The organism is Amycolatopsis vancoresmycina, from assembly GCF_000716785.1.
Lineage (GTDB): Bacteria > Actinomycetota > Actinomycetes > Mycobacteriales > Pseudonocardiaceae > Amycolatopsis > Amycolatopsis vancoresmycina.
Genome location: NZ_JNYY01000022.1, coordinates 1 through 55,485, shown reverse-complemented (window position 1 = coordinate 55,485; position 55,485 = coordinate 1). Strand labels below are relative to the sequence as shown.

Sequence of the window (55,485 nt, the reverse complement as noted above, 5' to 3'; positions counted from 1 at the left end):
ACGCGCTGTTCTCCTGACCCCGGTTGCCTAAAGCCTTTAGGTTGATCTAGCCTGGCTTTAGGCAACCGGAAGAGGGATGATGGTTCGAGCGGGGCTGACCACGGACCGCGTGGTGCGGGCCGCGGCGGAACTGGCCGACGAGACGGGCTTCGACCGGCTGACGCCGTCGGAGCTGGCCCGGCGGCTCGGCGTCCAGGTCGCCAGCCTGTATTCGCACGTCAAGAACGCCCACGACCTGCGGGTCAAGGTCGCGCTGCTGGCGCTCGGCGAGCTCGCCGACCGGGCCGCCGCCGCGCTCGCGGGCCGGGCCGGGCGAGACGCGCTCGTCGCCTTCGCCGACGTCTACCGCGACTACGCCCGCGAGCACCCCGGCCGGTACGCCGCCGCACAACTGCGGCTCGACCCGGAGACCGCCGCCGCGAGCGCCGGCCCCCGGCACGCGGAAATGATGCGCGCGATCCTCCGCGGGTACGACCTGACGGGCCCGGACGAGACGCACGCCGTGCGGCTGCTGGGCAGCGTCTTCCACGGGTTCGTCAGCCTCGAAGGCCAGGGCGGGTTCGACCACAGCTCCCCCGCCGCGCCCGAAAGCTGGGCCCGCATCCTCGCCGCCCTCGACACCCTCCTGCGTGATTGGCCACGGTCGTGATCGACATCCCCCTGACCGCGGAGCTCGTCCGCGGTGCCCTCGAACTCGAACGCACCGGACGCGGCCTGGTGCCCCACCGGCTCCCCGCCCGCGCGCGGGTGCAGAACACCGACCCGCGGCTCGCCATGGCCGAGGCGCAGCCCGCGGGCGTGCGGCTGCGGTTCCGCACGAGGGCTCGCGTGATCGAACTCGGCACGCTGCCGACGAAGGTCGAGTACCCGGGCGCGCCGCCACGGCCGGACGGCGTTTACGACCTCCTGGTCGACGGCAAGCTCGCCGCCCAGGCGACCGCACCCGGCGGCGTCCGGTTCGCGGACCTTCCCGGGCACGACAAGGACGTCGAAATCTGGTTGCCGCACAACGAACTGACCACGCTGGTCACGTTGCGCGCCGACGCGCCGGTCTCCCCCGCACCCCGAGCCGGCCGCGTCTGGCTGCACCACGGCAGCTCGATCAGCCAGGGTTCGAACGCGGCAAGCCCGTCGACGACCTGGCCCGCGCTGGCCGCGCTTTCGGCCGGGGTCGAGCTGGTCAACCTCGGTTTCAGCGGCAACGCGCTGCTCGACCCGTTCACCGCGCGGGCGCTGCGGGACACGCCCGCCGACCTGATCAGCGTCAAGCTCGGTATCAACGTGGTGAACGCCGACGTGATGCGGCTGCGCGCGTTCGGGCCCGCGGTGCACGGCTTCCTCGACACCGTCCGCGACGGGCACCCGGACACCCCGCTCGTGGTCGTCTCACCGCTGTACTGCCCGATCCACGAGCGGACGCCGGGGCCGGGCGACTTCGACCACGAGGCACTGGCCCGCGGCGAGGTCCGGTTCCGCGCGACCGGCGACCCGGCCGAGCTAGCGGCGGGCAAGCTGACCCTGGAGGTCATCCGGGCGGAGCTGGCCCGGATCGTGGCCCAGCGGCAGGCGTCGGACCCGAACCTGAGCTACCTGGACGGCCGGGAGCTTTACGGCGAACCGGACTTCGCGGACCTCCCGCTGCCGGACGGCCTCCACCCGTGCCCCGCGGCCCACCGCCGGATCGGCGCGCGGTTCGCCGCGCTGGTGCTTGACTTCAAGGGAGCTTGAAGTTCGACACTTGGTGAATGTTTACCGAAACAGAGATCGCCTACCTCGCCGCCCAGCAGATCGGCCGCCTCGCGACCCAGCAGCCGAACGGCACCCTCCAGGTGAATCCGGTCGGTTTCCGGTACAACCCGGACGAGAAGAGCATCGACGTGACCGGGCGCAAGCTGCGCGACAGCAGGAAGTACCGCAACATCGAGGCGAACGGCCAGGTCGCCTTCGTCGTCGACGACGTCCCGTCGACGAACCCGTGGCGGGTTCGGTGCCTGGAGATCCGGGGCCACGCCGAGGCGCTGGTCGGCGTCGACTTCCCGGAGAAGCACTACGACCACGTGCCGAAGGACCACTTCGACGACGCCCTGATCCGGATCCGCCCGGAGCGCATCCTCGCCTTCGGCGTCGAGGGCTGGGACCGGGACCCCTACGAACTGGTCGTGAACATCCGCAACGTCTGACCGGGGATCAACGGCGGCCGCCCCAGGTGGTGTAGGCCACCGCCCCCGCCACCGCCAGCACCACCGCGGTCCCGGTGGCGGCCGCCGTTCCCGGGGGCTGCAACAGCCACGCCGCGACCCGGCTCGATGCCGAGCCGTCGGCCGGGACGAACGGGCTGATCGCGCACCAGGCCAGCGGCAGCGTCCAGCCGAAGTGCCCGCCGGCGGCCGTGACGGCGAGGCCGGCCAGGCCCGCCAGGCCGGCGGCGTCCCGCACGACGACCGCCACGGCGACCGTGGACGAGCCCAGTTCCTGCACGCCCAGCACCAGCGCGCCGGCCGCGACGCCGAGCAGTGCCAGGTGCGCGAACCGCCGGACCGGCCACGGCCGGGCGGCGGTCCGGTCGAGGTCGGCGTCCTGGCCGCTGAGCCCGGTCGCCGTCACCGCGACCCCGGCGGTCAGGGCCAGGGCGGCCAGGATCGCGTTCCAGGAGTCCCGTCCCGGGACCCACACCGCGGCCGTCACGGCGAGGAGGGCGGCGAAGGCGGCCGGCACCTGCCGCGACCGCGCGTACAGCGTCAGCCACCTCACCGGAGGGCTCCCGGCACCAGCGTGCCGAGCGGGTCGCCCTGGCAGGTCAGCAGCACCTGCCGCAGGGCGACGATCCGCGCGAACCGGACGTCCTCGGGGAGGGCGCGGAACTTCGCCCACGCCTGTTCGACCGGGCCGAGCTGGGTTCTGAACCAGCTCCCGGCGTATTCGGGCAGCAGTTTCAGCTCACCCGTGAAGTACGCCGCCGCGATCATCCGGGCTCCCGTGTCCGACACGCTCGGGGCGCTCGGCCGCTCGCAGGACGGCACCCCGGCACCGGAGAGCACCGCGACCCGCAGGCCGGGGGCGTCCGCGGCGAGCAGGACGTCGTTGCGCTGGAAGTCGAGGTGGACCACGCCCGGGTCGCGCCGGGGAGGCTCGGTGACGGAGTCGGGCTGCACCTGTTCCTCGACCCGCGTCGGCGCTCCGGGGAGCTTTGCGAGCATCGCGAGAGCTTCGCGGCCCGGGCCGGCCAGCACGGCCAGCCGGTCGCGGTGGAGTTCGGCGACGCAGACGGGCCCGTCGCAGACCTCGCGGGCGGCGTGGCTGTCGGCGGTGAGGGCTGCTTCGGGAACGGCGGGGAACAGCGGCAGGGCAACGGCGGCCCCGGCGGCGAGCGGCAGCAGGCTCAGCAGCCGCGCTCTGGCCGAGCCGGCCGACAGCAGCAGGAAGGCGGTGACGGCGAGGCCGCCGAACCACGCGGCCTGCCCGGCGTCGAGCGACACCGTGGTGGTCACCATCGACCCGCGCGGCTCGGCGAGCGCGGGCGCGAGCGGGCCGAGCCGCGCCGGCAGGACGGCGTCGAGCCCGGATTCGAGCGACATCCAGCAGAGGGTGGTGCCGACGAGGGCCAGCACGGCGAGGCCGGGCGCGGTCAGCGGGTGCGGCAGCAGCCGCCCGGCGGCCATCCCCGCCCAGCCACCGGCTACGACGCCGAGCACCCCGATCAGCAGCACGGGCACGAAGGCGGCCGAGAAGAACCCGCCGTGGGCCAGGACTTCGCCGGCGCCGACCACGAAGACGAGCAGGTAGGCCAGCGCGGTGAGCGCCCCGACGGCGCCGGCGAGCCGCAAGGCCCGCTGCCAGGGCGGCCGCGGGGTGGTGGCGAGCAGTTCGGTCATCCCGGACCGGCTGTCGCGCATGCCCTGGATCGCCCCGGCGCCGACCACGACGGGCCAGAGGAACTGCAGGAGGAACCGCACCCAGAGGGCGGTCGTGGTGGTGTGCGCGGTCCACGGCGCGGGGACCTTCCACCAGGGGCCGGAGAGGAGGAAGAGGAAGCCGAGCGCGAAGGCGAGCAGCGCGAGCCCGGCCCAGGGCGCGATCGAGCGCCGGAGTTCGATGCGGAAGATCACCACGTCCCCCGGCCCGGCTCGTGCTTCAGCAGCGCGGAATACCCGCGCTCGATCGGGCTGTCGCCGACGTCTTCCGGGGTGCCCGCCTCGGCCAGCGCTTCCGGGGTCCCCTGGAACACGAGCTTGCCCTCGGCGAACAGCACCACGTCCTGGCACGCCGTCGCCACGTCCTCGACCAGGTGCGTCGAGATCAGCACGCACGAGTCGCGGCCCAGGTGCTGGACCAGCTCGCGGAACCGGACCCGCTGGGCCGGGTCGAGGCCCGCTGTCGGCTCGTCGAGCAGGAGGATGTCCGGGTCGTTCACGATCGCCTGCGCGATGCCCACCCGGCGGATCATGCCGCCGGACAACGTCTTCAGGCGGTCGTCCGCGCGGTCGGCCAGGCCCACCCGCTCCACCGCGCGCTGGACCGCCCCCGGGATGTCCTCTTTGGACATCTCCTTGAGCCAGGCCAGGTACTCGACGAACTCGCGGACCGTGAACCGCTTGTAGTAGCCGAAGTTCTGCGGCAGGTACCCGATCCGGCGGCGCAGCTCACGCCGGCCGGATTGAGCGCCGGCCGGCGTGCCGAGCAGCGTCAGGTCGCCCGAAACCGGCCGGAGCACTGTCGCCAGGGCCCGGATCAGCGTCGTCTTGCCGGCCCCGTTCGGGCCCAGCAGCCCGTGGACGCCCTTGCCGAGGGACAGGTCCAGCCCGTCCACGGCCATTTTCCGCCGCCCGACCCGCACCTTCAGCCCCGCCGCCTGGATTTCCCAGGCGTAGTTCGCCGGTGCGACCTCGGCGGCCCCCACTGCCCGCATGCTTCCCTCCCTAGTGACGTGCGCCGAGCCGGGTGTACGCCGACCCGCGCAGGGCGACGACCGCCGTGGTCACCGCGAAGATCCCCGCCCACACCGGCAGCGCGCCGGTGCCGAGGGCCTGCCCCTGGTGGGCGAACGACGGCAGCACGATGACCGCCAGCCAGGCCACGACCAGCGCGTACGCCGCCCGGGTGATCCCGGTCAGCCCGCCGAGTGCGAGCGTGCCGGTGGTGCAGGCCAGGCTCGGCAGCAGCCAGAGCGCCGGCGCGGTGCCGGTCAGCCACCCGGCGACCGCCAGCCCCGGCAGGACGACGGCGAGCACCGCCACCGTCCGCCGGACGACCAGGTAGAGCCCCGCCCGCGGGGTCGCCGTGACGACCTCGTACGCCGGGTCGAGCCCCCGCGCCCACGACGCCGCGACGCCGAGCACCGGCAGCACCGGGGCGAACAGCTGCACCGTCGTGACGTCGAGGGCCACCCGCCACACCTGGTCCAGCAGGATCGCGACCGCCGTCACCGCGAGGACCATGGCCAGCCACGGCGCCATCGCCGGGGTCACCCAGGTCCCGAACCAGCGCCGCCGCCGGGCCGCGTGGGGCGGGTGCGGCGGCAGCTCGGCCGACAGCCGCGCCCAGACGAGGTCCACCACCGGCTGCACGGGCGCCACCGCGGCGAGCCGCGCCCGGCACACCGCGCACGCCTCCAGGTGGGCTTCGAGGCCCCACAGCTCGTCACCTGGGAGGTCCCCGCCGGCCACGTACGCGGCGATGAGCCGGTCCGGTGCGTGGTTCATGACAGTGCCTCCCGCATCGCGATCCGCGCCCGGCGGGCGCGGGTCTTGACGGTCCCTTCCGGCAGCCCCAGCAGGACGGCGGTCTCGCGGACGCTCAGCCCGTCGAGCACCATCGCCTGCAGCACCGCCCGCAGCTCCGGCGCGAGGTCGCGCAGCGCGGTCCCGACCTCGTCGCCGATCGTCGCCGCCAGCAGCTCGTCCTCGGCGGCCGCCACCGGCGCGACGTCGAGCACCACTTCCGGCGGCGGTTGCGCGTGGTGGGCCCGGCGCCGGAACGCGTCGACCAGCCGGCGGGCGGCGATCGTCCACAGCCAGCCGACCGCGCTCCCGCCCGCGGCCGCCCCGGCGAACGACCCCGCGGCCCGCCACACCGCCAGGAACGTCTCCTGCATGACCTCGGCGACGATCTGCTCGTCCGCGCACCGGCGGCGCAGGCGCACGGCGAGCCAGGGCGACGTGCGGCGGTAGAGCTCCTCGAACGCCGCGCGGTCGCCCCGGGCCGTCCGCCGGACGAGGTGTTCCTCGTCGGCGTCCTCCAGTGACGTCTGCTTCACACCGGGCAAGACGCCGGGTGACCGCAAACGGTTCTCACCCGGCTGTGCGCTGCGTCACACTTGCCGGTCGTGAGTGGTAAGGCGGGTTAGAACGCGCCTTACCACTCACGACCGGGGTGGGCATACCGGACCACGCCGGAGACCATTGCGCCCGGCCGCCGGCGTGAGGAAGCCGGGCGGCCGCTTCACCGTGTCGGGCACTCAGCGCGACGGCCAGAACTTCCGCCAGCCGTCGGCCTCCAGGGTCGTCGGCTCGAGCCCGGCGTCGCGGGCGGCCTGCTCGGCGGCCCGGACGTCCTTCGCGAACTGCTTCGCCAGGGCCCGGAGCTCGACCTCGGGGTCGGCACCCGCGCGGCGCGCGGTGGCCGCGATGCGGAACAGCTGGGCGGCGGCCGCGGTGCCTTCGGGGAAGAGGTCGAGCGGGATGCCCGCGCGTCCCGAGCGCTGCCCGAGCTTGCCCGCCAGCGCGACCGCGGGCTGGCCGAGCGCCACGCCGTCCACAATGGACCGACGCTGCTTCTCGTGCTGCTTCAGCTCTTCCCACCGGACGTTCTGGTGCTCGACCGTGTGCACGCCGCCGTCGCCGGCGAAGACGTTCGGGTGCCGGCCGACCAGCTTCGCGACCAGCCCGGCGGCGACGTCGTCGATGCCGAACGGGTCCTGCGCGTCCTCGGCCGCGACACGCGCGTGGAAGAGCACCTGCAGCAGGACGTCCCCGAGCTCTTCGCGCAGCGCCTCGCGGTCACCTTCCTCGATGGCGTCGAGCAGTTCGTAGGTCTCCTCGACCAGGTACTGGCGCAAGGAGTCGTGCGTCTGCACCGCGTCCCACGGGCAGCCGCCCGGCGAGCGGAGCCGGTCCATCACGTCGGCGGCCTCGACCAGCGGCGGCACCGGCGTCTCGATGACCTCCGCGCCGGTCGCGATGAGCAGCGACGCCGCCGGCTCGTCCCGTGACCCGGCGAGCAGCACGACGTCGACCAGCGAAGGCGCTTCGGTGACCGGCGGGACGCCGAACGCGGCCGGATCCACGTCCGTGGCCGCGTAGACGGCGTCGGCGTCACGCAGGATCTTGAGCGCCGCACCCGGCAGCGTCGTCCCGCGGACGACTACGACGACACCCGCGCTCACTGCTGGGTACGACCGGAACCACCCGGGGACAACACGATGCCCTGCGCGGCGTCCTCGTTCGGCACGACGGTCATGGCGACGACGTCCCACACCCCGTACCGCTTGTTGATGCGCACGCCGAGTTCGTCGAACAGCGGCTGCGCCTGCCGGATGCCGGCCGCGGTCTTCGTGGCGGCGTCGAGGTCCGGGGCCTGCTCGGTGGCGACCGGCTTGTCGGTGCGCTGCCGGATCACGCCGACGAACCAGGCGCCCTGGTTGTTCGGGAACGGGAAGACCACGGTCGAGCCGACCGGCGAACCGAAGAGCGGTCCGGCGGCCAGCGCACTGGCCTGGGCCGCGGGCACCGCCTCGCCGACGCTGGCGAACGGCGGGATCGATTCGGCGCTCTGGCCCATCTGGGTCGCCCGCTGCCGCAGCGCGGCCAGGTACTGGACGTCGGCGCCGATCCGCTTGGTGGCGGCGGGGTCGGCGGCGAACTGCTTGGCGAGGTCGAAGGCGGCGGTCTTCGCGGCCGGCCCCTCGACCGAGGAGCCGGTGGTGGCGTCCGGCACCAGGCCGACGGACGTGTAGTCGAAGGTGACCGAGGCGTTCGGCACGGTCTTGTCCGCCAGCGCCTGCGCGAGGAACGTGTCGGTCAGTTCTTCGCGGTGGTCGCGCGTGCGGGCGACGACCTGGCTGACCGCCTGGGTCTCGTTGCTCGCGTCCGCCGGGACCGGACCGGTCAGGGGATCCTTCGCCAGCTGGGCGTCGATCTGCGCGTAGTTCGGCGTGACGCCCTGCTTTTCGGCGGCCTTGGTGATGAGCTCGTGCAGCACCAGCTGGCTGACGACGGCCCGCCCGACGAGGTCGAGCTTGTGCTCGGCGGCCAGCTTCTGCGCGTACGGCTGTTCGCGGACGGCCTTGGTGATCAGGTCCTGCACCTGGTCGATCGAAATCGACCGGTCACCGATGACGGCGGCGGCACCGACCTGGCTGGGGCCCGACCCGCACCCGGCGAGCAGAAGAGCACCGGCAACGACCCCGACCAGCGCGCGAGGGCGCCCGATGATCCGCATCACAGCGCATACCCTCTCACACCATCGCCCCCGAAACGCAACACCCATGAGGTCGCGGCGGCGGTAATGTCGACATATGGACCATTGGCTGACCATCGAGGTGTTTGACGGGGAGCATTCGGCTTCGCAGTGGCGCCTGGCTCACGGGGACGCCCTCACCGAAGCGGCGCTGACGAACGGCGCCGAGCAGTGGGTTTGGCACGAGCACCGCTGGGGTGTGGTGCTGGAGATCGAGTTCGCGACGGAGGAACGCCGGGACGCGTTCCGGGCGCTGCCGGTGGTGACCGCTTCGCTCGACGCGGTCCCGGACCCGGCACGGGGGTTGCTGGTGTACCCGGGACGGGGCGGGGGTTCGGGGTCGCGGATGCCGCGGAAGCCCCGGCCGTTGCCGATGTCCGGCGCCGGGGCGGTCCCGGTGCCGGTGGAATCGGTGCGGATGGGGTTGGCGGAGGCGCTGCCGCCGATGTTCAGCGAAGTCGGCTGACGCCGGTCGTGAGTGGTAAGGCGAGTTCTAACTCGCCTTACCACTCACGACCAGCCGCTGCTAGACCGACGCGGGCTTCTTCGTCAGCTGGAGCAGGAGCTTCGTGCACCAGTCCAGCAGCTCTTCGTCCCGCAGCGTCGGCGCGCCGATCCGCCCGCCCGCCGGGCCCTCGGTCGGCTTCGGGACCGACACCGTGTTCGTCACCGCCTTGTACACCGCCTTCGGGTACAGCCGCTTCAACCGCACCATCTGCGAATCCAGCAGCGGCAGCGGGGCGAAGCGGATCGTGGTGCCCTGGACCGCCACCTCCGTCACGCCCGCCTCGCGGCACGTGTGCCGGAACTTCGCCACCGCCAGCAGCCGGTTGACCGGCGCGGGCGGCTGGCCGTACCGGTCGATCAGCTCTTCGCGGACCGCGTCCAGGCCCGCGGTGTCCGGGGCCGCCGCGATCTTGCGGTACGCCTCCAGGCGCAGCCGCTCCCCCGGCACGTAGTCGTGCGGGATGTGCGCGTCGATCGGGAGGTCGACGCGGACTTCCGCGAGCTCCTCGTCCTCCGCCGGCTCCGCACCCGCGTGCCGCCGGAACGCGTCGACCGCTTCGCCGACCAACCGCACGTACAGGTCGAAGCCGACGCCCGCGATGTGGCCGGACTGCTCGGCACCCAGGATGTTGCCCGCGCCGCGGATCTCGAGGTCCTTCATCGCGACCGCCATGCCCGCGCCCAGCTCGGTGTTCTGGGCGATCGTCGCCAGCCGGTCGTGCGCCGTCTCCGTCAGCGGGGCTTCCGGCGGGTACAGGAAATACGCGTACCCGCGCTCGCGCCCACGCCCGACGCGGCCGCGCAGCTGGTGCAGCTGGGCCAGGCCCAGCAGGTCGCCGCGCTCGACCAGGAGCGTGTTCGCGTTCGAGATGTCGAGGCCGGTCTCGACGATCGTGGTGCACACCAGGACGTCGTACTCGTTCTCCCAGAAGCCCTGGATGATCTTTTCGAGCTTCTCCTCGTTCATCTGGCCGTGCGCGGTGACGACCCGCGCCTCCGGCACCAGCTCCCGGATCCGCCGCGCGGCCTTCTCGATCGAGGAAACCCGGTTGTGGACGTAGAAGACCTGGCCGTCGCGCAGCAGCTCACGGCGGATCGCCGCGCCGACCTGCTTGTCGTCGTACGCGCCGACGTACGTCAGGATCGGGTGCCGGTCCTCCGGCGGGGTCAGGATCGTCGACATCTCGCGGATGCCGGCCAGTGACATCTCCAGCGTGCGCGGGATGGGGGTCGCCGACATGGTGAGCACGTCGACGTGCGTGCGCAGCGCCTTGATGTGCTCCTTGTGCTCGACGCCGAACCGCTGCTCCTCGTCGACGATCACCAGGCCGAGGTCCTTGTAGCGGATGCCGGTCTGCAGCAGCCGGTGCGTGCCGATGACGATGTCGACCTCGCCCGCGGCGAGCTGCTCCAGGATCAGGTCGGACTCGGTCTTGTTCGTGAACCGGGACAGGCCCTTGATCGTGACCGGGAACGACCGCATGCGCTCGGTGAAGGTGTTCAGGTGCTGCTGGGCGAGCAGCGTCGTCGGGACGAGGACGGCGACCTGCTTGCCGTCCTGCACCGCCTTGAACGCCGCCCGCACGGCGATCTCCGTCTTGCCGTAGCCGACGTCGCCGCAGATCACGCGGTCCATCGGGACTCCGCGTTCCATGTCGGCCTTGACCTCGTCGATCGCGGCGAGCTGGTCGTTCGTTTCGGTGAACGGGAAGGCGTCTTCCAGCTCGTGCTGCCACGGCGTGTCCGGCCCGAACGGGTGCCCGGGCGCGGCCTGGCGCGCCGCGTACAGCTGCACCAGCTCCGCGGCGATCTCCTTGACCGCCTTCTTGGCCTTGGCCTTGGTGTTCTTCCAGTCCGAGCCGCCCAGCTTGTTGAGCGTGGGCAGCTCGCCGCCGACGTACCGGGAGACCTCGTCGAGCTGGTCGGTCGGCACGAACAGCCGGTCGCCCGGGTGGCCGCGCTTCGACGACGCGTACTCCAGCAGGAGGTACTCGCGGGTGGCGCCGGCGACCGTCCGCTGGACCATCTCGACGAACCGGCCGATGCCGTGCTGGTCGTGCACGACGTAGTCGCCGGCCTTCAGCGCCAGCGGGTCGACCGCGTTGCGCCGCCGGGACGGCATCTTCGTGTTCAGGTCCTTTGTGGACGTTCCGGCGCCCGCGCCGCGGCCGGTGAGGTCCGCTTCGCTGAGCACGACCAGGGCGCGCTCGGGCGAGACGAACCCGTCGGTGAGGCCGCCGCAGGTGACCGTGACCATGCCCGCGGCCGGGACGCCGTCGAGGCCGTCACCGGCCTGCGTCGCCGGGACGTCGGCGCCCGTGAGCTGCTCGACCGCGCGCGCGGCGGTGCCGTGGCCGGCGACGACGAGCACCGCCGTGCCGCCCGACGCCGTGTGCGCCCGCAGGTCCGCCATCGCGCGCTCGAGCTCGCCGCGGTAGGCGGGCGCGGCCTCGACCGAGACGCGGTAGACGTCGGGGTCTTCGCTGGTCAGCTGGGTGAGCGTCCACCAGGCGCGCTTGGTGTCCTGCGCGTGGGACGCGATCTCGTCGAGCCCGCGGTAGGCCGACGCGCCGAGGTCGATCGGGGCCTGCCCGCCCGCCGCGGCCGTCGTCCAGGACGCTTCGAGGAACTCCTGGCCGGTGCGGACCAGGTCGGCGGCCCGGGCGCGGATCTTCTCCGGGTCGGTGAGCAGCACGTGCGTGCCCACCGGCATCGCGTCGGTGAGCAGCTCCAGCTCGCCTTCGCAGAGGACCGGGATGAGCGCCTCCATGCCCTCGACGGGGATGCCGTCGGCGAGCTTGGTGAGCATCTCGGCCAGGTGCGCGTCCGCTTCGTACGTCTTCGCCAGCTCCGCGGCCTTCTCCTTGACCGGCGCGGTGAGCAGCAGCTCGCGGCACGGCGGCGCGGTGACGCGCGGGATCTCGCCGGGCAGCGACCGCTGGTCGGAGACGGCGAACGCGCGGATCTCGCTGACCTCGTCACCCCAGAACTCCACCCGGACGGGGTGCTGCGCGGTCGGCCCGAACAGGTCGAGGATGCCGCCGCGGACGGCGAACTCGCCGCGCTTCTCGACCATGTCGACGCGGGTGTAGGCCAGCTCGACGAGCCGTTCGAGGAGCTCCTCGAACGGCGTCTCCTCGCCGACGACGAGGTCGATCGGGGCGAGCGAGCCGAGGCCGGGCGCCATGGGCTGGATCAGGCTGCGGACGGTGGCGACGACCACGCGCGGCCCGTCGTCCCCGGTCTTCAGCCGGTGCAGCACCTCGAGCCGGCGGCCGACGGTGTCCGCGCGGGGCGAGAGGCGCTCGTGCGGGAGCGTCTCCCAGCTGGGGAAGTCGGCGACTTTCCCGCGGCCGAGCAGCGCGCCGAGGGCCGCGGTCAGCTCGTCGGCCTCGCGGCCGGTGGCGGTGACGGCGAGCACGGGCTTGCCGGCGCCGTCGTCGGCGGCGAGCGCGGCGGCGACGAGCTGCCGGGCGGCGATCGGGCCCTGCAGCTCGAGCAGCGGCGCGCCGGCGCGCTCGACCACGCCGCGCAGGGCCGGGTCGGGAAGGATGGCGGTGAGGAGTCCGGACAGTGGAGCGTCGGTCACGGTCCCAGCCTACGTGCCACCCCCGACAAGTTCCCGATCACTGCTGGTCGTGAGTGAGAAACAGGGTTAGAACACTGTTTCTCACTCACGAGCGCCACGGCAGACTCACGACCGGAGGATGCGGACCACCTCCGCAACCCGGGGCAGCTGCTCGTCGAACACCTTCGGGTCGGTGCTCGCGATCCGCAGCAGGAAGTGCTCCACGCCGTCGTAGGTCCGCAGGTGCGCCGCCACCTCCGCGGCGCTGCCGGTGACCTGCATCTGGATCCCCTGCACGAACGCCGCCGGTCGCCCGTAGTTCGTCAGGCAGTACTCCTCCAGCAGCTCGCGCCCGCGCACCGGGTCGTCCTCCACCAGGACCGTCGCGAACAACGCCGGCGTCACCGGCCGCGAAGCCGTCGCGCGGATCGACGCCAGGCCGGTGCCGTAGTCCGCCGGGTCCGGCGGGTACGGCAGCCAGCCGTCGTACAGGCGGCCGACGCGCTCCAGCGCGCCCGGCGTGTACGCCGCCAGCCACACCGGCGGGCCGCCCGCGCGGGCCGGGGCCGGGAACACCGGCAGGGAGTCGTGGTGCAGCACCGAGCCGTGGAACGCGGACTCGCCGCGCCACGCGGCCCGCCAGAGCGCCACGATGTCGTCCAGCCGGGCCCGCCGTCGCTCCCACGGCACGCCCGCGAAGGCGAACTCGGGTTCGCTGCGCCCGGCGAACCCGGCGCCGACCGCCACGGTGAGCCGCCCTTCGCTGAGCAGGTCGAGGGACAGCAGCTGGTTCGCCGTCAGGATCGGGTTCCGCAGGGCCGGGAGCAGCGCGGCCGTCCCCAGCGTCACCCGGTGCGTCCGGGCGGCGAAGGCGGCCAGGACGGTGAGGGCGTCGAGGGGAGCCCGCGCGAGGGTGTCGCCGACCCAGACCGAGTCGAGGCCGAGTTCTTCGGCGGAAACGGCGGTGCCGACCAGCTCGGGCGCGGTCCGCCCGGCGTCGAGGATGGGCTGGTAGGTCGGGACGACCAGGCCGTAGTTCGTCATGGCCGCAGCTTCGCCGGAACCGGGGTATGCCCTCAATTCCTCGCGGGGAATGGCGCGGCCGGTGATGATGGGCGCGTGAACTTCGGAACGGCGCTGAAGGACTGGCGCACGCGGCGGCACCTCAGCCAGCTCGACCTGGCGTTGCGCGCCGGGACGACACAGCGGCACGTGAGCTTCATGGAGAGCGGGCGCTCGCTCCCCGGACGCGGCATGGTGCTGCGGGTCGCCGAGTCGCTCGAACTGCCCCTGCGCGAGCGCAACGGCCTCCTGCACGCCGCCGGTTTCGCGCCGTCCTACCCCGAAACGAAGCTCGACGACCCGGCGATCAAGCCCGTGCTCGACGGCCTGCGGCGGCTGCTCGACGGCCACCGCCCCTACCCCGCGATCGTCGTCGACCGCCACGGCGTGCTGGTCGCCGCGAACGACGGGTTCCGGCTGCTCACCGAGGGGGTCGCACCGGAGCTGCTGAGCGAACCGGTGGACACCCTGCGGCTGGCGCTGCACCCCCGCGGGATGGCACCGCGCGTGGCCAACCTCGACGACTGGGCCCGCCACATCCTCGAGCGGCTCCGCAACGACCTGGCCCGCACGCCGGACGACCGGCTGGCCGCGCAACTCGCCGAGCTGGCGGGATACCTGCCGCCCGCGGGGCCGCCCGGCCCGGAGCACCTGGGGTTCGCGGTCCCGGTCCGGCTGGCCACGTCGATCGGCGAGCTGCGCCTGATCACCGCGATCACGACGTTCGCGACGGCGGCGGACGTGACCGTGTCGGAGCTGAAGCTGGAGACGTTCCTGCCCGCGGACGCCGAAACCGCCGAACGCCTTCAGAGCACCAGCGCCGTCGTGTGACCCACCAGCAGCTCCGCGGTGGCCCACAGCACCGCCGCGGCCACGCTGCCGGCCGCGAACCGGGGGTACGGCATCGCCGCCGAGCCCGCGACGCGCGGCACCAGCGTGCGGACGCCGGCCAGGCAGCGGCCCGCGATCACCGCCGGGACGCCGTAGCGCGCGACCGCCCGTTCCACGCGCTGCCACCGGTCCCGGTGGGACAGCCGCGGTCCCCAGCGGCGGCCTTCGAGGTAGGCGAGCTGGTCGCCGAGGACGGCCGCGCCGACGGCCACCGCCCAGGCGAGTCCGAGGTGGAGCGTGCCCCGCTCGGCGAGGAAACCCATCAGCAGCAACGTCGACAACGTCGGCAGCACGATGCCCGGCAGCACCGCGGTTTCCGCCGTGATCACCAGGGCGCAGACCAGGTAGACGACCGCCGGGGGCGCGTCAAGCAGAGGCCGCAGCAGGCTGTCCACGCCGGGTCCTTCCCACCGCCACCGGCAGCGCCGCGCGGTAGACGAACGCGGGCGGCAGGTTGCCCCAGACCACCGAAGTCCGCTCCACGACGGCGAAACGGCTTCGCAGCGACGCAGCGAAGCGGCGCGCGGGCGGTGTCCAAGCCGCGTGGGCGTACGCGAACGTCGTGAAGCGGCCGTTCGGGGCCAGCGCCGCGGTGACCGCGTCGAGGATGCGTTGCTGCCGGGCCGCCGTCATGGCCGTCCACGGCAGGCCGGAGACGACGACGTCGACCTTCTCCAGTGCGAGGTGTTCCGCCGAGCCTGTGACCACGTCGACCTGCGGAAAGCGCTCGCTCAACGAAGCCGCGAAACGCGGGTTGATCTCTACGGCCGTCAGCCGCGCTTCGGGGCGAAGCAGCGCGAGGACCGCTTCGGTGAACACGCCGGTGCCCGGACCGAGTTCGGCGACGCACGCTGCGCGCTCCAGGCCGAGGCCCGCTGTCATCGCGTCGGCCAGCCGCGGCGAGCTCGACGCGATCGCGCCGGTCAGGACCGGGTGGCGGAGGAATTCCCTGGTGATCGACATGGCCCCGACGCTAGGAACGGCCGGGGTGGCCGCGAATCCGCCGGACCGGCCGGTCCGCGTCCTCCCCCAGGAGGACCCGATCGGGCCCGGGGAAGGACGCCCCGGGCGGGGTCCCGGCATTACGTTCGGGGACGTGGAACATCTCGTGAGGTGGGTGCGCCGCCACCGCTGGACCGTGGACTTGCCGCTCTACGGCGTGTTCGTCTTCCTCGCGCCCGGCTGGTCCGGCGAAGAGCCGTGGACCACGCGCGCGGTCCCGATGCTGTTCCTGCTCCCGCTGCTGGTGCGGCGCCGGTTCCCGCGCACGGTCGCGGTGCTGGTCATCGCCGGGGCGGCGGCGGTGTACTTCAACGACATCTGGGCGTACGACCGCGGCCGCACCGAACTGGCGATGGCGGTCGTGCTGTTCACCCTGGTGAAACGCCGGGACCGGTGGTTCGCCGCGGTGATCGCGGTGGCGGTCGTCGTGCTCGGCGTCCAGTGGGTCACCCTCTACGCCCCGGAAACCGCCAACCCGACCTTCACGATGCTCGGCATCCTGCCGCTGCACATCGCGGCGTGGGCGCTCGGGGAGTTCTTCCGCAAGCAGGAGGAGCTCGCCGCCGAAGAGAAGAAGCGCGACGAAGCCCAGACCCGCGCGGCGGTCGCGGAAGAGCGCACGCGGATCGCCCGCGAGCTGCACGACGTGCTGGCGCACAGCATGAGCGTGATCGTCCTGAACGCCGAGGGCGCGAAGCTCGCCCGGCACCGCGATCCCGACGCCGTCGACCGCACGCTCGACACGATCGTCCACACCGGCCGCGACGCGCTGGCCGAGCTGCGGCGGCTCCTCGAAGTCCTGCACGCCGGCCAGGCGGCGCGCAGTCCCCAGCCGACGCTCGCCGAACTGCGCGGGCTCGTCGACCAGTCCGGGCGCGACGTCAGCCTCGACGTCACCGGCGACCCGGGCAGGCTGCCCGCGAGCGCCGCGCTGCAGGCGTACCGGATCGTCCAGGAGGCACTGACCAACATGATCAAGCACGCCCCGGCCGACGCGACCGGCCGCGTCGGCGTCGTCTACGAGCCCCCGGAGGTGCGGATCGAGGTGACGAACACCGGCGGCCACGCACCACCGTCACCGGCCCTGCCCTCATCCGGGCGGGGGCTGGCAGGCATGCGCCAGCGCGTCGAGATGTACCACGGCAAGCTGTCGACCGGCCCGCTGCCGGACGGCGGGTACCGGGTGTCCGCGAGCCTGGTGGTGGGACCGTGACTACCCGCATCCTCCTCTGCGACGACCAGCAGCTCGTCCGCGTCGGCCTGCGGATGATCGTCGAAAGCCAGGACGATCTCACCGTCGTCGGCGAGGCCGGCAACGGCGAAGAAGCCATCGCCCTCGCCCACGAGCTGCAACCCGACCTCGTGCTGATGGACGTCCGGATGCCGGTGCTCGACGGCGTCGCCGCAACCGGGCGGATCTGTGCCGAACTGCCGGACGTGCGCGTCCTCGTCATCACCACCTTCGACCTCGACGAATACGCCTACGCCGCGCTGCGCGGCGGGGCCAGCGGGTTTCTCGTGAAGGACGCGCCTTCGGAAGAGATGCTCGTCGCGATCCGGGGTGTGCTGCGGGGCGACTCGATGGTCTCGCCGTCGGTCACCCGGCGGCTGCTCGACCGGTACCTCGCCCACGACCGCGCCCCGGTGGACGTCGCGAAACTCGGAGTGCTCACCGAACGCGAGAAGGACGTGCTGGGCCTCGTCGCGCGCGGGCTGTCGAACGGCGAGATCGCCGCGAAGCTGTACATCGGCGAGACCACGGTGAAAACGCACCTGGGGCGGATCCTGAGCAAGCTGCAGCTCCGCGACCGGGTGCACGCGGTGGTCTTCGCCTACGAGTCCGGCCTGGTGCGACCAGGCTCCTGAGGGCACGAACGTGGCTTCGAACGGCGATTTCACCCGTTGCTGGCAGGATGGGCCGTATGCGGCGTGCGCTGGGTCTCATCGGTGTGGTGTCCCTGCTGGTCCTGGGCTGCTCCGGGGCGGCGAGCGAACCCGTCCAGAGCGTGCCGCCCGCGGCCACGCCGGCCGCCGCGTCCGGGAAGTTCAAGGTCGAGACGGTCACCGCCGGGCTGGAACACGGCTGGGACGTCGGGTTCCTGCCCGACGGCGGCATCCTCGTGCCGCAGCGGCCCGGCAAGCTCGCGCTGATCCGCGACGGCAAGGCGGCCGAGGTGCGCGCCGACTTCTCCGACGTCCTCGTGCAGGGCGAAGGCGGCCTGCTCGGCATGGTCATCAGCCCGGACTTCACGACCAGCCGCGAGTTCATCACCTGCCAGGACCACCAGGAAGGCGGCAAGGCCGTCGACATCCGGCTGGTCACCTGGCGGCTCGCCGAGGACGGCACGAGCGCGACCAAGGTGAAGGACCTGCTCACCGGGCTGCCGGTGAACCCGAGCGGACGGCACTCCGGCTGTCGCCCGACGTTCGCCCCGGACGGCGCGCTGCTGGTCGGCACCGGCGACACCGCCCGCGCCTCGATCGCGCAGGACCGCCACTCCCTCGGCGGCAAGGTGCTGCGGCTGGACGCGAAGACCGGGAACCCATTGCCGGACAACCCGTTCATCACGTCGAAGGACCCGCACGAGCGGCTGATCTACACCTACGGCCACCGCAACGTCCAGGGCGTGGCGATCCGGCCGGGCAGCGGCCAGGTGATCACCGCCGAGCACGGGCCGACGTTCGACGACGAGGTCAACCTGCTGAAGCCGGGCGCCAACTACGGCTGGGACCCGTCCAAGGGCGGCACGGACTCCAGCTACGACGAGAGCGTGCCGATGACCGACCTCAAGCGGTTCCCGGACGCGGTGAGTCCACTGTGGACGTCCGGGAAGATCACCGAGGCGATCAGCGGCGACGCGTTCCTGACCGGCGCGCAGTGGGGCAAGAACGACGGCGCGCTCGTCGTGGTGGCGCTCAAGGGGCAGAAACTGCTGCTGTACCACCTGGACCCGGCCGGCAAGGTCCTCGACGTCACGCTGCCGCCGGAGTTCGACGACAAGTTCGGCCGCCTGCGCGCGGTCCGCAGCGGCCCGGACGGCGCCCTGTACGTGACCACGTCGGACGGGACGAACGACAAGCTGCTGAAGGTCACGCCCGCCTGACCATGAGAAAAGCACGGCCGCGAGGGTGCCGTGGACACTTCCGCCCGGGCGGCGGAGCGCGGAACATGGTGTGAGCCAAGAGTTTTTCGCCCGCCCCCGACGCGTGTTGGACGCGGTCCGAAGAAAGCGTTCCCGCGGCAGCACCGCGCCGGTCCCCGGGCGCCATCGCCGACCTGGCGCCCGAGGACCGGCATCCAGAACTGCTAATTGCCCAGGTGAGCCCCGCCGTTGACGTGCACCACCTGCCCGGTGACGTGCCCCGCGGCGGGGCTCGCCAAGAACGTCACCACGGCGACGACGTCTTCCGGCGTGCCGGGTCGTTTGTTCATCGTGTTGCCGATCAGCCACTCGCGACGGCGGTCGCTCAGCTGCCCGTGGAAGAACTCGGTGTCGCCGACCAAGCCCGGCGCGACGACGTTCGCGGTGATCCCGCGCGGCCCGAACTCCCTGGCCACGCTGACGTTCCACGCTTCGACGGCGGCCTTCGCGGCACCGTAGGACCCGGCGCCGGTGTGCGCGGCGATCGAGCCGATGGTGACGATCCGCGCCCCGTCGGCGAGCCGGTCGCGCAGCGCGTGCGTCACCAGCGCGGCACTGACCACATTGGACCGGAGGTTCCGTTCGAACGCGGCCGCGAAGCCGGCCAGCCCCGGTTCGCCGCCGCCGTCGAGGAAGTCCGTGTTGCCACCGGCGCTGTTGACGAGCACGTCGACGCGCTCGGGCAACTCCGCCAGTGCGGCCTCGACGGCGGCCGGATCGGCGGCGTCGAACACGACGGGCCGCGCGCCGGCCAGCGTCGCGGCTTCGGTCAGCACCTGCTCGCGGCGCCCGGTGATCGTGACGCGCTCGCCGGCCTCGGCGAAGGCCGCCGCCACGGCGTAGCCGATGCCCGTGCCGCCGCCCGTCACCACGATTTCCCTGTTGTTCCCCATGCCCCCGACCCTAGTGCCTAGGATCGCGGGATGACCGAGATCGACCCGGCCACGTCCGCGCTCGTCCTGATCGACCTGCAGGCGCGGATCGTGGCGCTGCCCACCACGCCGTACACCGGCGAAGAAGTCGTCGCGAACGCCCTGCGCCTGCGGGACGCGTTCCACAAGGCCGGAGCGCCGGTGGTGGTCGTGCGGGTGTCGCGGCCGGACAACCCGCCGGGCAACGAACTGGTCTTCGAGCCGGAAGACGACAAGGTCGTCACGAAGTACACGATCGGCGGGTTCGCCGGCACCGGCCTCGACGAGTACCTGCGCGGCGCCGGGATCCGCACGCTGGTGTTCGGCGGCATCGCGACGGAGTTCGGCGTGGAGTCGACCCTGCGTGCGGCCTCCGACCACGGCTACAACACGGTCGCGGTGTCCGACGCGATGACCGCGCTGTCCGCGATCTCGCACGAGAACGCGATCACGAAGATCTTCCCGCGGCTGGGCACGGTCGTGACGACGGACGAAGCCGTGGCGGCGCTGGCGTGATCGACAAGGTCACCTGGATCCACGTGGCGGACGGCCGCGTCCTGGCCGCGCGCTCGCGCGGCAAGGACCGGTTCTACCTGCCCGGCGGCAAGCGCGAGCCGGGCGAGACCGACGCCGAAACGCTGGTCCGCGAGATCCGCGAGGAGCTGTCCGTCGAAATCGACCCGGCCTCGATCGAGCCGGCGGGCACGTTCGAGGGCCAGGCGCACGGCCACGCGGAGGGCACGGTCGTCCGCACGACGGCCTACTCGGCGAGGTTCAGCGGAGAGCCGCGGGCCAGCGCGGAGATCGAGGAGATCGCGTGGCTCGGCTACGCGGACCGGGACCGGGTTTCGCTGGTGGCGCAGCTGATTTTCGACCACCTCCGCGACGCGGGGCAGCTAAGGTGAACGTCATGCCGACCAAGCGAAAGGGCAATGCCGCGTAGGCCGCCCGCCCGGCTGCGAGCCGGCGCTCCGCCCGTCCCCGCCGAGCCGGTGCCCGGCCTTTCCGCGCAGGGCCAGGCGGCGATCGCCCGCCTGGAACACGACCGGTTCCACCCCGGCGCCACCGCGGTGGCCCTGCGCGTGTGGGCCGGGTTCGTCCGCACCCCGATCCACCGCCTGTGGGACCCCCGCCACGGCTGCGGAGTGGCGGAATGCTGCCCCGACCCGGAGGAAGTCCGCGCTCTCCTGCACGCGGTGGCGCATGCGCTGCCGCCGAAGGGCGCCCGGATTTTCCGCGCACGGCTCGCCGAGCTGGACGAGCTCTGGTGACGACGGGGAACTCGGCTGCGATGAGCGGCGCGCGCCGCCGGACCCGGCACGAGCTCCAGGTCCTCGGAACCCGCCGCGCTAACCCAGCCGCAGCTTCGGTTTGTGCTCCAGGTGCGACAGCCCGTTCCACGCCAGGTTGACCAGGTGCGCGGCCACCTCGTCGCGCTTCGGCTTGCGTGCGTCCAGCCACCACTGGCCGGTCAGCGCGACCATCCCGACCAGCGCCTGCGCGTACAACGCCGCCAGCTTCTCGTCGTAGCCGCGGGCCGCGAACTGCTGGGCCAGGATGTGCTCCACCTGGCTCGCGATGTCGTTCAGCACCGTCGAAAACGTCCCCGTGGAGCTGGCCACCGGGGAGTCGCGGACCAGGATGCGGAAGCCGTCGTGGGAATCCTCGACGTAGGACAGCAGCGCCGTCGCCGCCTGCTCCAGCATCGCGCGCGGGTGTCCGCCGTGGAGGGTCGAGACCATCCGGTCGAGCAGCAGCTGCGTTTCGCGGTCGACGACCACCGCGTAGATGCCCTCTTTGCCGCCGAAGTGCTCGTACACCACCGGTTTCGACACGTTGGCGCGGTGCGCGATCTCCTCGATCGACGTGCCGTCGAAGCCCTTCTCGGCGAACAGGGCCCTGGCCACGTTCAGCAGCTGCTGGCGCCGCTCGGTGCCGGTCATCCGGACCCGGGTCACCGGGGCGGCCGGACGCGCCCCGGTGACCTGCTCACGCTTCGAACGTCGTCTCCCCGCCACCTGATCAGCCTAGTTGACTAGGCTTTTTCCGTCGCGATACGGGCCAGGCGCTGCGGCGTCGGCCAGCGCACGTCGTGCACCCAGCCGAACTTCTCGAAGATCCAGATCAGCCGCGCGGAGATGTCGATCTGGCCGCGCTTGACACCGTGGCGGGCCGACGTCGGGTCGGCGTGGTGCAGGTTGTGCCACGACTCGCCGAACGAGAAAATCGCCAGCGGCCAGAAGTTCGCCGACTTGTCGCGGGCGGCGAACGGGCGCTCGCCGATCATGTGGCAGATCGAGTTGACCGACCAGGTCACGTGGTGCAGCACGCAGATGCGGACCAGCCCGGCCCAGAAGAACGCCGTCACCGCGCCCCACAGCGACCACGAGATCAGGCCGCCGAGCAGCGCCGGCAGCAGCAGGCTCACCAGGGACCACAGCCAGAACAGGTCGTCGACCTTCTTGATGGCCGGGTCCTTCACCAGGTCCGGCGCGAAGCGCTCGGCGTTGGTCTGGTCGCGCTCGAACAGCCAGCCCATGTGGGCGTGCCAGAACCCCTTGGCGATGGCCCACGGCGAGGTGCCGAACGCCCACGGCGAGTGCGGGTCGCCGTCGCGGTCGGAGAACGCGTGGTGGCGGCGGTGGTCGGCGACCCAGGTGATCACCGGGCCCTGCAGGGCGATGCTGCCCGCGATGGCCATGAACACGCGCAGCCACTGCTTGGCCTTGAACGAGCCGTGCGTGAAGTAGCGGTGGTACGACACGGTGATGCCGAGCCCGCTGATCGCGTAGAACACCACGAAGATGCCGACGTCGACCCAGCTCAGTCCCCAGCCCCACGCGAACGGCACCGCGACCAGCAGGGCCACGAGCGGTGCGATCACACCGAAGTAGACCGACAGCTGCACGCCGATGCCGCGCGTGCCGTCGATGACAGGTTTGGGCCCCTTGGGAGCCGGCGACTCCCCGGCGGGCTGGGAACGGTCGAGCGTGGCCGTCATACGCTTCACTTCTTCCTACACAGGCACACTCTTACCAAGGGCGCCCTAACCTACGATGCCGTAAGTTACGGTACAGGAGGTTCGGGCGGCTGGGGAGAGCCCGAACTCACACCGGTACTTCGGAACCGGGTACCCGGCAGACGGGCGCGTAACGCATCCCCCGCGCGGACGACACCCGATCGTCGCTATCCTGACCAGGATCGATCCGCCGTAGTGTAATCGGCAGCACTTCAGATTTTGGTTCTGACAGTTCAGGTTCGAATCCTGGCGGCGGAGCAGCAGAAGGAACCGGCAAACCCACGACACCGGGAGGTTGGCGCTGACCGACGAGGCGACCGACCCGGTCACGGCCAGGCGGCCCGCGCTGGCCGAGATGTCCGACGCCTGGCTGGTCGGGCGCGCGCGGGAACTGGGTGCCGCCGTCCAGCGGCACGAATACACCCAGCAGCTCGAGATCGTCGCGATGATGGACGAGCTGCTCGACGAGACCCAGCGGCGCGGCGAACCACTGCTCGTGGCCCAGCTGCTGCGCTCGTCCGCGCTGGCCCGGCTGGCCACCAAGGGCCTGGCCGCGGAGGCCGAACCCCGGCTCGACGAGATGCTCGCGCACACCCGGCGCCACGGCATCGCCCTGCTGCGGGCCGACGCGCACGCCCTGCGCGGGCGCCGGCTGGTGGCCGCCGCCCAGGAGGACGCGGCCCTCACCGAGATCGCCCGCGCGCTGGCCATCCTGGACGACTCGACCATCCCGGACCGGCAGGTCGGGCTGCGCGCCTGGAACCGGCTGCTCTCCTCGACGCTGATCGACTGCTGGCTGGTGCTCAACCAGCTCGGCGTCTACGAAGCGGCCGAAGAGGTGATCGGCCGGGCCGCGGCGGCGATCCGCGAGAGCGCGAGCCCGCACGACATCGCCCTGCAGCTGATCAACCGGATCAAGATGCTGCTGGGCTGGGGCCTGCGGCTGGAACGCATCGACGAGTACGACGAGAGCGCCGAGAAGTTCCGCACCGCGGCGTCGATGGGCGCGGCCGCCGAAGGCCCGTTCGCCGAGTCGCTGTTCCCGCGCAAGGCGAACGTCGCGGCGATCGACCAGGTCGGCGTCCTGGCCGCGGCGCCGGCGCTGAACCAGCCCGGCGCCGAGCACATCGACCGGCTGGAGAAGCTGCACACCGAGCGCGCCTTCGGGCACGACCGGGAGATCGTCGCGATCGCGCTGGCCCGCTGCCTGGACAAGGAGGGCCGCCGCGAGGAGGCCCTGTCGGTCCTGCGCGAGACGCGCCAGTCGATCTCGGACGACACCTCGCAGCCGTCGATGCGGCTGAACATCGCCCGCGAGCTGGCCCGGCTCGACACGACCCCGGACTACGCGTCCGGCGCGAGCGAGTCGCTGATCGACTACGCGCGGCGCCTCGAGTCGGAGATGTGGAGCCTGCGCGAGTCGCAGATCGCCACGCTGAACGCCCGCCGCGAGCACGAACGGCTGTCCGCCGAGCACGGCGCGATCACCCAGCAGGCCCTGCAGGACCCGCTCACCGGCCTGCCGAACCGGCGCGCGCTGGACGAGAAGCTGCGCCAGCTCGCGTCGTCGGCCGACGCGCAGCCGCTGGCGGTCGCGCTGGTCGACCTCGACGGCTTCAAGGGCGTCAACGACAAGCAGTCGCACGCCGAAGGCGACAACGTGCTGCGTGTCGTCGCGAGCACCCTTCGTGACGCTCTGCGCGGTGACGACCTCGTGGCCCGCTACGGCGGCGACGAGTTCATCGTCCTGCTCCCGGGCACCCCGGCGTCCGCGGCGAAGATGGCGCTCGGCCGCGCGGTGAAATCCGTCGCGAACCTGCCGCACCACCTCTCGCACGGCGTCACGCTGTCCATCGGGCTCGTGTCGCTGCGGCCGCAGGAGCGCGGCGAGCAGGTCCTCGCCCGCGCGGACGCGGCCATGTACCAGGCGAAACGCGGCGGCGGCAACCAGGTCGCGTCGGCCAACTCGATGGCCGCCGACCCGGCCGGAGCATGGGCGACCGAGGCACCACCCACCGACCCCGCGTGGGACGCCGAAGACCACAGTTAGGATCGGTGCCCGACAGAAGCCACTCATTGGTAACCGTTGGGAGCGCCGTTGACCGGCCCGCTGAGCACGTTGATCCTGGCCGCGGGTGAAGGCACCCGCATGCGTTCCTCGACGCCCAAGGTGCTGCACCCGATCGCCGGGCGCCCCCTCGTCGAACACGCCGTCCGGGCCGCCGCCGGCCTGGGCCCCGAACACCTCGTCGTGGTCGTCGGCCACGGCCGCGAACTCGTCGGCGAGCACCTGGCGCAGGTCGGGACCGCCCTCGGCCGCGCCGTCGGCACCGCGGTGCAGGACCAGCAGAAGGGCACCGGCCACGCCGTGTCCTGCGCGCTCGCGACCCTGCCCGCCGACCTCACCGGCACCGTGCTCGTCAGCTACGGCGACGTCCCGCTGCTCGACACCGCCACCCTCGGCGCGCTGCTCGACGAGCACACCGAGGCGAAGAACGCCGTCACCGTGCTCACCTCGGTGGTCACCGACCCGACCGGCTACGGCCGGATCGTGCGCGACACCGCCGGCAAGGTCACCGGGATCGTCGAGCACAAGGACGCCACCCCGGAGCAGGCCGAAATCACCGAGATCAACTCCGGCGTCTACGCCTTCGACGCCGCGGTGCTGCGTGACGGCCTCTCGCGTCTCTCGACCGACAACGCGCAGGGCGAGCTCTACCTCACCGACGTGCTCGGCATCGCGAACGGCGACGGGCTGCACGTCGGCGCGCTGGTCGTCGACGACCCGTGGCTGACCGAGGGCGTCAACGACCGCGTGCAGCTGTCGGCGCTCGGCGCCGAGCTCAACCGCCGGATCGTGCAGCGCTGGCAGCGCGAGGGCGTCACCGTCGTCGACCCGGCCACGACCTGGATCGACGCCGGCGTGACGCTCTCCCGCGACGTCGTCATCCAGCCCGGCGTGCAGCTCAAGGGCACCACGTCGGTCGGCGAAGGCAGCACGGTCGGGCCGGACAGCACGCTGACCGACGTCACGATCGGCGCCGGCGCCAGCGTCGTGCGGGTCCACGGCTCGGACTCGGAGCTCGGCGACGGCGTCAACGTCGGCCCGTTCACCTACCTGCGGCCGGGCACGAAGCTGGGCGTCAAGGCGAAGCTGGGCGCGTTCGTCGAGACGAAGGCGGCCGAAATCGGGGCCGGCACCAAGGTGCCGCACCTGACGTACGTGGGTGACGCCACGATCGGTGAGCACAGCAACATCGGGTGCTCCAGCGTGTTCGTGAACTACGACGGCGTCAACAAGCACCGGACCGTTATCGGGTCGTATGTCCGGTTGGGCGCGGACAACACGTTCGTCGCCCCGGTGCACATCGGTGACGGCGCTTACAGTGGGGCAGGTGCCGTGATCCGCGAAGACGTCCCGCCGGGCACACTCGCGGTGTCGGCGCCGCCGCAGCGCAACATCGAAGGCTGGGCGATCCGGCGCCGGCCGGGTACGCCCGCGGCGGAGGCGGCCCAGGCCGCCCTCGACGCCGATTCAGCAGCAGGAACCGACGGGGAGTCGCCAGCATGAGTCCGAAGCAAGGGACGCCGAAGAAGAACCTGATGCTCTTCTCCGGACGCGCGCACCAGGAGCTCGCCGAAGAGGTGGCCCAGCACCTCAACGTGACGATCACCCCGCAGACGGCGCACACGTTCGCCAACGGCGAGCTGTTCGTCCGGTTCGAAGAGTCCGTCCGCGGTACCGACGCCTTCGTCATCCAGGCGCACACCACGCCCATCAACGAGTACGTGATGGAGCAGCTGATCATGGTGGACGCGCTCAAGCGGGCGAGCGCGAAGCGGATCACCGTGGTGATGCCGTTCTACCCGTACGCGCGCCAGGACAAGAAGCACAAGGGCCGCGAGCCGATCTCGGCGCGGCTGATCGCGGACCTGTTCAAGACCGCGGGCGCCGACCGCATCATGACCGTCGACCTGCACACCGCGCAGATCCAGGGCTTCTTCGACGGCCCGGTCGACCACCTGATGGCGCAGACCGTGCTGGCCGACCACATCAAGGCCACCTACGGCGACGCCGACATCACGGTCGTCTCGCCGGACTCGGGCCGCGTGCGGCTGGCCGAGAAGTGGGCGCAGCAGCTGGGTGACCGCCCGATCGCGTTCATCCACAAGACCCGCGACCCGGACAAGCCGAACCAGGCCGTCGCCAACCGCGTGGTCGGCAAGGTCGAGGGCAAGCTCTGCGTGCTGATCGACGACATGATCGACACCGGCGGCACGATCGTGAAGGCCACCGAGGCCCTGATCGACGAGGGCGCGGCCGACGTCGTCATCGCGACCACGCACGGCATCCTGTCGGACCCGGCGACCGAGCGGCTCTCGCAGTGCAAGGCGCGCGAGGTCATCGTGACGAACTCGCTGCCGATCCCGGAGGAGAAGCGCTTCGAGCGGCTGACGGTCCTGTCGATCGCGCCGATGCTCGCCGAAGCCATCCAGCAGGTCTTCGAAGACGGCTCGGTGACGTCCCTCTTCGACGGCAACGCCTGACCGCTCGTGAGTGTTTAGGGCGGTTAGAACCGCCCTAAACACTCACGAGCTTTTCCGCCGGGCGCGAAAGGCGGTCTGCGCGGGGGCGTGCGGCGCTAGCGTGCCGGACATGGGGAAGTTCAAGTTCGGCGTCAGCCTCCGCGAGATCGGCAGCCGGGACGCCTGGATCGCCAAGTGCCGGCGCGCCGAGGAACTCGGCTACGACGTCATCACCGTGCCCGACCACCTGGGCACCGGCCGCTTCGCGCCGTTCCCGGTGCTGGCCATGGCCGCCGCCGTCACCGAACGGCCGCGGCTGGGCACCCTCGTCTCCAACGTGCCCTTCTACAACCTCGCGCTCTTCGCGCGCGAAGCGTCCACCACGGCCGCGCTGCTCGACGGCCGCCTCGACCTGGGGCTCGGCGCCGGGCACATGAAGAGCGAGTTCGACACCGCCGGGCTGCCGTGGCATAAGGCGTCCGAGCGGATCGGCTACCTCGAAGACAGCCTCGGTTACCTGCGAAAACACTTCGAGGACGAAGGCATCCCGACGCCCCCGCTGCTCATCGCGGGCAACAGCGACGGCGTCCTGGACCTGGCCGCGGAGCACGCGGACATCGTCGGCTTCGCCGGGCTCCGGCAGCAGCCCGGCAAGCCGCCGGGCACGTTCAAGCTCGACAACGCCGAAGCCGTGGACGAGCGCGTCGCGTACTTCCGGGGCAAGACGAGCCGCGACCTCGAACACAACATGCTGGTCCAGCACGTCGAGATCACCGACGACCGGGAGCAGGCCGCGGAAGCGTGGCACGAGCTGACCGAGCGGACCGCCGTCGCCGACGCCCGCGAGCTCCTCGACGCGCCCCAGCTGCTGCTGGGCACGGTCGAGGAGATCGCCGGACAGCTCGAACAGCGGCGAGAACGCTACGGCTTCTCGTACATCACGGTCTTCGAAGCAGCCCTCGAGACCTTCGCCCCGGTGATCCGCGACCTTCAGTAAGCGACGGTGAACCGCGCCCGGCGGTGCTTCGGCTGCTCGATCTCGTCGACGTAGGCGATCGCGAAGTCGTCGCCGCCGATGTGCGACTTGCCGTTCTCGTCGGTCACCAGGACGTCCCCGCCGAGGCGGAACTCGCCGCGGCGCTCACCCGGCGTCCAGGCACCGAACTCGGCGGCGGGGCTGACGTAGAACCAGTCGAGGTCCTCGGGCTGCTCGCGCAGCAGGCCGAGCACCTCGGCGTGGCTGCCGGCCTCGTCCTTGTACTCGTCGGGGAACTCCGGGGTGTCGAACAGCCGCGGGCCGCCCTCGGCGACCAGCAGGCTCGCCGCGCCGCCGACGAACGACAGGCGGACGCCGTTCTCGCGCGCGATCCGGGCGAGCGACGGCACGGCGTCGATCAGCTTCTTGCCGTCGATCGCGCGCGCCGGGGTGGCGACCACGAACACGTCGGCGTCCTTCGCCAGTCCCGCGACGAACTCCTCGTCGTGCAGCGAACCCTCCCGCTCGTCGACGCCTTCGGGCGCCGAACCGGGGTTCCGCGCGACGCCGACCACCTCGTGCCCGCGCCGCACCGCCTCGGCGCCGATCCTGCCCCCGGCGTACCCGGTCCCCCCGAAAACCACCAGCTTGGCCATGTCGCTTCTCCGTTCGTCTCGGCTGTGCGCAGCCGATGCTAGGAACGGAAGATCACGTACTTCAACGGGAGCAACACACCTGGGGGTAGGTGTCCAGGTCAGCCGCCCAGGCCCGCGAACTCGGCCGCGACCTTCTGCTTGACGGCGTTCACGTCGAGGTTCGCGCGGACCTCCGCGGTCGCGTTCGGCTTGGACAGCACCTGGTAGCTGGCCGTGCGGTTGGGCAGCTTGAACTTCACCGTGCAGGACAGCTTGATCGTCTTGTACGGCTCCGCGTCCCCGGCCGCCGTGCAGGTCTGCGCGCCGAGCGCCTCCGCGCTGACTTCGACCGTGAGGGTGACGTGCACGACGCTCTTCTCGCCCGAGGACGGCGTGCCGACCACGCTGTTGGAGACGTCGACCGTCGTCGTGCAGGAACCGACGAAGTCCTTGCAGTCGAGGTTGTCGTTGGTGACGACGGCGCTCGCCTGGACGAGGCCTTCGAACGGCTGGCCGAGGCCGCCGACGGTGTTGTCGAGGTCGGCGCGGAACGCCTTCAGCGCGTCCCCGGTGAGCGGGGCGACCTGGAACTCGGTGCCGTACTTCGGGCCGTTCTGCGGGTCGAGCAGCGCCGGGGCGAAGCTGACGACGCGGTTCGGCTTGGCCGTCGTCACCTGCAGGACGGTCGGCGCCGCGCCGAGCCGGTAGACCTCGGTGCCGTCCGCGAGCTTCGCCCGGACCGGCTCGGCCATCCGGTCGAGCCCGGCCAGCGCCTTGCGCAGCCCCTCGGCCAGCGCCGGCGGCGCGTACCGGGCCGCCGGGTCGAAGGGCAGTTCCGAGCCGAGCGAGCGCACCCAGCTCGTGCCGAACTGCGTGCCCTCGTCGATGGCGTGCGCCTTCCAGTAGTCGGCGTCGGCCTGCAGGTAGAACTGGCCGGCGGCGGCCGTCACCTGGACGACGCGGCCGTCCAGCGGCAACGCGCCGACGGCGTAGCCGCCGCGGGTCACCCGGAACTGCTGGTCGGCGCCCTTGACCGTGGCCTTCAACGCCACCGCGGGCGCCTGGCCCAGCGCGGTCAGGGCCGCGTCGACCGCGGCGCGCTGCTCGACGCGCCGGTCCGCCGTCGCCTGGTCGGCCGCGGAGACACCGGCGGTGCCGGCGACCGCCACCTGGCAGCCGGCCAGCAACCCGCCCAGCAGCAGCACCGCGGCCGCCACCCCGCTCCGTCGAGCCCGCATCAACGCCCCCTGCTTTCCCGCTACCCGAAGCACACCTCGGCCGGCGTCGTCCCGCCACCGGATTTGTGTCGTCACGTACCGGGGTCCAGGAGGGTTCTAGCCTGGGCCGGGCACCCGCCGCAACCCACCGTGATGAGGTTGGTTTACACTCTTGAGGTTGTCTCGGCGAGGCGGGGCCCTTCTGGGGTGCCCGGCGTGATCGACGCGGCGGCTCGAGTAGCCCCCGTCGTCGTGCACGCCCGGAAACTCGCCGCCGGAACTTCCTTGAACAGAACACACATCGGCTCTCCCCGCCGCAGCATGCTGTCTTTGATTTGAAGGAGTGCAACACCGTGTCCGAGGTACGTCTGTCCGTCGAGCCGCGCACCGAGTTCGGCAAGGGCGCCGCGCGCCGCACGCGTCGCGCCGGCAAGATCCCCGCCGTCCTCTACGGCCACGGCGCGGACCCGCGGCACTTCGCGCTGCCCGCGATCGAGTTCGCCCGCGTCGTGCGCGAGAACGGCTCGAACGCCGTCATCACCCTGGACCTGGAGGGCGCCAGCGAGCTGGCCCTGACCAAGACCATCGTGGTGCACCCGCTGAAGAACTACATCGAGCACGTCGACCTGCTGGTCGTCAAGCGCGGCGAGAAGGTCACCGTCGACGTCCCGGTCGTCGTCTCCGGCACCCCCGGCCCCGGCGGCCTGGTCAACCAGGACGTCGACACCCTGCAGGTCGAGGTCGAGGCGCTGCACATCCCGGAGCAGGTCGAGGTCTCGATCGAGGGCGCCGAGGTCGGCACCCAGATCCTGGCCGGCCAGATCGAGCTGCCGCAGGGCGCCACCCTGGTCACCGACCCGGAGTCGCTCGTCGTCTCCGTCAACGAGCCGCAGCGTGAAGAGACCGGCGACGAGGCCGAGGCGGGCGAAGAGTCGGCCGAAGACGCCGAATAGCATCACCGCATGACCGAAGACCTGCCCGGGGCCGGCGAGCTGATCCTGCTCGCCGGCCTCGGCAATCCCGGGCCCCAGTACGCCGGGAACCGGCACAACGTCGGGTTCATGGTGCTGGACGAGCTCGCCGCCCGCGTCGGCGGCAAGTTCAAGGCCCACAAAACCGGCGGCGAGCTCCTCGAGGGCCGGCTGGCCGGCCGCCGCGTGGTGCTGGTGAAGCCGCGTTCGTACATGAACCTGTCCGGCGGGCCGGTGGTGGGCGCGGCGAAGTTCTACAAGGTCGAGCCGTCCGGCGTCGTCGTGGTGCACGACGAGCTCGACGTCGACTTCGGCGCCCTGAAGCTGAAGTTCGGCGGCGGCGACAACGGCCACAACGGGCTCCGCTCGATCACGAAGTCGCTGGGCACGCGCGACTACTACCGGGTGCGGTTCGGCATCGGCCGCCCGCCCGGCAGGCAGGACCCGGCGGACTTCGTGCTGAAGGACTTTTCGACGGTCGAGCGCAAGGAACTCGCGTTCGAGGTGGACCGCTGCGCCGACGCGACCGAGGCGCTGGTCGGCACTGGCCTCGCGGCCGCGCAGAACGCCTTCCACGCGGGCTGAGATGGGCGGAAGGTGAAGCCATGACCCCCGAGGAAGTCCGGGCGATCGCCTTCGGCAAGCCCCGGTTCGGCCGCCGCGGCTACAACGAGGACGAGGTGGACGCGTTCCTCGACCTGATCGCGGAGGCGCTGGCCGGGCGCAACATCCTCACCCCCGACGACATCCACTACGTCGAGTTCACGATCATGCCGGTCGGGATGCGCAGCTACGACCAGGCCCAGGTGGACCTGTTCCTCGACGAGGCCGAGGCGGCCCTCGTGGCGCTGCGGAACCCGCGGCCGGCGGTGGTCGAGGAGGAGCGCCCGCAGGGCCCGCGGAAGTGGTTCGGGCGCAGCTGACGGCGCTCCCCGCCGGTGTCACCGTGTGAACCCGGCCACACCCCGGACGGTAGCGCCGCTTCACCCGAAGGCGGGCGCACGGCCGCCCGTCGGGGTGAGCTTCGGGGTCGCCCCTTCCGGGGGAACCTGTTCAGGCGTTAGGACGGTGTACGGGAGTTCGCACCAGCCCTACCCCGGAATCGGAGAGTTCCATGTCGTTCACCGCCGAAGACCTCGCCGAGGTCACCTTCGGTAACGCCCCGGTCGGCCGCCGTGGCTACGCGAAGCACGAGGTCGACGCGTTCGTCCGGCGGATCGCCAAGACGCTCACCGACGAGGACGACCTGACCGCCGCCGAAGTGCACCACGTGATGTTCGCGAAGCCGCTGATCGGCAAGCGCGGCTACGACGAGCGCGAAGTCGACGAGTTCCTCGACGCGGTGGAGGACCAGCTCGCCGCCCGCACCGGCCAGGCCCCGGACCTCCCGGGCGCCCGGACGGCCCCGGAAGCCACCGCCGAGCGGGCCACCCCGCCGACCCTCCGCGCGGTCCGCGTCCAGCAGCGCTGACGTCGCGAATGACTCATTCGGGACGTCGGAGGTCCCGAATGAGTCATTCGCGACGCGGGGGGTCAGGCGTCGGCGTTCTTCGAGATCCGGTCCGCGAACTGGACCGCCGTTGCCGCGCGCTTGACCTTGCCCGACGGGGTCTTCGGCAGGCTGCCCGCCGGGAGCACCACCACCGCGTACGGCCGCATGTCGACGGCGTCGCGGACCCGGGCCGACACCTGCTTCATCAGGGTCTTCTCCGCCTCGGCGTCGCCCGCCAGCTTCGACTCGACGACCACCGCGAACCGCTCGCGGCGGCTGCCCGCGTCCAGCCGGACCGCCACCGCGTTGCCCGCGCGCACGCCCTCGACCGACGTCGCCGCGCGCTCGATGTCCGTCGGGTACAGGTTGCGGCCACCCATGATGATGACGTCCTTGCGGCGGCCGCAGATGACGATCTGGCCGTCCACCAGGTACCCGAGGTCACCGGTGTTGAGCCAGCCGTCCTCGTCCTGCGTCGCGACCGGGCCGTCCATGGTCAGGTAGCCGGGCGTCACGGCTTCGCCGCGCAGCCGGATCTCGCCGACCTCGCGCTCGCCGACCCGCTCGCCTGCCTCGTTGACGATCTCCGCTTCCAGCCCGTCCAGCGGCCGGCCGAGCAGCGCGAACGACCGGACGCCGTCGGTGCCGCGCCGCGGGTCGCCCTCGGGCACCGGCACCGCGCGGTTCTCCGCCTCCAGCGCGTCGGCTTCGACGACGTCGAGGGTCAGCCCGGTGAACAGCGGCGCGAACGACACCGCGAGCGTCGCCTCGGCCATGCCGTAGGCCGGGAAAACGCATTCCGCGGGCATCTTGAACCGCGCGCCGGCGTCCACAAAGGTCTGGACGGCGGTCTCGTCGATGGGCTCGGCGCCGTTCAGCGCGATGCGCAGCTTCGAGAGGTCGAACGCGTCGTCCTCGTCGACGCGGGCCATCCGGCGCCCGACGATGGCGTACGCGAAGTTCGGCGCCGCCGTCGTGGTGCCGTGGTACTTCGTGATCAGCTCGGGCCAGATCAGCGGACCCGAGAGGAACTCGACCGGCGTGATCTTGACCAGCTCGACGCCGAAGGTCATCGGCACGGTCAGGAAGCCGACCATCCCCATGTCGTGGAAGGTCGGCAGCCAGGACACCATGACGTCGGTGTCGAAGTCGAACTCGGCGCGGTCGACCATGGCCTTGACGTTGGAGTACAGGTTCCCGTAGGTGATCCGCACGGCCTTCGGGTCGGCGGTCGAGCCGCTGGTGAGCTGCAGCAGCGCGGTGTCGCCCTCGTCGGTGGCGACGACGTCGGCGAGGGGCTCGGCCGCGGCCAGCTCGGTGATGAGCTTGAACCCGATGCCCTTCTGCTCGAGGACGGGCGCGAGCTGGTCGAAGGGCTCACCCAGCAGCACGAGGTCGGAGCCGATCATGCCGAGCACCCGCACGGTGTCCTCGGCCCACTCGGCGAGATCGGTGCGCGGGGTGGGCTGGTGCAGCATGGTGACGCTGCCCCCGGCCAGCCAGACGGCCTGCACGGTCGGCGCGATCAACACGGGCGCGGCGGCGAGCACGCCGACGGCGGTTCCCGGCCGGAACCCCGCGGCGACGAGCCCACCGGCGATCCGCCGGGCTTCTTCGTGCACCTCGCTCCAGGTCCGCCGAACCGGCTCCTTCGGCTCCCCGGTGACCATGCCCCGCTGCTGACCCCGCCCCGTCGCGGTGGCGACGAGCGTGTCCACGAACCTGCTCATAGCCGGAACATTACTGTCTCGGCGTCAACATCCGCCGAGCAACGCGGAAACGGGTCCCCGCAGCCACCGGTCCACCTGGCGCTGCCCCCGCAACCGGACGACGACCAGGCCGGGGTGGCGGTCTTCGCCGATGACCCGCCGGACCCGCGCGCGCATGACCGGGTGGTACCGCCACGCGACCCGGACGATGTGCTCGCGGTCGGTGAAGAAGGTGCGCAACGGGCCTTCGACGTTGCCCCCGGCGATCTCCGAACCGCGGCCGAAGCGGCGCTGCAGGGTGCGCTTGACGACCCGGGCCATCGCCAGCGCACGCGGGTGGTCGAGCCACACCAGCACGTCCAGGCGCGCCGTCATCCGGTCCCGGACCTGCTCGCCCTGCCACTCGATCGCCCACACGTCACCGGCCAGGAAGCCGAGCACCTCGGCCTCCCACGTCTCCCGCACGGTCCAGCCGGGCCCGAGGTAGAAGGATTCGAGCGAAACGTACGGCACGCCGAGCCGCTCGCACAGGGTTTGCGCCAAGGTCGACTTGCCCGAGCCCGCCGAACCGGCTACGGCGATCCGCCGGAGCCGGCGGACGCCGAGCGGCTCGTCCGGCCCGACGACCCTCATTCCAGCAGCTCGGAGGTCTCCAGCCAGCGGCCCTCGACGTCCGAGATCTCGCCCTGGACGCCCTTGAGCTCCGCGTTCAGCTCCATCAGCTTCGCCGGGTCCGTCGCCGCCGCCAGCAACGACGCGTGCAGCTTCTCCTCCTTGGCGTGCAGCTGGTCGAGCTTGCGCTCCAGCCTCCCCAGCTCCTTCTGGGCCGCGCGCAGGTCCGCCGCCGACTTCTTCGCCTCGACCTTCTCCACCGACGGCGCCGCGCCCGCGGCCGGCTGGGCCGCCGCGCGGCGGTTCAGGTACTCCTCGATGCCGCCCGGGAGGTGCGTGATGCGGCCGTCGCCGAACAGCGCGACGATCGTGTCGCACACGCGTTCCACCAGGTAGCGGTCGTGGGACACCACCACCATCGTGCCCGGCCAGCCGTCGAGGAGGTCCTCCAGCTGCTGGAGCGTGTCGATGTCCAGGTCGTTCGTCGGCTCGTCGAGCAGCAGCACGTTCGGCTCGGCCATCAGCAGCCGGCACAGCTGCAGGCGCCGCCGCTCGCCGCCCGAGAGGTCGCCGACCGGAGTCCACTGGCGGGCCTGCGGGAAGCCGAGCTTCTCGCCCAGCTGCGACGCCGTCATCTCCTGCTTGCCGAACACCACGCGCCCGGCCACCTGCTCGATCGCCTGCAACACGCGCAGGTCGCCGGGCAGGTCGTCGAGCTCCTGGCGCAGGTGCGCGAGCGCGACCGTCTTGCCCTCGATCCGGCGGCCCGTCGAGCCCTCGACGTCACCGCCGAGCAGCTTGAGCAGCGACGTCTTGCCCGAGCCGTTGACGCCGACCAGCCCGATCCGGTCGCCCGGGCCGACCCGCCAGGTGACGTGGTCGAGCAGCGTCCGCTCGCCCACCTGGTACGTCGTGTCTTCCAGCTCCAGCACGGTCTTCCCGAGCCGCCGCTTGGCGAACGCCTGCAGCTCGACGGAGTCCCGCGGCGGCGGGACGTCGGCGATCAGCGCTTCGGCCGCTTCGACTCGGTAGCGCGGCTTCGACGAGCGCGCCTGCGGTCCGCGGCGCAGCCACGCCAGCTCCTTGCGGGCGAGGTTCTGCCGCTTCTCCTCGGCCGTCGCGGCCAGCCGCGCCCGCTCGGCGCGCGCGAAGATCCAGTCGGCGTAACCACCTTCGTACTGCTCGACGCGGCCGTTCGCGACCTCCCACGTCAGGGTCGCGACGGTGTCGAGGAACCACCGGTCGTGCGTGACGACCACGACGGCGACCTTCCGGGCCAGCAGGTGGTCGGCGAGCCAGCGGACACCCTCGACGTCCAGGTGGTTGGTCGGCTCGTCGAGCACGATCAGGTCGAGCTCCCCGGTCAGCGCGGCGGCCAGCGAGACCCGGCGCCGCTCCCCACCGGACAGGTTCGCCGTCGGCGTGTCCAGGCCGATCGCGGTGATCCCCAGGCCGTCCACAATGGATCGGACGCGGGCATCGGCGGCCCATTCGTGCTCGGCGCCGTAGCGTTCGAGCACGACGTCGCCGACCGTGCTGCCGTCCGGGAGCTCAGTGCGCTGGGTGACCACGGCCATCCGCAGGTCGCGAACATGGCTCACCCGCCCGGAATCCGGCTCCGCGAGTCCGGAAAGGACTTCCAGCAGCGTCGTCTTGCCACCACCGTTGAGGCCGACGACGCCGATGCGCTGCCCGGCCGCGATGCCGAGGGAAACGCCGTCCAGCAGCGGGCGAACCCCGTAGGACTTGCTCACCGCCTCCAGGTTGACCAGGTTGGCCATCCGCTCAGCCGATCCTTTCCACCATCTCGAACCGGGTCGCCACGACCATCGTCGTGTCGTCCACGGTGAATTCCGGGTCCTCCAGTGCGGCGCGCACTTCCGCGCCTTGCCAGAACTTCGTGTGCTCCGCGCGCCATTCGGCGACGCTCGCGAAACCCTCGCCCTCGCCGAGGGCGTGCTGGATGTCCACTTCGGACATCGGAAGCACCCGCACCTCGGTGGTCTCGATGACCGCCACCCCCACCCCGGCGGAGTCGAGCACCAGCTCTCGCTCGCCCACCAGGGGCAACGCTTCGGCGTCGTGCTCGTATTCCGCGAGCAGGGCCGAGGTCGTCGTCTTCTCCCCGGCCAGGATCGCCGCGACCAGCTTGTCCCGCAACGGCCCCGGGAACGCGAACTCGGCGTGCTTCATGCGTGCACCCGCGGCGGCGCCGGCCGCGGCGCGTCGTCGCCACCGACGACCCGCGCGCCCGGGACCGGGCCGTGGGCCACGCGGACCGTCCGGCACACGCCCGCGCCCGACAGCTCGGCCGCCACCTCCACCGCCGACTGGCCGTCCTCGCAGAGGAACGCGCACGTCGGGCCGGAACCGGACACCGTGCCCGCGAGCGCGCCCGCGTTCACCCCCGCCCGGAGCGTGCGGCGCAGGTCGGGGCGCAGCGAGACCGCCGCCGCCTGCAGGTCGTTGCCCAGCAGCAGGGCCAGCTGGCGCGGGTCGCCGGAAGCCAGCGCCTCGACGACCGGTGTGTGCGAGCCGATCCGGGGCGGGTTGCCCGCCGCGCGCAGGCGGTCCAGCTCGCCGAACACCTTCGGCGTCGAGAGCCCCTCGGCGTCGAAGGCCAGCACCCAGTGGAACGTGTGCCGCGACAGCACCGGGACCAGCTGCTCGCCGCGGCCGGTGCCCAGCGCGGTGCCGCCGTAGAGCGCGAACGGGACGTCGCTGCCCAGGCCGGCGGCGATCTCGGCCAGCTCGTCGCGCGTCACGTCGAGGTTCCACAGCGAGGCCAGCCCGACCAGCGTCGCCGCCGCGTCGGCGCTGCCGCCCGCCATGCCGCCCGCGACCGGGATGCCCTTGCGCAGGACCACCCGGACCTTCGGCTCGCCGGTGCGCCCGACGTGCGCGGCCAGCGCTTCGACGGCCCGCCAGGCCAGGTTCTCCGGGCCGGTCGGGACCGCGCCCTCCCCCTCGCCGTAGACCTCGATGCCGGGCTCTTCGGTGACCGCGACGGTCACCTCGTCGGTCAGCGACAGCGCCTGGAACACGGTGACCAGCTCGTGGTAACCGTCTTCACGCAGGTCGTCGACCGAAAGGTGCAGGTTGACCTTGGCCGGGACCCGGACGGTGACTGGGGGCGGAACTACGGCGAGCACCCGACCAGCCTACGTGCCCGCGGAAACGCCCCGATGCGACGTGCACATCGGGGCGCTTCCGGACCACAAGATCAAGCAGCCGCGACACCCTGCGGGCCGCGGGCGGTGTGCGTCACGTGGCCACCGCGCTCGGCGACCCAGGCCAGCGCCGCGTCGGCCCGCTCGCCGCGGACACCCAGCCGGAACCGGCCGACCGGCGTGTCGCCGATGCGGGTCAGGCCGCCGCCGATGGTGGCGAACTCGACGTCGAACCGGCCCGCGGCCTCGGGCAGCAGCGCGCCGACCGAGGCGAAGCCGACCAGCACGACGTCCGCCGAGCGGTCGTAGCGCGCCGCCTGCGAGCGGGTGGTCTCGATGGCGGGCAGCAGCGCCTGCGCGGTGCGGCTAGCCGGGTTCGAGATCAGGTCGAGCACCGTGCCGCGCTCGATGACCGTGCCGTCCTCCAGCACCGCGACGTCGTCGCAGACCCGGCGGACCACGCCCGCGTCCGGGGTCGTGACGACGACCGTGACACCCAGCTCGGACCGGGCCCGGTCGAGGACGGTGAGCACCGCGCCGGCCTCCTCCGGGTCGACGCCGTCCGTCGGGTCGTCGGCGAGCAGCACGGCGGGGGCCGCCGCCAGGGCCTTCGCGACCGCGACGCGGCGGAGCTGACCGGCGGTCAGCTCACCGGGGCGCTGGGCGGCGCGCGGGGTCAGGCCGACGAGGTCGAGCAGCGAGCCGACCCGGCTGCGGCGCTGCGGGCCGTCGACGCCGAGCTGCTCGAGCGGGGAAGCGATGTTGCCGGCGATGGTGCGCTCGGCGATCAGCTCCGGCTTCGTCGAGACGACGCCGAGCTGGCGGCGGATTTCGCGGAGCCGGCGGCCGTCGAGGGTGCCGGTGTTCAGGCCGTCGAGGCGGACGACACCGCGGTCGGGGCGCTCCTGCAGCGCGATGCACCGGGCGAGGACGGACTTGCCGGACCCGGCCGGGCCGACCACGCCGAACAGCGAGCCGGCCTGGACGTCGACGCTCACGTCCCGCAGCGCGACGACCGAGTTTCCGTTGGTGGCAAAGGATTTGGACAGGTTTTCGACGGTGATCACGAAGGCTCCAGAAAACGGGGCGCACCCGCGCGGGGGCGCCCGGCCGCAAGCGAAGTCCGTCCGGTTGGGACGGTGCGTGAAGAAGAGGTGGACCGGCTACGACAAGCTCAGTTGGAGCGTCGACATGCGGTCACGGAGCGGCGGCCTTCGTCGACTACGCGACGCCTGGTCAGGAGCAGGGGGCGAGCTACCCTCTTCATCGAAAACGGCCTCCATCGGTCCTGGCGGTAGCACCTGCCCTGCGGAGGGTGGTTGCTGCGACTTCGGCGAGCCAGGTCTCTCAGTCGCTCGGGATGGACGTACTGAGTAAAACCGATCCCGAGGAGCGAACGCAAGCCCGTTGGCCCAGATCACACGAGTGGCGGTGTCCGGATGACGGGATCACGGGCGACGGGGGTGTATCTTCACACCTCCACTGTGGATCCCTAACGCGTGGACAACTAGCGCGCGGCCGCGATCCGGGCGAAGTCGTGCACGTCCAGCTGCTCGCCGCGGGTCTTGGGGTCGATCCCGGCGGCGGTGAGGAGTTCGCCGGCCCGCTCGGCCGAGCCCGCCCAGCCCGCGAGCGCGGCGCGGAGGGTCTTCCTGCGTTGTGAGAAGGCGGCGTCCACCAGGCCGAAGAGGAGGTCCCGGTCTTCGGACGCCGTCGTGTCGCCGCGTTCGAACGCGACGAGCGCGGAATCGACGTTCGGCACCGGCCAGAACACCGAGCGTGGCACGGCGGCGACCTTGCGTGCGGGGCCGTACCAGGCGAGCTTGACGCTCGGGACGCCGTAGATCCGGCTGCCGGGGCCGGCGGCCATCCGGTCGGCGACCTCGGTCTGCACCATGACGAGGCCGGTTTTCAAGGAGGGCACCTCGGCCAGCAGGTGCAGCACGACGGGCACGGCGACGTTGTAGGGCAGGTTGGCGACGAGCGCGGTCGGCTTGCCCAGGTCCTCGCGGGTGACGCGCAGGGCGTCGGCACCGACGACGGTCAGCCGTTCCGCGGCTTCCGGGCCCCGCTCGGCGACGGTCTTCGGGAGCCGCTCGGCGAGCTTGGGATCGATCTCGACGGCGACGACGCGGGCGCCGGTGGCGAGCAGGCCGAGGGTCAGCGACCCGAGCCCGGGCCCGACCTCCAGGACGACGTCGTCCGCGGTGACGTTCGCCAGCTCGACGATCCGCCGCACGGTGTTGGGATCGTGCACGAAGTTCTGCCCGAGCTTCTTGGTCGGCCGCACGTCGAGTTCGGCCGCCAGCCCGCGGATTTCGGCCGGTCCCAGCAGTTCAACCACCGGACGAGCTTACCCAGCGTGCTCCGCCCCCGTTCCGCTCGGTGCAAGTAGTCGTGAGTGGTAAGGCGGGTTCTAACCCGCCTTACCACTCACGACAAGCCGCGGCAGACCTGGGAACGCGAAGCGGCCCCCGTCCGGGGTGGACGGGGGCCGTTCGAAGCGGAACTCAGGCCTTCTTGCCGCAGACCGGCCAGGCGCTGTAGCCGCCGCGGGCGTCGCGGACCTTCTCCGCGATCGCGATCTGCTGCTCGCGCGAAGCCTGGTTCGGCAGGGCCGCGTACTGGTCGCCGCCGTAGGCGTCCCACGTGCGCTTGTCGAACTGGAGGCCGCCGTAGTAGCCGTTGCCGGTGTTGGTGGCCCAGTTGCCGCCCGACTCGCACTGCGCGATGCGGTCCCACGCGGAGCCGTCGCCGATGTTCGGGGCCGGGGCTTCCTTCGTGCCGACGTGGATGATCTTCGGCTTCGGCTGGGTGATCACCTGCTCGGAGATGCTCTCCCGGCCGACCTCCTTGCCGTTCTTCTGCGTGACCTTGTAGGTCACCATCTTCTCGCCCGGCGTGCCGGGGTCCTCGACGGAGGTCTTGCCCTTGGCCAGGTCCGGGTCGTCGACGCGCTGCTCGGGCGGCGCGATGGTCTCCTTCTGGGTGACCGTCGAGACGCCGGTGCGGCTGATGTGCACCTCGGCGCCGTCGGTCAGCTTGACGTCCAGACCACCCTCGGCCTGGTCCTCCGGGCCCAGGGTGAGCTTGTACTCGCCCAGGAACTCCTTCGTCGTGACCGCGGTCGTCTTCACCTGCTTCGGCGCGTTGGCGCCGTCGTACAGGGTGATGTTCTTGAGGGTCTTGATCTCGACGGTGGCGCCCTGCAGGGGCAGCTCGCCGTCCTTCGGCATCGACATCCACGTGCCGGGCTTGTCCATCTCGGCCATGCCGAGCTGGCTCAGCGCGTCGCCGAGGTGGGTCGCGCGGACCCAGGAGGTGTGCTCCGCGCCGTCGACGATCATCTTCAGCTGGCGGCCGCGCTCGAGCTTGATGACGCCGCCGTCACCGACCTCCGCCTGCGGGGAGGGGGACAGCGAGTCGTGCTCGCCGACGGACAGGCCCGCGTCCTCGAGCACCTCGCCGACGGTGCCGCCGAAGGAGTGCACGGTCTGCTGGTGGCCGTCGACGTCGACGGTGATGCTCTTGTTCATCGCCAGCGCGGCCGCGCCGCCGCCGGCGACGCTGATCATGACGCTGAGGACGGCGCCCTTGAGGAACCGGCGCTTCCAGACCTTGGTCGTCTGGCGGAGGCCCTCGTCCAGAGCCGCACGACGCGCTTCGGGGGAAGCGGTGCGGTCCTCCTCGAGGCCGTCCGGGATGACGATCGGCGGCAGGTACGTCGTCTCGGCGTTGATGAGCCGGATCAGCTCGTCGACGTCGACGTCGATCTCGGCCATCATCGCGTCGGCATCGGGGCCGAGCGCGGCGAGGATGTCCTGCTGCGTGATGTTCGGGTCGTCGGAGAAGTCGAGCTGGCCGTAAGCCGTGTCCTCGAAATGACTGCGTTCGAGGACGGCGGAGCGCGCTCCAGCCTGTCTGCTACCTGTCACCGGGGATCGTTCCCTTTCACGAGACGGCGGTCGGGGGCGCCGTCTCTACGACTGGGCGTGACGATCGGCAACTGCTGAGCGCAGGTCCGACCGGCACGATCACGGGACAGTAACGGGTCGCGGCGGGTTGCGCAAACACCCCCCGGAGTGTCGTGATCCCCGTCACTCCATCAGGTGGACGAGCCCGGAACCCTGTTGTCGCAATGCGTTCAACCCGATGTGACGCTGGGGAGTCGGTACACCCGTTCGGCCGTGGTCCGGACCGATTCGGCGACTTCGTGGACAGCTTCGCCCCTGAGCGCCGCGAGGTGACGGACGGTGTAGGCAGCGCCGTACGGCTCGTTCGGCCGCCCACGGAACGGGTGGGGGGTCAGAAACGGCGCGTCGGTCTCGACGAGGTACTGCCCGGCCGGGCAGAGCCGGGCCGCCGCGTGGAGCCCCTTCGCGTTCTTGAACGTCACCGTGCCCGCGAAGGAAAGGACATACCCCGCGTCGACGCACTGGCGGGCCATTTCCGCGTCCCCGGAAAAACAATGGAAAATTACGGCATTCGGCGCACCCTCTTCGGCCAGGATGCGCAGCACGTCGTCGTGGGCCTCGCGGTCGTGGATCATCAGCGGCTTGCCCAGCCGCTTCGCGAGGTCGATGTGCCAGCGGAACGCCTCCTGCTGGGCGTCGTGCGGCGAGTAGTCCCAGTAGTAGTCGAGGCCGGTCTCGCCGACGGCGACCACGCGCTCGTGCCCGGCCAGCCGCTCGACCTCGGCCTTCTCGGCCTCGCCGAACTCCTTGGTCCGGGTCGGGTGGATCGCCACGGCCGCCCAGACCCGGCGGTCCCAGGACGCCGCCTCGGTGGCCCAGCGGGCCGAGGCGAGGTCGTCCGCGACCGTGACGACGCGGGCGACGCCGGCGCGCTCGGCGCGGTCGACCATGGCCGTGACATCGGCCGCGGTGACCGCGCCGCACGCGTCGAGATGGGTGTGCGCGTCCACCACCGACACCGGTAGCCGGTCCGGGACCGGCGGCAGTTCGCGCTTCTCGTCACCCATGCAGTACCTCTTAGTCCTTCGTGATCGGCGCCCACTCCGGACCGGTCTCGCCGAGCGCCGGGTCGAGCTTGGTGAACAGCGGCGACGGCTTCTGCAGGGGCTTGCCGACCTCGATCGGCGTCGACTCCCACTTCGCCTGCTCGCTCGCGTAGTCGCCGGTCAGGATCGGGTTGACCCGGCCGTCGATGTCGAGGTCCTCGACCTCCTTGAGCTCCGGCTGGGCGGCCCAGACGCCGGTGCCGCCGAGTGCCTCGTGCACCTTCTGCGCCGAGTGCGGCAGGAACGGCGTCAGCAGCGTGTTGGCGTCGGAGACGACCTGCAGCGCGGTGTGCAGCACGGTGTCGCGCCGCGCCGGGTCGTCCTTGAGCTTCCACGGCTCCTGGTCGGAGATGTACTTGTTCGCCGCGGTGACGACCTTCATCGCCTCGGCCGCGGCCAGCTTGAACCGGGACCGGGCCAGGTGCGCGCCCGCGGTGTCGAACGCCTTGCGCGACAACGCCTTCAGGTCCTCGTCGGCCGCCGTCGGGGCCTCCGGGCGCGGGATGGCGCCGACGTTCTTGTGCGCCATCGAGATCGACCGGTTGACCAGGTTGCCCCACTCGTTGGCCAGCTCGAAGTTGGTCCGGCGGACGAACTCGTCCCAGGTGAAGTCGGTGTCCTGGGTCTCCGGGCCGGCGACCGAGATGAAGTACCGCAGCGTGTCCGGGCCGAAGTCGCGCAGGAAGTCCTCGACGTAGATCACGCGCCCGCGCGAGGTCGAGAACTTCGAGCCGCTCATGGTGAGGAACTCGCTGGAGACGATCTCGTCGGGCAGGTGCAGCTTCCCGTACTTGCCCGGCTCGCCACCCTTGTCGCCCTCGCCGTTGTGGCCGAACAGCAGCGCGGGCCAGATCTGGGCGTGGAAGGTGATGTTGTCCTTGCCCATGAAGTAGTAGGACCGCGCGTCGGCGTTGTTCCACCACTCCTGCCACGCGTCCGGGTTGCCGGAGCGCCGCGCCCACTCGACGCTGGCCGAGAAGTACCCGATCACCGCGTCGAACCAGACGTAGAACCGCTTCAGCGGCTGGTCGCGCCAGCCGTCGAGGGGGATCTTGACGCCCCAGTCGAGGTCGCGGGTGATCGGCCGCGGCCGCATGTCGTCGATCAGGTTCTTGGTGAAGTTGAGGACGTTCGGGCGCCAGTCGGTCTTCGTCGACAGCCAGTCGCCGAGGGTCTTGGTGAACGCCGGCAGGTCGAGGAAGTAGTGCTCGGTCTCGACGAACTTCGGCGTCTCGCCGTTGATCCGCGACTTCGGGTTGATCAGCTCCGCGGCGTCGAGCTGGTTGCCGCAGTTGTCGCACTGGTCGCCGCGCGCGCCGTCGTACCCGCAGATCGGGCAGGTGCCCTCGACGTAGCGGTCGGGCAGCGTGCGGCCGGTGGACGGGCTGATCGCGCCACGGGTCGTCTTGGGCACGACGTAGCCGTTGCGGTGCAGCGCGAGGAAGATCTGCTGCGTCACCTCGGCGTGGTTGCCGGTCGTGGTCCGGGTGAACAGGTCGTAGGACAGGCCGAGGCCCTGCAGGTCGGTGCCGATCTGGCGGGTGTACTTGTCCGCCGTCTGCTGCGGGGTCGAGTTCTCCTTGTCCGCCTGGACGGTGATCGGGGTGCCGTGTTCGTCGGTGCCGGACACCATGAGCACCCGGTTGCCGGCCATTCGCTGGTAGCGGGAGAAGACGTCGGACGGGACGCCGAATCCGGACACGTGGCCGATGTGGCGGGGGCCGTTGGCGTAGGGCCAGGCCACCGCGGTCAACACAGGGGTGCTCATACCTTATTAGCCTACGGAGGGCGTCACGCGCTTTGTCGGGAGGGAGGCCCCGGTTGTCGGCGACACGGCTGCTCGTGCTCGGGGTGGTGCGGATGTACGGCCGCGCGCACGGCTACCAGGTGCGGCGCGAGCTGCTGACCTGGTCGGCGGACAAGTGGGCCAACGTCCAGCCCGGGTCGATCTACCACGCGCTGAAGAAGATGACCGCCGAGGACCTGCTGGCGCAGGTCGACGTCGAGCCGGGCGACGGCGGCCCGGACCGCGTCGCATACCGCATCACCGAAGAAGGCGACCGGGAGTTCCACCACCTGCTGGGCACCGCGCTGTCGGATCCCGAGGTCGGCCACCCGGAGCTGTCCGCCGCGATCTCGCTGATGACGGCGCTGCCCCGCAAGCGGGTGATCGGCATGCTGAACCAGCGGCTCGTCCACCTCGAAGCCGAGGTCCGGCGGGCCGGCTGGCTCATCCAGGAGGGCTCCGAGTGGGGCCAGCCCGCGCACATCTCCGAGCTGTTCGGGCTCTGGGCGCAGATCTCGGCGGCGAGCCTGGACTGGCTGAAGCACCTGATCGCCCGGCTCGAGGCGGGCGAATACGTGATGGCCGACGACCCGGGCCGCGCCTTCGGGGAGCCGCCGGCCGGGGCCGTCGAGTAATCAAGTTTGACTAGCGGAACCTGGTGGGGCACAGTGTGCGCCTCAGCTAGTCAAGCTTGACTACTTGGAGAGGGGATCCCATGATCACGGCACGCGGCCTCGAGCGGCGCTTCCGCCGCAGAGGCCGCACTGGGGGCGAAGTCCACGCGGTGAAGGGCGTCGACCTCGACGTCGAAGCGGGTGAGCTGGTCGGTTTCCTCGGGCCCAACGGCGCCGGGAAGACGACCACGCTGCGCATGCTGACCACGCTGCTGAAGCCGACCGCGGGCACCGCGACCGTCGGCGGCCGCGACCTGCTGGCCGACCCGCTGGGGGTGCGGGAGCGGATCGGCTACGTCGCCCAGGGCGGCGGCACCGCGCCGGAGAGCAAGGTCGCCGACGAGCTGGAGCTGCAGGGCAGGCTCTACCGGATGAGCAAGGCGGACGCGATCGCGCGCGGCGCCGAACTCGCCGAGCAGCTCGACCTGACCGGGCTGGACCAGCGGCTGACCAAGACGCTGTCCGGCGGGCAGCGGCGGCGGCTCGACATCGCGCTCGGGCTGATCCACGCACCCGGCCTGGTGTTCCTCGACGAGCCGTCGACCGGCCTCGACCCGCAGAGCCGCGCGAACCTGTGGGAGCACATCCGCCGGCTGCGCGCCGAGCAGGGCGTCACGGTCTTCCTGACCACCCACTACCTCGACGAAGCCGACGCGCTGTCGGACCGGCTGATCGTCATCGACGACGGCCGGATCGTCGCCGAGGGCACGCCGGACGCGCTGAAGGCGCGGGTGAACGGCGACCGCGTCGAGGTGGGGGTCGACCCGGAGCAGGGCGCGGACGCCGCCGAGATCGCCGGGCGGCTGACGGGCGCACAGGAGCTGTCCGCCGACGGCGGGGAGATCCGGTTCCGGGTGCCGCGGGGCGACGTCGCCCTGCCGGAGCTGCTGCGCGCGCTGGACGCCAAGAACATCCCGATGCTGTCGGTCCAGGTGCACCGGCCCACGCTCGACGACGTTTTCCTGACCCTGACCGGGCGATCGCTCCGGGAAGCGGAGGAGGCCGGCCGTGCTGCGTGACACCTGGCTGATCTTCCGCCGCGAGATGACGGCGGCGCTGCGCAACCCGACGTGGGTGCTGATCGGGATCATGCAGCCGCTGCTCTACCTGTTCCTGTTCGGGCCGCTGATGGTGCGGGCCGTGCAGGCCCAGGGCCTGTCCGAAGTGGACGGCTGGATGCTGCTCACCCCGGCGCTGATCGCCCAGCTGGCGCTGTTCGGCAGCTCCTTCGTCGGCTTCGGGCTGCTGGCCGAGTACCGCGCCGGCGTCGTCGAGCGGTTCCGGGTCACGCCGGTCAGCCGGGTCGCACTGCTGCTGGGCAAGGTGCTGGCCAGCGCGCTGCAGGCGGTGGTGCAGGCGCTGCTGATCATCGCGCTGGCGTACCTGGCCTTCGACCTGGACGCGCCGGTCGGCGGCGTCCTGCTCAGCCTGGTCATCGTGTTCCTGCTGGCGGTTTCGCTGGCGTCGTGCTCGTACGCGCTGGCGTTGACGCTCAAGAGCGAGGAGACGTTCCCCGCCCTGCTCAACGCGGTGCTCATCCCGCTGCTGCTGCTCTCCGGGATCCTGCTGCCGATCACCTCCGGCGCCGCGCCGGAGTGGTTGTACCGGATCTCGCAGATCAACCCGTTCCGGCACGTGGTGGACGTCGAGCGGAACACCTTCCGCGGCGACTTCACGATGGACGCCCTGTTCACCGGCAGTGTCGTGGTGCTGGTGATGGCCGTGGTGTCGGTGTGGTGGGGAACACGCACGTTCCAAAAGGAAAACGCCTGATCAACCGGGCGCGTGTCACTGCGGGTCCGTCTCCGGCGACGTATGGTGTGCTCTCCACCGACGCGCCGGGGGCGGACCGTGACAGAGCCCGAGAACGAACTCGGCATCTCGCTGTCGCACCGCGAGCAGGTCGCCGACTGGCACGCCGTGGGGGCCGCGCAGACCCGGTTCGTGTCGGTGACGATCAGCGAGAACGTCAACTGGAGCAACTCCGCGGCCGAGCGCAACCTGACCGGCGCGCAGGAGGCCGGGCTGCACGCCGGCGGACGGCACTACGCGCGGCCCGGGGCGGTGCACGATCAGGCGGACTTCTTCGTGCGGACGGCCAGCAGGCTCGGCGCGTTCGCACCCGGGTCGCTGGCGCCGGCGCTGGAAGTGGCGGCGCCGAGCGTCGACGACCGGTTCGTCAAGGCGTGGATCAAGCACGTGCGGCACGCGGCCCGCATCGAACGGGTGCTGGTGTACGCCGACCACGACTGCTGGGCGCACCGGCTGCACCCGGACCGCTGGGCCGACAGCGAGGTGGTGCTGTGGCTGGTCCGGCACAACGGCATCCCCGGGCGGCCGGGCTGGTTCCACTCTCGGCTCGGCGTGCACCAGCACGCGTACACCCCGGCCGTCCCCGGCATCGCCGGGCCGGTGGAGCAGAACGCCGTCGTGTACCCGTTCACATTGGGCGACCTGCTGCTCTGACCTGTGGTGGTATGTCGCCATGCGCGTGACGAGCAGGCCACTCCGGACGGACGTGACGCCGTCGCACGCCTTCTCGGTGCTGGCCCACCACGCCGCCGCCCGCGGCCTGCCGCCGCCCGCCATGCTTTCGGGTGACTGGTTTTCCGCCCGGGCGGTGATCGCGCCATCGCTTGACGTGTCCCCTGCGTCGCTGCCCGCCTTCCCGGCCTCCGGCGCCGCGTCCGAGGTGATCGGCGGCGGCTGGTTCGGCTACCTGGCGTACGACTCGGCGGACCCGTCGGGCCGGACCGGTTCGCTGCCCGCGTCGGCGTGGGGCTGGGCGGACCACGTGCTGCGCTGGTCCGCTTCCGGGACGTGCTACCTGGAATCGCTGGACGGCGGCGGGCCGTCGGTGTCCACAATGGAGTCGCTGCTGGCCGCGCCCGCGCCCGCGCTTTCGTGGACGGCGGGGCCGCTGCGGCGGCCGCTGCCCTCGGAGCACCGGGACGCGGTGAAGGCGTGCGTGCACGCGATCGAGGCGGGCGAGCTGTTCCAGGCGAACATCTGCAGCCGGTTCACCGGGCCCTTCTCGGGTGATCCCGCCGCGTTGTTCGCCGCCGGGGTTTCGTCGCTCTCCCCCCGCCGCGCCGCCTTCCTGTCCGGCCCGTGGGGGTCGGTGGTCTCGTTTTCGCCGGAGCTGTTCCTGGCCCGGCACGGGCGCGCGGTGCGGTCGACGCCGATCAAGGGGACGCTGCCCCGCCGCGGGCCGTCCGACGACGGGAACGCCCGGCTGCTGCGTCAGTCCACAAAGGACGTGGCGGAGAACGTGATGATCACCGACCTGGTGCGCAACGACCTCGGCCGGGTCTGCGAGGTGGGCACGGTGACGGTGCCGTCCCTGCTGCAGGTCCGCCCGGCGCCCGGGGTGTGGCACCTGGACTCGACGGTGACCGGGGTGCTGCGCCCGTCGGTGTCGGACGCTTGTCTGCTGGAGGCGACCTTCCCGCCGGGTTCGGTGACGGGCGCGCCGAAGATCCGCGCGCTGGACCTGATCGCGTCGCTGGAACCCTGTGGCCGCGGGGTGTACACGGGCGCGATCGGGCTGGTGTCCCCGGTGGCGGGGCTGGAGCTGAACGTCGCGATCCGCACGTTCGAGATCGCGGCGGGCCGCATTTCCCTGGGCGTCGGCGGCGGCATCACGGCGGACTCGGACCCGGAAGCAGAGTGGCAGGAGTGCCTCCACAAAGCCGCCCCCCTGGAAGCGCTGCTGGCCGGCTCGTGAGTGGTAAGGCGGGTTCTAACCCGCCTTACCACTCACGACCTACTTGCGGGGGTCGAGGAGGAGCTTGCCGACGGTCTTGCGGGAGCGCAGGGCCTCGTGCGCGCCGCGGGCGTCGGACAGGGCGTACTCGCCGCCCGCGATCGCCTTGAGCTCGCCGTTCTGCACGAGGTCGAACAGCTCGGTGAGCGCGGTGCCGAAGACGTTGCCCGGCAGGCGGAACACGTGCGGCAGCCACATGCCGCTGATGGTCGTGCTGTGGCCGAGGATGTTGCGCAGCTCCACCGGCTTCGGGTTCTCGCGGCCCGCCATGCCGTAGAACGCCAGCCGCCCGAACGGGGCCAGCGCGGCGATGCTCTGGTCGGTCGTCGGCCCGCCGACCATGTCGAGGACGACGTCGACGCGGCGGCCGCCGTTCGCTTCGAGCAGGGCCGCCGTCATGTCCTCCGCGCGCGAGTCGATGGCCACGTCGGCGCCCAGGTCGAGGGCGAGGGCACGCTTCTCCTCGCTGCTCGCGGTGGCGATGACGCGGCCGGCGCCCCACGCCTTGGCCAGCTGCACGGCGACGGTCCCCACCCCGCCGGCAGCGGCGTGCACGACGACCGATTCACCCGCGGCCAGGTGGGCGTTCTTCCGGAGCAGCACCCAGGCGGTCGTGCCCTGGACCAGCATCGACAGCGCGGTGAGGTCGTCGATGCCGTCGGGCAGCGGGAAGGTGGTGGCGGCCGGGGCGACGGCCTTCTCGGCGTACCCGCCCCCGCCGTTGAGGAGGGCGACGACCCGCTTGCCGTCGTGGGTGCCCACGACTTCACCACCGGGCACGAGCGGCAGCTGCGACGGCGCGAGGTAGCTGTTCTCGGCCTGGTGGGTGTCGGCGTAGTTGACGCCGATGCGGTCGACGTCGATCAGGACCTCACCGGGCCCGGCCACCGGATCGGGCAGCTCGACCGGCGTGAGCACCTCGGGTCCGCCGAACTCGGTCACCTGCACTGCGCGCATGTCGCGTTCCCTCTCGGTCGTGGTTGTGAGACATTCTGGCATATGTCTCAGGAGTTCGAGGTGGCCCGTGAGTGGTTCCTGTCCGGCCGCCGGCTCGACATGGGCGAGCTGGCGCAGGAGCTGTCGATCAGCCGGGCCACGCTGCACCGCCGCATCGGCAGCCGCGACCGGCTGCTGGGCGAGATCCTGTGGTCCCTGTCGTCGGCCTCGATCGCCCGGCTGTGGCCGTCGTGCGTCGGGCGCGGCGCCGCCGGGATCGCGGACTTCGTGAGCGGGTACGTCCGGTTCGCGAACGACTCACCGCCGTTCCGCGACTTCCTGCGCCGCGAGCCGGAGCGGGCGTTGCGGCTGCTGACGACGAAGGCGAGCGTGTGCCAGCAGCGGACGACGCAGAAGCTGGTCGCGCTGCTGGCCGAAGAGGTGGCGGCCGGACGGCTGGTCCCGCCGCTGCCGGTACCGGACCTGGCCTACCTGCTGGTGCGGATCGGCGAGTCGTTCGTGTACACGGACGTGATCACCGGGGATGCCCCGGACGCGGCGAAGGCGCACGCCGCGGTCACGGCGCTGCTCACTTGACCCGGGCCGCGAGCACGGCGTCGTAAAGCTCCTTCTTTGACACCCCGGCCGCCTCCGCGACCTCCGCCGCCGCCGACTTCAGGCGCTCGCCCGACGCCACCCGCGCCGACACCTCGTCCACCAGGTCCGCCACCGAAACCGCTCGCGGCGCCGCCCCCGCCAGTACCACCGTGATCTCCCCGCGGACCCCGTCCGCGGCCCACGCGGCCAGCTCTTCGAGGGTTCCCCGCTTCACCTCTTCGTACGTCTTCGTCAGCTCCCGGCACACTGCCGCTTGCCGCGAACCGCCCAAAACGGAAACGGCGTCCGCCAGCAGGGAACCCAGCCGGTGCGGGGACTCGAAGAAGACCGCCGTGCGGGGCTCATCGCGCAACGCCGTCAACCAGCGGGTCCGCTCGCCCGGCTTGCGGGGCGCGAACCCCTCGAAGCAGAACCGGTCGCACGGCAACCCGGACAACGCGAGCGCCGTCGTCACCGCGGACGGGCCCGGCAGGCAGGTGACCGGCAGGTCTTCCGCGACGCAGGCCGCCACCAGGCGGAAGCCGGGGTCGGACACGCTCGGCATCCCGGCGTCCGTCACCAGGACCACCGTCTCGCCCGCCTGCAGCGCTTCGAGCAGCTTCGGCAGGCGCGCCGACTCGACGTCCTCGTAGAAGCTCACCACGCGCCCGCGCGGGGTAACTTCCAGCGCCGACGCCAGCGACCGCAGCCGCCGCGTGTCCTCGGCCGCGATGACGTCGGCGTCCGCCAACGCCGACGCCAGGCGCGGGGAAGCGTCGCGGACGTCGCCGAGCGGGGTGGCGGCGAGGATCAGGCGGCCCTGGGTCACCCCGTCAGCCTAGGCTGATCAGCGGATCCGGACGACGGACGCCCTGTCCCGCCCGTAGGATCGCCCCGTGACCGCCGTGCTGACCCGTCCCGACGACGAAAGCGTCCGGCCGGACCCGGTCGAGGCGCTCCGGCCGCCCACCGACCGCGAACTGACCCTCCTCGGCCGAGGCATGCCGACGGACCGCCTCCGCGGCTGGGTCGTCACTCTCGTGCTGACCGTGATCGGCGGGATCGTCCGGCTGCAGAACCTCGGTGACCCGACCGACAAGGGCAGCCCGGTCTTCGACGAAAAGCACTACGTGCCGCAGGCGTGGCAGATGCTGCGCAACGGCGGTTACGAGGACAACTACGGCTACGAGCTGGTCGTCCACCCGCCGCTGGCGAAGCAGCTGATCGCGATCGGCGAATGGCTGTTCGGCTACAACGGCTGGGGCTGGCGGATCATGCCCGCGCTGGCCGGCACGCTGATGGTGCTGCTGGTCGTCCGCATCGCCCGCCGCCTGACGCGCTCGACGCTGCTCGGGGCCATCGCCGGCATCCTGGTGATCAGCGACGGCGTGCTGCACCTGCAGTCGCGGATGGGCATGCTCGACATCTTCATCGCGCTGTTCGTGCTCGCCGCGTTCGCCTGCCTGCTCGTCGACCGCGACCAGGTGCGCGAACGGCTCGCGACGGCGGTCCGCGAGGGCTGGGTCAACGAGTCCGTCTGGGGTCCCAAGCTCGGCTTCCGCTGGTGGCGGTTCGCGACCGGGCTGATGATCGGGCTCACCTTCGGCGTCAAGTGGTCGGCGCTGTACTACATCGTCGCGTTCGGGCTGCTCAGCGTCGGCTTCGACGTCGCGGCGCGGCGCGCGGCCGGTGTCGAACGGCCCTGGCTGGGCACGATCCGCCGGGACGTGCTGCCCGCGCTGTGGGCGATCCTGGTCATCCCGTTCCTGATGTACTTCGCCGCGTACTGGGCCTGGTTCGCCAGCGAGACCGCCACCGATCGGCACTACACCGAGATCAAGGACATCGCGCCGGGCTTCTGGTCGTGGGTGCCGCCGGCGCTGCGCTCGCTCGGCGACTACACGGGCAATGTCCTGCACTTCCACGAAACGCTGGTCACGCCGAAGGACAACCCGCACCCGTGGGAGTCCAAGCCGTGGACGTGGCCGATGGGGCTGCGCCCGATGCTGTACAGCTACAACGGCGACGTCACCGGCTGCGGCGAGGCCCGCTGCATCAGCGCGACGATGCTGATCGGCACGCCGGCGATGTGGTGGCTGGCCATCCCGATGCTCGGCTGGGCGGCCTGGCGCTCGATCTTCCGCGCGGACTGGCGCTACGCGGCCGTGCTGGTCGGCTACCTCGGCGGGTACGTCTTCTGGTTCACCAACATCGACCGCCAGATGTACTTCTTCTACGCGACTCCGCTGGCCGCGTTCCTGGTGCTCGGGCTGACGCTGTGCCTCGGCCAGATCCTCGGCGGCGCCCGGCGCGGCTTCGAAAGGCGCGGCACCGGTCTGCTCGTCGTGTCGCTGTACGTCGGGCTGGTGGTGGCGAACTTCGCCTGGCTGTGGCCGATCCTGAACGGCATCGCGATCACGAACGGCCAGTGGGAGGCCGAGCGCTGGCTGCCGTCCTGGCGCTAGCTACCCCGCGAAGTAGGCGCCGGGCGTGACACCGACGGCCCGCCGGAACGCGGCGACGAACGCGCTCGCCGAGCTGTACCCGACGCGGTAGGCCACCGTCTCCAGCGGCGTGCTCTCGGCCAGCAGCGGCAGCGACGCCCGCAGCCGCACCTGCGTGCGCCACGTCCCGAACGGCATCCGGCACTCGCGGACGAAGATCCGCGCCAGTGTCCGTTCCGCGGCGCCGACGTCCCGGCCGAACTCGGCGAGGGTCCGCGGGTCCGCTGGGTTCGCGAGCACGGCCGCCGCCACGTCGAGGGCGCGCGGGTCCGACGGCGACGGCACCACGATCGGCACCACGTCGAGGGGTTCGAGCAGGTCGAAGGCCACGGCTTCGGCACGCAGCCGGGCGGGTGGCGCGACCCCTTCGGCGGTCAGGTACTCCAGGAGTTCCCGCAGCAGCGGCCGGACGACGACCATCCGCGGCTGCGGCCACGACACCGGCGACTGCGAGGGGTCGGCGTAGATGCCGCGCAGCTGCGCCCGCCCGAGCGCGCCGGTGCGGTGGCGGACGCCGGCCGGCATCCAGAGCGCGCGCGTCGGCGGCAGCACCCAGCCCGCGTCCCCCGCCTTGACCGCGACGACCCCGCGCGCCGACCAGACCAGCTGGTGGGCGGGGTGTTCGTGCCACGGGAACCAGGTGCCGGCGGGGACGTCGAACGCGCCGAGCAGCATGGCGCCGAATTGGCTGTTCTGCGACATCGGTTGGCAGCATATCGGCTACCGGTCACCGCGGCCGCTCCCTAACGTCGACGCCATGCCGATGAACCTCATCCACCGCAGGATCTGCAGCTCCGAGAAGTGGGCGCACAAGATCGAAGACCGCCTGACGCCCTGGCTGGCCCGGTTCGGCCTCGGTGACGACGTGCTCGAGATCGGGCCCGGCTTCGGCGCCACGACGAAGGTGCTGCTCGACGTCGTGCCCCGGCTGACGGTCCTGGAGATCGACCCGGCGTCGACCGAGCTGCTGCGGGCGAAGTTCGGCGGCCGCGCCGAGGTCGTCGAGGGCAGCGGCGCGGAGATGCCGTTCGAGGACGGCCGGTTTTCCGCCGTCACCTGCTTCACGATGCTGCACCACGTGCCGACGGCCCGGCTGCAGGACGCGATCTTCGCGGAGGCCGCCCGCGTCCTGCGCCCGGGCGGCACCTACTGCGGCTTCGACGCCCAGCTCAACTTCCGCTTCCGCCTCAAGCACATCGGCGACACGATGAACGTCCTCGACGCGGCCACCCTGCCGGCTCGCCTGGAAAAGGCAGGCTTCGAGCAGGTCGAGATCGACGTCCGGCCGAAGGAGCTGGTGACCTTCTCAGCCGTCAAGCCCCCGCGGTCGTGAGTGGTAAGGCGAGTTAGAACCCGCCTTACCACTCACGAGGGTCAGCGGCGCGGGAGCTGGCTTCCCGGCTGGCGGGGCACCACCCGCGTTACCGGGCCGTCCGCGGACTTGCCCGCCCGGGACAGCCAGCCCTCGACCTCGCGCCGCACCGCGTTCAGCGTCGGACGGCGTCGGGGCTCCGGGTCCAGGGACGCCGCCAGCAGCCGCGCGTGCGCGCTGCGCTGCGGCAGCCGGGACACCGGCTCCGCGCGGGCCGCCGCCATCAACGCCGCCATCGGCGTCTCGCGGGTGCCGCGGGGCGGCTGGCCCGACAGCGCGTAGCTGATCGTCGCGGCCAGCTGCCACGCGTCGGACGCCGGTGAGGCCGGTGACCCCATGGCCTGCTCCGGGGCGACGAAGTCGGGCGTGCCGATCATCATCCCGGTGGCCGTCATCTTCGAGTCGCCCTGGCTGCGGGCGATGCCGAAGTCGATCAGGTGGGCCAGGCCGCTCGGGTCGAGGACGATGTTCGACGGCTTGATGTCGCGGTGCAGGACGCCCTTGTCGTGCGCCGCGGCGAGCGCGCCGGCCATCGTCGCCCACAGCCGGCCCGCCGCGACGTCGTCGAGGGGGCCCTGGCCGTCGACCAGCTCGGCCAGCGGGCGGCCTTCCAGGTACTCCATCACCAGCGCGAGGCCGTCCGGCTCCTCGGCGAGGTCGTACACCTTGACGCAGTTCGGGTGGCTGACCACGGCGAGCGCGCGGGCCTCGCGCTGCATGCGCTCGGCGGTGTCGCGGTCCGGCGCGTGCGCGATCTTCAGCGCGACCGTGCGGTTCAGCTGCGTGTCGACGGCCTGCCAGACCGTGCCGAACCCGCCCGCGCCGAGCTGCTTGACGCGGCGGTAGCGGCTGCCGCCGGCGTTGCGCGAGCCGGGCGGCGGCGGGATCGGGCCCGGGGCCGCGGCCAGCGCGCCGGCCATCGGCGGGGCCGGTGGCTCGGGCGCGGACGCCAGCGCCGTCTTCG

The 55,485-nt window shown here is 71.9% G+C and carries 58 protein-coding genes, 1 tRNA gene and 1 riboswitch (1 of these 60 only partly in view); of the genes, 29 read left to right on the top strand and 30 right to left on the bottom strand.

What is annotated here, in order from left to right:
• The 4 genes from efeB to OO60_RS37085 form a co-directional block, all read left to right on the top strand.
• A protein-coding gene (gene efeB, locus OO60_RS37100; RefSeq protein WP_004561214.1) for an iron uptake transporter deferrochelatase/peroxidase subunit crosses the window boundary here: on the top strand, positions 1–17 show its 3' end. It extends 1,258 nt beyond the left edge of the window; 17 of the gene's 1,275 nt are visible here — the last part of the coding sequence; the start codon falls outside the window, past its left edge; it ends in the stop codon at positions 15–17.
• Positions 18–79: 62 nt separating this feature from the next.
• Positions 80–649 (top strand): TetR/AcrR family transcriptional regulator, encoded by a 570-nt coding sequence (locus OO60_RS37095; protein ID WP_033263139.1) that lies wholly within the window; start codon positions 80–82, stop codon positions 647–649.
• Positions 646–1,728, top strand: coding sequence for a GDSL-type esterase/lipase family protein (locus OO60_RS37090; protein WP_033263138.1), 1,083 nt, complete (start codon positions 646–648; stop codon positions 1,726–1,728). Before OO60_RS37095 ends, OO60_RS37090 begins: the two co-directional genes overlap by 4 nt.
• A gap of 17 nt (positions 1,729–1,745) precedes the next feature.
• Positions 1,746–2,180: a PPOX class F420-dependent oxidoreductase gene (locus OO60_RS37085; RefSeq protein ID WP_033263107.1), complete on the top strand. Its 435-nt coding sequence runs from the start codon at positions 1,746–1,748 to the stop codon at positions 2,178–2,180.
• A 7-nt stretch (positions 2,181–2,187) separates the two neighbouring features.
• Here OO60_RS37085 and OO60_RS37080 read toward each other — a convergent pair whose 3' ends face one another.
• The 7 genes from OO60_RS37080 to OO60_RS37050 form a co-directional block, all read right to left on the bottom strand.
• Positions 2,188–2,751: a hypothetical protein gene (locus OO60_RS37080; protein ID WP_033263106.1), complete on the bottom strand. Its 564-nt coding sequence runs from the start codon at positions 2,749–2,751 to the stop codon at positions 2,188–2,190.
• Positions 2,748–4,106, bottom strand: a complete 1,359-nt coding sequence (locus OO60_RS37075; RefSeq protein ID WP_244885633.1) for a hypothetical protein — start codon at positions 4,104–4,106, stop codon at positions 2,748–2,750. The genes OO60_RS37080 and OO60_RS37075 overlap by 4 nt, the downstream gene beginning before the upstream one ends.
• Positions 4,103–4,906, bottom strand: a complete 804-nt coding sequence (locus OO60_RS37070) for an ABC transporter ATP-binding protein (protein WP_033263104.1) — start codon at positions 4,904–4,906, stop codon at positions 4,103–4,105. Before OO60_RS37070 ends, OO60_RS37075 begins: the two co-directional genes overlap by 4 nt.
• A gap of 10 nt (positions 4,907–4,916) precedes the next feature.
• Positions 4,917–5,699 carry a zf-HC2 domain-containing protein gene (locus tag OO60_RS37065; RefSeq protein ID WP_033263103.1) on the bottom strand — a complete coding sequence of 261 codons (783 nt, stop codon included), beginning with the start codon at positions 5,697–5,699 and terminating at the stop codon, positions 4,917–4,919.
• On the bottom strand, positions 5,696–6,253 hold the full coding sequence (locus tag OO60_RS37060) for an RNA polymerase sigma factor (protein WP_033263102.1): 558 nt from the start codon (positions 6,251–6,253) through the stop codon (positions 5,696–5,698). Before OO60_RS37060 ends, OO60_RS37065 begins: the two co-directional genes overlap by 4 nt.
• 201 nt (positions 6,254–6,454) lie before the next feature.
• On the bottom strand, positions 6,455–7,381 hold the full coding sequence (locus OO60_RS37055) for a nucleoside triphosphate pyrophosphohydrolase (protein WP_003093722.1): 927 nt from the start codon (positions 7,379–7,381) through the stop codon (positions 6,455–6,457).
• Positions 7,378–8,436: a SurA N-terminal domain-containing protein gene (locus OO60_RS37050; RefSeq protein WP_003093719.1), complete on the bottom strand. Its 1,059-nt coding sequence runs from the start codon at positions 8,434–8,436 to the stop codon at positions 7,378–7,380. Before OO60_RS37050 ends, OO60_RS37055 begins: the two co-directional genes overlap by 4 nt.
• Before the next feature lie 76 nt (positions 8,437–8,512).
• Between OO60_RS37050 and OO60_RS37045 the strand changes: the two genes are divergently transcribed.
• Positions 8,513–8,920: a hypothetical protein gene (locus OO60_RS37045; protein WP_003093716.1), complete on the top strand. Its 408-nt coding sequence runs from the start codon at positions 8,513–8,515 to the stop codon at positions 8,918–8,920.
• Positions 8,921–8,980: 60 nt separating this feature from the next.
• Here OO60_RS37045 and mfd read toward each other — a convergent pair whose 3' ends face one another.
• Both mfd and OO60_RS37035 read right to left on the bottom strand, forming a co-directional pair.
• Positions 8,981–12,535, bottom strand: a complete 3,555-nt coding sequence (gene mfd / locus OO60_RS37040) for a transcription-repair coupling factor (protein ID WP_081911305.1) — start codon at positions 12,533–12,535, stop codon at positions 8,981–8,983.
• 120 nt (positions 12,536–12,655) lie between these two features.
• Entirely contained in the window at positions 12,656–13,573 is a 918-nt protein-coding gene (locus OO60_RS37035) for an LLM class flavin-dependent oxidoreductase (RefSeq protein WP_033263100.1), read from the bottom strand.
• Positions 13,574–13,648: 75 nt separating this feature from the next.
• On the opposite strand from OO60_RS37035, the gene OO60_RS37030 reads away from it, so the two are divergent.
• Entirely contained in the window at positions 13,649–14,422 is a 774-nt protein-coding gene (locus OO60_RS37030; protein WP_003062145.1) for a helix-turn-helix transcriptional regulator, read from the top strand.
• On the opposite strand, the gene OO60_RS37025 is transcribed toward OO60_RS37030, so the two are convergent.
• Both OO60_RS37025 and OO60_RS37020 read right to left on the bottom strand, forming a co-directional pair.
• Complete coding sequence (locus OO60_RS37025; RefSeq protein ID WP_003062142.1) at positions 14,398–14,877, bottom strand: DedA family protein; 480 nt, start codon at positions 14,875–14,877, stop codon at positions 14,398–14,400. The two genes, OO60_RS37030 and OO60_RS37025, sit on opposite strands and share 25 nt — an antisense overlap.
• Positions 14,849–15,445, bottom strand: coding sequence for a class I SAM-dependent methyltransferase (locus tag OO60_RS37020; RefSeq protein ID WP_033263099.1), 597 nt, complete (start codon positions 15,443–15,445; stop codon positions 14,849–14,851). Before OO60_RS37020 ends, OO60_RS37025 begins: the two co-directional genes overlap by 29 nt.
• Positions 15,446–15,578: 133 nt before the next feature.
• On the opposite strand from OO60_RS37020, the gene OO60_RS37015 reads away from it, so the two are divergent.
• The 3 genes from OO60_RS37015 to OO60_RS37005 are packed head-to-tail and all read left to right on the top strand — an operon-like array spanning position 15,579 to position 18,588.
• Positions 15,579–16,697 carry a sensor histidine kinase gene (locus OO60_RS37015; protein WP_240490604.1) on the top strand — a complete coding sequence of 373 codons (1,119 nt, stop codon included), beginning with the start codon at positions 15,579–15,581 and terminating at the stop codon, positions 16,695–16,697.
• Positions 16,694–17,350, top strand: a complete 657-nt coding sequence (locus tag OO60_RS37010) for a response regulator (RefSeq protein WP_003062133.1) — start codon at positions 16,694–16,696, stop codon at positions 17,348–17,350. Before OO60_RS37015 ends, OO60_RS37010 begins: the two co-directional genes overlap by 4 nt.
• A gap of 56 nt (positions 17,351–17,406) precedes the next feature.
• A complete protein-coding gene (locus OO60_RS37005; RefSeq protein WP_003062132.1) occupies positions 17,407–18,588 on the top strand; it encodes a PQQ-dependent sugar dehydrogenase in 1,182 nt (393 codons plus the stop codon).
• Between the two features lie 203 nt (positions 18,589–18,791).
• Here the strand turns inward: OO60_RS37005 and OO60_RS37000 are convergent, their stop codons facing one another.
• The gene (locus tag OO60_RS37000; protein ID WP_003062129.1) at positions 18,792–19,520 is read right to left on the bottom strand and encodes an SDR family NAD(P)-dependent oxidoreductase; all 729 of its coding nucleotides are present in this window, start codon (positions 19,518–19,520) and stop codon (positions 18,792–18,794) included.
• Between the two features lie 30 nt (positions 19,521–19,550).
• Here OO60_RS37000 and OO60_RS36995 point away from each other — a divergent pair, with 30 nt between their 5' ends.
• The 3 genes from OO60_RS36995 to OO60_RS36985 are packed head-to-tail and all read left to right on the top strand — an operon-like array spanning position 19,551 to position 20,809.
• The gene (locus OO60_RS36995; RefSeq protein ID WP_003062126.1) at positions 19,551–20,054 is read left to right on the top strand and encodes an isochorismatase family protein; all 504 of its coding nucleotides are present in this window, start codon (positions 19,551–19,553) and stop codon (positions 20,052–20,054) included.
• Complete coding sequence (locus tag OO60_RS36990) at positions 20,051–20,443, top strand: NUDIX hydrolase (RefSeq protein WP_003062122.1); 393 nt, start codon at positions 20,051–20,053, stop codon at positions 20,441–20,443. The genes OO60_RS36995 and OO60_RS36990 overlap by 4 nt, the downstream gene beginning before the upstream one ends.
• Positions 20,444–20,470: 27 nt before the next feature.
• Positions 20,471–20,809, top strand: a complete 339-nt coding sequence (locus tag OO60_RS36985) for a hypothetical protein (protein WP_155848836.1) — start codon at positions 20,471–20,473, stop codon at positions 20,807–20,809.
• Between the two features lie 78 nt (positions 20,810–20,887).
• Here the strand turns inward: OO60_RS36985 and OO60_RS36980 are convergent, their stop codons facing one another.
• Together OO60_RS36980 and OO60_RS36975 are read right to left on the bottom strand one after the other, a co-directional pair.
• A complete protein-coding gene (locus OO60_RS36980) occupies positions 20,888–21,481 on the bottom strand; it encodes a TetR/AcrR family transcriptional regulator (protein WP_003062116.1) in 594 nt (197 codons plus the stop codon).
• Between the two features lie 92 nt (positions 21,482–21,573).
• Positions 21,574–22,539: an acyl-CoA desaturase gene (locus OO60_RS36975; RefSeq protein WP_003062113.1), complete on the bottom strand. Its 966-nt coding sequence runs from the start codon at positions 22,537–22,539 to the stop codon at positions 21,574–21,576.
• A 204-nt stretch (positions 22,540–22,743) separates the two neighbouring features.
• On the opposite strand from OO60_RS36975, the gene OO60_RS36970 reads away from it, so the two are divergent.
• The 5 genes from OO60_RS36970 to OO60_RS36950 all read left to right on the top strand — a co-directional run bounded on the left by OO60_RS36970 (position 22,744) and on the right by OO60_RS36950 (position 28,081).
• A tRNA-Gln gene (locus OO60_RS36970) sits at positions 22,744–22,815 on the top strand.
• A gap of 37 nt (positions 22,816–22,852) precedes the next feature.
• A complete protein-coding gene (locus OO60_RS36965) occupies positions 22,853–24,607 on the top strand; it encodes a GGDEF domain-containing protein (RefSeq protein WP_003062110.1) in 1,755 nt (584 codons plus the stop codon).
• Positions 24,608–24,655: 48 nt separating this feature from the next.
• The gene (gene glmU / locus OO60_RS36960) at positions 24,656–26,128 is read left to right on the top strand and encodes a bifunctional UDP-N-acetylglucosamine diphosphorylase/glucosamine-1-phosphate N-acetyltransferase GlmU (RefSeq protein WP_003062107.1); all 1,473 of its coding nucleotides are present in this window, start codon (positions 24,656–24,658) and stop codon (positions 26,126–26,128) included.
• Positions 26,125–27,105 carry a ribose-phosphate diphosphokinase gene (locus tag OO60_RS36955; protein ID WP_003062104.1) on the top strand — a complete coding sequence of 327 codons (981 nt, stop codon included), beginning with the start codon at positions 26,125–26,127 and terminating at the stop codon, positions 27,103–27,105. Before glmU ends, OO60_RS36955 begins: the two co-directional genes overlap by 4 nt.
• 109 nt (positions 27,106–27,214) lie before the next feature.
• Entirely contained in the window at positions 27,215–28,081 is an 867-nt protein-coding gene (locus tag OO60_RS36950; protein WP_003062100.1) for a TIGR03621 family F420-dependent LLM class oxidoreductase, read from the top strand.
• Here OO60_RS36950 and OO60_RS36945 read toward each other — a convergent pair.
• Together OO60_RS36945 and OO60_RS36940 are read right to left on the bottom strand one after the other, a co-directional pair.
• Positions 28,075–28,716: an NAD(P)-dependent oxidoreductase gene (locus tag OO60_RS36945; RefSeq protein WP_003062098.1), complete on the bottom strand. Its 642-nt coding sequence runs from the start codon at positions 28,714–28,716 to the stop codon at positions 28,075–28,077. The two genes, OO60_RS36950 and OO60_RS36945, sit on opposite strands and share 7 nt — an antisense overlap.
• Before the next feature lie 98 nt (positions 28,717–28,814).
• On the bottom strand, positions 28,815–29,933 hold the full coding sequence (locus OO60_RS36940) for a hypothetical protein (protein ID WP_033263097.1): 1,119 nt from the start codon (positions 29,931–29,933) through the stop codon (positions 28,815–28,817).
• A gap of 332 nt (positions 29,934–30,265) precedes the next feature.
• Between OO60_RS36940 and OO60_RS36935 the strand changes: the two genes are divergently transcribed.
• The 4 genes from OO60_RS36935 (at position 30,266) to OO60_RS36920 (ending at position 32,354) form a co-directional block, all read left to right on the top strand.
• Positions 30,266–30,865, top strand: a complete 600-nt coding sequence (locus OO60_RS36935; RefSeq protein ID WP_003062093.1) for a 50S ribosomal protein L25/general stress protein Ctc — start codon at positions 30,266–30,268, stop codon at positions 30,863–30,865.
• Positions 30,866–30,874: 9 nt separating this feature from the next.
• On the top strand, positions 30,875–31,468 hold the full coding sequence (gene pth / locus OO60_RS36930) for an aminoacyl-tRNA hydrolase (protein ID WP_003062089.1): 594 nt from the start codon (positions 30,875–30,877) through the stop codon (positions 31,466–31,468).
• A 20-nt stretch (positions 31,469–31,488) separates the two neighbouring features.
• Positions 31,489–31,806: a DivIVA domain-containing protein gene (locus OO60_RS48280; RefSeq protein ID WP_003062087.1), complete on the top strand. Its 318-nt coding sequence runs from the start codon at positions 31,489–31,491 to the stop codon at positions 31,804–31,806.
• Positions 31,807–31,997: 191 nt separating this feature from the next.
• Positions 31,998–32,354 (top strand): DivIVA domain-containing protein, encoded by a 357-nt coding sequence (locus tag OO60_RS36920; RefSeq protein WP_003062084.1) that lies wholly within the window; start codon positions 31,998–32,000, stop codon positions 32,352–32,354.
• Positions 32,355–32,416: 62 nt separating this feature from the next.
• On the opposite strand, the gene OO60_RS36915 is transcribed toward OO60_RS36920, so the two are convergent.
• The 10 genes from OO60_RS36915 to metG form a co-directional block, all read right to left on the bottom strand.
• Positions 32,417–34,105 (bottom strand): fatty acyl-AMP ligase, encoded by a 1,689-nt coding sequence (locus OO60_RS36915; protein ID WP_003062079.1) that lies wholly within the window; start codon positions 34,103–34,105, stop codon positions 32,417–32,419.
• A gap of 24 nt (positions 34,106–34,129) precedes the next feature.
• Positions 34,130–34,717 (bottom strand): P-loop NTPase family protein, encoded by a 588-nt coding sequence (locus tag OO60_RS36910; protein WP_003062077.1) that lies wholly within the window; start codon positions 34,715–34,717, stop codon positions 34,130–34,132.
• Positions 34,714–36,477 carry an ABC-F family ATP-binding cassette domain-containing protein gene (locus tag OO60_RS36905; protein WP_003062075.1) on the bottom strand — a complete coding sequence of 588 codons (1,764 nt, stop codon included), beginning with the start codon at positions 36,475–36,477 and terminating at the stop codon, positions 34,714–34,716. The genes OO60_RS36910 and OO60_RS36905 overlap by 4 nt, the downstream gene beginning before the upstream one ends.
• Positions 36,478–36,481: 4 nt before the next feature.
• Entirely contained in the window at positions 36,482–36,889 is a 408-nt protein-coding gene (locus OO60_RS36900) for an ASCH domain-containing protein (protein ID WP_003062070.1), read from the bottom strand.
• Positions 36,886–37,848: a 4-(cytidine 5'-diphospho)-2-C-methyl-D-erythritol kinase gene (locus OO60_RS36895; RefSeq protein ID WP_003062067.1), complete on the bottom strand. Its 963-nt coding sequence runs from the start codon at positions 37,846–37,848 to the stop codon at positions 36,886–36,888. Before OO60_RS36895 ends, OO60_RS36900 begins: the two co-directional genes overlap by 4 nt.
• A 71-nt stretch (positions 37,849–37,919) precedes the next feature.
• Positions 37,920–38,933, bottom strand: a complete 1,014-nt coding sequence (locus OO60_RS36890) for a methionine ABC transporter ATP-binding protein (protein WP_003062065.1) — start codon at positions 38,931–38,933, stop codon at positions 37,920–37,922.
• Positions 38,934–39,142: 209 nt separating this feature from the next.
• Positions 39,143–39,233: riboswitch (SAM riboswitch) on the bottom strand.
• Positions 39,234–39,373: 140 nt separating this feature from the next.
• Positions 39,374–40,210: a 16S rRNA (adenine(1518)-N(6)/adenine(1519)-N(6))-dimethyltransferase RsmA gene (gene rsmA, locus OO60_RS36885; RefSeq protein WP_003062062.1), complete on the bottom strand. Its 837-nt coding sequence runs from the start codon at positions 40,208–40,210 to the stop codon at positions 39,374–39,376.
• A 166-nt stretch (positions 40,211–40,376) separates the two neighbouring features.
• Positions 40,377–41,801, bottom strand: a complete 1,425-nt coding sequence (locus OO60_RS36880) for a resuscitation-promoting factor (RefSeq protein ID WP_003062060.1) — start codon at positions 41,799–41,801, stop codon at positions 40,377–40,379.
• A gap of 209 nt (positions 41,802–42,010) precedes the next feature.
• Positions 42,011–42,847 (bottom strand): TatD family hydrolase, encoded by an 837-nt coding sequence (locus tag OO60_RS36875; RefSeq protein ID WP_003062058.1) that lies wholly within the window; start codon positions 42,845–42,847, stop codon positions 42,011–42,013.
• Between the two features lie 10 nt (positions 42,848–42,857).
• Positions 42,858–44,654 carry a methionine--tRNA ligase gene (metG, locus tag OO60_RS36870; RefSeq protein WP_003062055.1) on the bottom strand — a complete coding sequence of 599 codons (1,797 nt, stop codon included), beginning with the start codon at positions 44,652–44,654 and terminating at the stop codon, positions 42,858–42,860.
• 53 nt (positions 44,655–44,707) lie between these two features.
• Here metG and OO60_RS36865 point away from each other — a divergent pair, with 53 nt between their 5' ends.
• The 5 genes from OO60_RS36865 (at position 44,708) to OO60_RS36845 (ending at position 49,073) form a co-directional block, all read left to right on the top strand.
• Positions 44,708–45,307, top strand: coding sequence for a PadR family transcriptional regulator (locus tag OO60_RS36865; RefSeq protein ID WP_003062052.1), 600 nt, complete (start codon positions 44,708–44,710; stop codon positions 45,305–45,307).
• A gap of 80 nt (positions 45,308–45,387) precedes the next feature.
• Positions 45,388–46,365, top strand: coding sequence for an ATP-binding cassette domain-containing protein (locus OO60_RS36860; protein ID WP_003062048.1), 978 nt, complete (start codon positions 45,388–45,390; stop codon positions 46,363–46,365).
• Entirely contained in the window at positions 46,355–47,119 is a 765-nt protein-coding gene (locus tag OO60_RS36855; protein ID WP_003062046.1) for an ABC transporter permease, read from the top strand. The genes OO60_RS36860 and OO60_RS36855 overlap by 11 nt, the downstream gene beginning before the upstream one ends.
• A gap of 78 nt (positions 47,120–47,197) precedes the next feature.
• Positions 47,198–47,812: a glycoside hydrolase family 25 protein gene (locus OO60_RS36850; RefSeq protein ID WP_003062043.1), complete on the top strand. Its 615-nt coding sequence runs from the start codon at positions 47,198–47,200 to the stop codon at positions 47,810–47,812.
• A gap of 19 nt (positions 47,813–47,831) precedes the next feature.
• Positions 47,832–49,073, top strand: a complete 1,242-nt coding sequence (locus OO60_RS36845; RefSeq protein WP_033263095.1) for an aminodeoxychorismate synthase component I — start codon at positions 47,832–47,834, stop codon at positions 49,071–49,073.
• A gap of 39 nt (positions 49,074–49,112) precedes the next feature.
• On the opposite strand, the gene OO60_RS36840 is transcribed toward OO60_RS36845, so the two are convergent.
• A complete protein-coding gene (locus tag OO60_RS36840) occupies positions 49,113–50,069 on the bottom strand; it encodes a quinone oxidoreductase family protein (protein WP_003062038.1) in 957 nt (318 codons plus the stop codon).
• Positions 50,070–50,111: 42 nt separating this feature from the next.
• On the opposite strand from OO60_RS36840, the gene OO60_RS36835 reads away from it, so the two are divergent.
• On the top strand, positions 50,112–50,645 hold the full coding sequence (locus OO60_RS36835; RefSeq protein ID WP_003062035.1) for a QsdR family transcriptional regulator: 534 nt from the start codon (positions 50,112–50,114) through the stop codon (positions 50,643–50,645).
• Here OO60_RS36835 and rsmI read toward each other — a convergent pair.
• Entirely contained in the window at positions 50,638–51,474 is an 837-nt protein-coding gene (rsmI, locus tag OO60_RS36830) for a 16S rRNA (cytidine(1402)-2'-O)-methyltransferase (RefSeq protein ID WP_033263094.1), read from the bottom strand. The two genes, OO60_RS36835 and rsmI, sit on opposite strands and share 8 nt — an antisense overlap.
• A gap of 67 nt (positions 51,475–51,541) precedes the next feature.
• On the opposite strand from rsmI, the gene OO60_RS36825 reads away from it, so the two are divergent.
• On the top strand, positions 51,542–53,110 hold the full coding sequence (locus OO60_RS36825) for a dolichyl-phosphate-mannose--protein mannosyltransferase (protein WP_003062031.1): 1,569 nt from the start codon (positions 51,542–51,544) through the stop codon (positions 53,108–53,110).
• On the opposite strand, the gene OO60_RS36820 is transcribed toward OO60_RS36825, so the two are convergent.
• The gene (locus OO60_RS36820; protein ID WP_033263135.1) at positions 53,111–53,824 is read right to left on the bottom strand and encodes an AraC family transcriptional regulator; all 714 of its coding nucleotides are present in this window, start codon (positions 53,822–53,824) and stop codon (positions 53,111–53,113) included. It lies immediately after the preceding gene.
• 82 nt (positions 53,825–53,906) lie between these two features.
• Between OO60_RS36820 and OO60_RS36815 the strand changes: the two genes are divergently transcribed.
• Positions 53,907–54,482: a class I SAM-dependent methyltransferase gene (locus OO60_RS36815; protein ID WP_003062022.1), complete on the top strand. Its 576-nt coding sequence runs from the start codon at positions 53,907–53,909 to the stop codon at positions 54,480–54,482.
• A 41-nt stretch (positions 54,483–54,523) separates the two neighbouring features.
• Here OO60_RS36815 and OO60_RS36810 read toward each other — a convergent pair.
• Positions 54,524–55,485 (bottom strand): serine/threonine-protein kinase (locus OO60_RS36810; protein WP_033263093.1); only part of this gene is annotated, 962 nt, incomplete at its 5' end.

Bases quoted from the DNA above. Each gene is read 5' to 3' on its own strand.
- OO60_RS37095 (WP_033263139.1), top strand. From the start codon at position 80: ATGGTTCGAGCGGGGCTGACCACGGACCGCGTGGTGCGGGCCGCGGCG.
- OO60_RS37085 (WP_033263107.1), top strand. From the start codon at position 1,746: ATGTTTACCGAAACAGAGATCGCCTACCTCGCCGCCCAGCAGATCGGC.
- OO60_RS37070 (WP_033263104.1), bottom strand. From the start codon at position 4,906: ATGCGGGCAGTGGGGGCCGCCGAGGTCGCACCGGCGAACTACGCCTGG.
- OO60_RS37065 (WP_033263103.1), bottom strand. From the start codon at position 5,699: ATGAACCACGCACCGGACCGGCTCATCGCCGCGTACGTGGCCGGCGGG.
- OO60_RS37050 (WP_003093719.1), bottom strand. From the start codon at position 8,436: ATGCGGATCATCGGGCGCCCTCGCGCGCTGGTCGGGGTCGTTGCCGGT.
- OO60_RS37045 (WP_003093716.1), top strand. From the start codon at position 8,513: ATGGACCATTGGCTGACCATCGAGGTGTTTGACGGGGAGCATTCGGCT.
- OO60_RS37035 (WP_033263100.1), bottom strand. From the start codon at position 13,573: ATGACGAACTACGGCCTGGTCGTCCCGACCTACCAGCCCATCCTCGAC.
- OO60_RS37020 (WP_033263099.1), bottom strand. From the start codon at position 15,445: ATGTCGATCACCAGGGAATTCCTCCGCCACCCGGTCCTGACCGGCGCG.
- OO60_RS37005 (WP_003062132.1), top strand. From the start codon at position 17,407: ATGCGGCGTGCGCTGGGTCTCATCGGTGTGGTGTCCCTGCTGGTCCTG.
- OO60_RS37000 (WP_003062129.1), bottom strand. From the start codon at position 19,520: ATGGGGAACAACAGGGAAATCGTGGTGACGGGCGGCGGCACGGGCATC.
- OO60_RS36995 (WP_003062126.1), top strand. From the start codon at position 19,551: ATGACCGAGATCGACCCGGCCACGTCCGCGCTCGTCCTGATCGACCTG.
- OO60_RS36985 (WP_155848836.1), top strand. From the start codon at position 20,471: ATGCCGCGTAGGCCGCCCGCCCGGCTGCGAGCCGGCGCTCCGCCCGTC.
- OO60_RS36980 (WP_003062116.1), bottom strand. From the start codon at position 21,481: ATGACCGGCACCGAGCGGCGCCAGCAGCTGCTGAACGTGGCCAGGGCC.
- OO60_RS36975 (WP_003062113.1), bottom strand. From the start codon at position 22,539: ATGACGGCCACGCTCGACCGTTCCCAGCCCGCCGGGGAGTCGCCGGCT.
- OO60_RS36955 (WP_003062104.1), top strand. From the start codon at position 26,125: ATGAGTCCGAAGCAAGGGACGCCGAAGAAGAACCTGATGCTCTTCTCC.
- OO60_RS36950 (WP_003062100.1), top strand. From the start codon at position 27,215: ATGGGGAAGTTCAAGTTCGGCGTCAGCCTCCGCGAGATCGGCAGCCGG.
- OO60_RS36945 (WP_003062098.1), bottom strand. From the start codon at position 28,716: ATGGCCAAGCTGGTGGTTTTCGGGGGGACCGGGTACGCCGGGGGCAGG.
- OO60_RS36940 (WP_033263097.1), bottom strand. From the start codon at position 29,933: ATGCGGGCTCGACGGAGCGGGGTGGCGGCCGCGGTGCTGCTGCTGGGC.
- pth (WP_003062089.1), top strand. From the start codon at position 30,875: ATGACCGAAGACCTGCCCGGGGCCGGCGAGCTGATCCTGCTCGCCGGC.
- OO60_RS48280 (WP_003062087.1), top strand. From the start codon at position 31,489: ATGACCCCCGAGGAAGTCCGGGCGATCGCCTTCGGCAAGCCCCGGTTC.
- OO60_RS36920 (WP_003062084.1), top strand. From the start codon at position 31,998: ATGTCGTTCACCGCCGAAGACCTCGCCGAGGTCACCTTCGGTAACGCC.
- OO60_RS36915 (WP_003062079.1), bottom strand. From the start codon at position 34,105: ATGAGCAGGTTCGTGGACACGCTCGTCGCCACCGCGACGGGGCGGGGT.
- OO60_RS36910 (WP_003062077.1), bottom strand. From the start codon at position 34,717: ATGAGGGTCGTCGGGCCGGACGAGCCGCTCGGCGTCCGCCGGCTCCGG.
- OO60_RS36905 (WP_003062075.1), bottom strand. From the start codon at position 36,477: ATGGCCAACCTGGTCAACCTGGAGGCGGTGAGCAAGTCCTACGGGGTT.
- OO60_RS36900 (WP_003062070.1), bottom strand. From the start codon at position 36,889: ATGAAGCACGCCGAGTTCGCGTTCCCGGGGCCGTTGCGGGACAAGCTG.
- OO60_RS36875 (WP_003062058.1), bottom strand. From the start codon at position 42,847: ATGGGTGACGAGAAGCGCGAACTGCCGCCGGTCCCGGACCGGCTACCG.
- metG (WP_003062055.1), bottom strand. From the start codon at position 44,654: ATGAGCACCCCTGTGTTGACCGCGGTGGCCTGGCCCTACGCCAACGGC.
- OO60_RS36860 (WP_003062048.1), top strand. From the start codon at position 45,388: ATGATCACGGCACGCGGCCTCGAGCGGCGCTTCCGCCGCAGAGGCCGC.
- OO60_RS36845 (WP_033263095.1), top strand. From the start codon at position 47,832: ATGCGCGTGACGAGCAGGCCACTCCGGACGGACGTGACGCCGTCGCAC.
- OO60_RS36840 (WP_003062038.1), bottom strand. From the start codon at position 50,069: ATGCGCGCAGTGCAGGTGACCGAGTTCGGCGGACCCGAGGTGCTCACG.
- OO60_RS36835 (WP_003062035.1), top strand. From the start codon at position 50,112: ATGTCTCAGGAGTTCGAGGTGGCCCGTGAGTGGTTCCTGTCCGGCCGC.
- OO60_RS36820 (WP_033263135.1), bottom strand. From the start codon at position 53,824: ATGCTGCTCGGCGCGTTCGACGTCCCCGCCGGCACCTGGTTCCCGTGG.
- OO60_RS36815 (WP_003062022.1), top strand. From the start codon at position 53,907: ATGCCGATGAACCTCATCCACCGCAGGATCTGCAGCTCCGAGAAGTGG.